General features: G+C 32.9%; 54 protein-coding genes, 3 tRNA genes and 1 pseudogene. 48 read left to right on the forward strand and 10 right to left on the reverse strand.

Annotated features, from left to right (window positions below; genetic code table 11):
- Positions 1–814: 814 nt before the first annotated feature.
- The 8 genes from gyrA to dnaA all read right to left on the reverse strand — a co-directional run bounded on the left by gyrA (position 815) and on the right by dnaA (position 10,609).
- Positions 815–3,238, reverse strand: coding sequence for a DNA gyrase subunit A (gyrA, locus tag CDO51_RS08155; protein WP_089023791.1), 2,424 nt, complete (start codon positions 3,236–3,238; stop codon positions 815–817).
- 40 nt (positions 3,239–3,278) lie between these two features.
- Positions 3,279–5,198: a DNA topoisomerase (ATP-hydrolyzing) subunit B gene (gene gyrB, locus CDO51_RS08160; RefSeq protein ID WP_089023792.1), complete on the reverse strand. Its 1,920-nt coding sequence runs from the start codon at positions 5,196–5,198 to the stop codon at positions 3,279–3,281.
- Positions 5,199–5,266: 68 nt separating this feature from the next.
- Entirely contained in the window at positions 5,267–5,563 is a 297-nt protein-coding gene (gene remB / locus CDO51_RS08165) for an extracellular matrix regulator RemB (protein WP_089023793.1), read from the reverse strand.
- A 16-nt stretch (positions 5,564–5,579) separates the two neighbouring features.
- On the reverse strand, positions 5,580–6,473 hold the full coding sequence (locus tag CDO51_RS08170; RefSeq protein WP_158212392.1) for a DciA family protein: 894 nt from the start codon (positions 6,471–6,473) through the stop codon (positions 5,580–5,582).
- Entirely contained in the window at positions 6,460–7,593 is a 1,134-nt protein-coding gene (recF, locus tag CDO51_RS08175; protein WP_089023795.1) for a DNA replication/repair protein RecF, read from the reverse strand. Before recF ends, CDO51_RS08170 begins: the two co-directional genes overlap by 14 nt.
- A gap of 31 nt (positions 7,594–7,624) precedes the next feature.
- Positions 7,625–7,846 (reverse strand): RNA-binding S4 domain-containing protein, encoded by a 222-nt coding sequence (locus CDO51_RS08180; protein ID WP_089023796.1) that lies wholly within the window; start codon positions 7,844–7,846, stop codon positions 7,625–7,627.
- Between the two features lie 25 nt (positions 7,847–7,871).
- Complete coding sequence (gene dnaN / locus CDO51_RS08185) at positions 7,872–8,993, reverse strand: DNA polymerase III subunit beta (RefSeq protein WP_089023797.1); 1,122 nt, start codon at positions 8,991–8,993, stop codon at positions 7,872–7,874.
- Between the two features lie 260 nt (positions 8,994–9,253).
- The gene (dnaA, locus tag CDO51_RS08190) at positions 9,254–10,609 is read right to left on the reverse strand and encodes a chromosomal replication initiator protein DnaA (protein WP_089023798.1); all 1,356 of its coding nucleotides are present in this window, start codon (positions 10,607–10,609) and stop codon (positions 9,254–9,256) included.
- 349 nt (positions 10,610–10,958) lie between these two features.
- On the opposite strand from dnaA, the gene rpmH reads away from it, so the two are divergent.
- The 12 genes from rpmH to CDO51_RS08250 all read left to right on the forward strand — a co-directional run bounded on the left by rpmH (position 10,959) and on the right by CDO51_RS08250 (position 20,819).
- On the forward strand, positions 10,959–11,093 hold the full coding sequence (gene rpmH, locus CDO51_RS08195) for a 50S ribosomal protein L34 (RefSeq protein WP_089023799.1): 135 nt from the start codon (positions 10,959–10,961) through the stop codon (positions 11,091–11,093).
- A 155-nt stretch (positions 11,094–11,248) separates the two neighbouring features.
- Positions 11,249–11,596: a ribonuclease P protein component gene (rnpA, locus tag CDO51_RS08200; RefSeq protein WP_089023800.1), complete on the forward strand. Its 348-nt coding sequence runs from the start codon at positions 11,249–11,251 to the stop codon at positions 11,594–11,596.
- Positions 11,597–11,626: 30 nt separating this feature from the next.
- Entirely contained in the window at positions 11,627–11,836 is a 210-nt protein-coding gene (yidD, locus tag CDO51_RS08205) for a membrane protein insertion efficiency factor YidD (protein WP_089023840.1), read from the forward strand.
- A gap of 103 nt (positions 11,837–11,939) precedes the next feature.
- The gene (locus CDO51_RS08210) at positions 11,940–12,581 is read left to right on the forward strand and encodes a YidC/Oxa1 family membrane protein insertase (RefSeq protein ID WP_089023801.1); all 642 of its coding nucleotides are present in this window, start codon (positions 11,940–11,942) and stop codon (positions 12,579–12,581) included.
- Positions 12,578–13,204, forward strand: coding sequence for an RNA-binding cell elongation regulator Jag/EloR (gene jag / locus CDO51_RS08215; RefSeq protein WP_089023802.1), 627 nt, complete (start codon positions 12,578–12,580; stop codon positions 13,202–13,204). The genes CDO51_RS08210 and jag overlap by 4 nt, the downstream gene beginning before the upstream one ends.
- A gap of 92 nt (positions 13,205–13,296) precedes the next feature.
- Positions 13,297–14,676, forward strand: a complete 1,380-nt coding sequence (mnmE, locus tag CDO51_RS08220) for a tRNA uridine-5-carboxymethylaminomethyl(34) synthesis GTPase MnmE (protein WP_089023803.1) — start codon at positions 13,297–13,299, stop codon at positions 14,674–14,676.
- A 13-nt stretch (positions 14,677–14,689) separates the two neighbouring features.
- Positions 14,690–16,603, forward strand: a complete 1,914-nt coding sequence (gene mnmG, locus CDO51_RS08225) for a tRNA uridine-5-carboxymethylaminomethyl(34) synthesis enzyme MnmG (RefSeq protein WP_089023804.1) — start codon at positions 14,690–14,692, stop codon at positions 16,601–16,603.
- The gene (gene rsmG, locus CDO51_RS08230; RefSeq protein WP_089023805.1) at positions 16,593–17,309 is read left to right on the forward strand and encodes a 16S rRNA (guanine(527)-N(7))-methyltransferase RsmG; all 717 of its coding nucleotides are present in this window, start codon (positions 16,593–16,595) and stop codon (positions 17,307–17,309) included. The genes mnmG and rsmG overlap by 11 nt, the downstream gene beginning before the upstream one ends.
- Before the next feature lie 63 nt (positions 17,310–17,372).
- Positions 17,373–18,239 carry a nucleoid occlusion protein gene (gene noc / locus CDO51_RS08235; protein WP_089023806.1) on the forward strand — a complete coding sequence of 289 codons (867 nt, stop codon included), beginning with the start codon at positions 17,373–17,375 and terminating at the stop codon, positions 18,237–18,239.
- Between the two features lie 106 nt (positions 18,240–18,345).
- A complete protein-coding gene (locus CDO51_RS08240; RefSeq protein ID WP_089023807.1) occupies positions 18,346–19,107 on the forward strand; it encodes a ParA family protein in 762 nt (253 codons plus the stop codon).
- Positions 19,100–19,948, forward strand: a complete 849-nt coding sequence (locus tag CDO51_RS08245) for a ParB/RepB/Spo0J family partition protein (RefSeq protein WP_089023808.1) — start codon at positions 19,100–19,102, stop codon at positions 19,946–19,948. The genes CDO51_RS08240 and CDO51_RS08245 overlap by 8 nt, the downstream gene beginning before the upstream one ends.
- Before the next feature lie 169 nt (positions 19,949–20,117).
- Positions 20,118–20,819 (forward strand): DUF554 domain-containing protein, encoded by a 702-nt coding sequence (locus CDO51_RS08250; RefSeq protein ID WP_169710438.1) that lies wholly within the window; start codon positions 20,118–20,120, stop codon positions 20,817–20,819.
- Positions 20,820–21,206: 387 nt separating this feature from the next.
- Here the strand turns inward: CDO51_RS08250 and CDO51_RS15025 are convergent, their stop codons facing one another.
- Positions 21,207–21,341: a hypothetical protein gene (locus CDO51_RS15025; protein ID WP_276207012.1), complete on the reverse strand. Its 135-nt coding sequence runs from the start codon at positions 21,339–21,341 to the stop codon at positions 21,207–21,209.
- A gap of 587 nt (positions 21,342–21,928) precedes the next feature.
- Here CDO51_RS15025 and CDO51_RS08255 point away from each other — a divergent pair.
- From CDO51_RS08255 to CDO51_RS08265, 3 genes are all read left to right on the forward strand, one after another.
- Positions 21,929–22,411 (forward strand): alanine racemase, encoded by a 483-nt coding sequence (locus tag CDO51_RS08255; RefSeq protein ID WP_158212393.1) that lies wholly within the window; start codon positions 21,929–21,931, stop codon positions 22,409–22,411.
- Positions 22,412–22,544: 133 nt separating this feature from the next.
- The gene (locus tag CDO51_RS08260; protein ID WP_089023811.1) at positions 22,545–23,486 is read left to right on the forward strand and encodes a M23 family metallopeptidase; all 942 of its coding nucleotides are present in this window, start codon (positions 22,545–22,547) and stop codon (positions 23,484–23,486) included.
- Positions 23,487–23,514: 28 nt separating this feature from the next.
- Positions 23,515–23,904, forward strand: a complete 390-nt coding sequence (locus CDO51_RS08265) for a bactofilin family protein (protein ID WP_089023812.1) — start codon at positions 23,515–23,517, stop codon at positions 23,902–23,904.
- A gap of 9 nt (positions 23,905–23,913) precedes the next feature.
- Here CDO51_RS08265 and yyaC read toward each other — a convergent pair whose 3' ends face one another.
- Positions 23,914–24,537 (reverse strand): spore protease YyaC, encoded by a 624-nt coding sequence (yyaC, locus tag CDO51_RS08270; RefSeq protein ID WP_240503530.1) that lies wholly within the window; start codon positions 24,535–24,537, stop codon positions 23,914–23,916.
- Positions 24,538–24,821: 284 nt separating this feature from the next.
- Between yyaC and CDO51_RS15390 the strand changes: the two are divergent.
- The 33 genes and pseudogenes from CDO51_RS15390 to CDO51_RS08435 all read left to right on the forward strand — a co-directional run.
- A pseudogene (locus CDO51_RS15390) lies at positions 24,822–24,983 on the forward strand (tetratricopeptide repeat protein); the annotation flags it as partial.
- Between the two features lie 150 nt (positions 24,984–25,133).
- The gene (locus tag CDO51_RS08280; protein WP_089023813.1) at positions 25,134–26,339 is read left to right on the forward strand and encodes a hypothetical protein; all 1,206 of its coding nucleotides are present in this window, start codon (positions 25,134–25,136) and stop codon (positions 26,337–26,339) included.
- Positions 26,340–26,411: 72 nt separating this feature from the next.
- Entirely contained in the window at positions 26,412–27,071 is a 660-nt protein-coding gene (locus tag CDO51_RS08285; protein ID WP_089023814.1) for a CvpA family protein, read from the forward strand.
- A gap of 20 nt (positions 27,072–27,091) precedes the next feature.
- Positions 27,092–27,301 (forward strand): DUF951 domain-containing protein, encoded by a 210-nt coding sequence (locus tag CDO51_RS08290; RefSeq protein WP_089023815.1) that lies wholly within the window; start codon positions 27,092–27,094, stop codon positions 27,299–27,301.
- Between the two features lie 124 nt (positions 27,302–27,425).
- Positions 27,426–27,713 carry a 30S ribosomal protein S6 gene (rpsF, locus tag CDO51_RS08295; RefSeq protein ID WP_089023816.1) on the forward strand — a complete coding sequence of 96 codons (288 nt, stop codon included), beginning with the start codon at positions 27,426–27,428 and terminating at the stop codon, positions 27,711–27,713.
- Positions 27,714–27,747: 34 nt separating this feature from the next.
- Positions 27,748–28,209 carry a single-stranded DNA-binding protein gene (locus tag CDO51_RS08300; RefSeq protein WP_089023817.1) on the forward strand — a complete coding sequence of 154 codons (462 nt, stop codon included), beginning with the start codon at positions 27,748–27,750 and terminating at the stop codon, positions 28,207–28,209.
- Positions 28,210–28,232: 23 nt separating this feature from the next.
- A complete protein-coding gene (gene rpsR, locus CDO51_RS08305; protein WP_089023818.1) occupies positions 28,233–28,457 on the forward strand; it encodes a 30S ribosomal protein S18 in 225 nt (74 codons plus the stop codon).
- A 118-nt stretch (positions 28,458–28,575) separates the two neighbouring features.
- Positions 28,576–28,893, forward strand: a complete 318-nt coding sequence (locus CDO51_RS08310) for a MazG-like family protein (RefSeq protein ID WP_089023819.1) — start codon at positions 28,576–28,578, stop codon at positions 28,891–28,893.
- A 4-nt stretch (positions 28,894–28,897) separates the two neighbouring features.
- The gene (locus CDO51_RS08315; protein WP_089023820.1) at positions 28,898–29,848 is read left to right on the forward strand and encodes a YybS family protein; all 951 of its coding nucleotides are present in this window, start codon (positions 28,898–28,900) and stop codon (positions 29,846–29,848) included.
- Between the two features lie 18 nt (positions 29,849–29,866).
- Positions 29,867–30,307, forward strand: coding sequence for a 50S ribosomal protein L9 (gene rplI, locus CDO51_RS08320; RefSeq protein ID WP_089023821.1), 441 nt, complete (start codon positions 29,867–29,869; stop codon positions 30,305–30,307).
- Positions 30,308–30,335: 28 nt separating this feature from the next.
- Positions 30,336–31,679, forward strand: a complete 1,344-nt coding sequence (gene dnaB / locus CDO51_RS08325; protein WP_205842171.1) for a replicative DNA helicase — start codon at positions 30,336–30,338, stop codon at positions 31,677–31,679.
- 368 nt (positions 31,680–32,047) lie between these two features.
- Entirely contained in the window at positions 32,048–33,334 is a 1,287-nt protein-coding gene (locus CDO51_RS08330; RefSeq protein ID WP_089023822.1) for an adenylosuccinate synthase, read from the forward strand.
- 107 nt (positions 33,335–33,441) lie between these two features.
- Positions 33,442–33,517 (forward strand) — tRNA-Lys (locus CDO51_RS08335).
- A 5-nt stretch (positions 33,518–33,522) separates the two neighbouring features.
- Positions 33,523–33,597, forward strand: a tRNA-Glu gene (locus tag CDO51_RS08340).
- 4 nt (positions 33,598–33,601) lie between these two features.
- A tRNA-Phe gene (locus CDO51_RS08345) sits at positions 33,602–33,677 on the forward strand.
- Positions 33,678–33,995: 318 nt separating this feature from the next.
- A complete protein-coding gene (locus CDO51_RS08350; protein ID WP_089023823.1) occupies positions 33,996–35,405 on the forward strand; it encodes a LysM peptidoglycan-binding domain-containing M23 family metallopeptidase in 1,410 nt (469 codons plus the stop codon).
- A 163-nt stretch (positions 35,406–35,568) separates the two neighbouring features.
- A complete protein-coding gene (locus tag CDO51_RS08355; RefSeq protein ID WP_089023824.1) occupies positions 35,569–35,997 on the forward strand; it encodes a NusG domain II-containing protein in 429 nt (142 codons plus the stop codon).
- Between the two features lie 241 nt (positions 35,998–36,238).
- On the forward strand, positions 36,239–36,934 hold the full coding sequence (locus tag CDO51_RS08360; RefSeq protein ID WP_089023825.1) for a winged helix-turn-helix domain-containing protein: 696 nt from the start codon (positions 36,239–36,241) through the stop codon (positions 36,932–36,934).
- Between the two features lies 1 nt (position 36,935).
- Entirely contained in the window at positions 36,936–38,738 is a 1,803-nt protein-coding gene (locus CDO51_RS08365; protein ID WP_089023826.1) for an ATP-binding protein, read from the forward strand.
- Complete coding sequence (gene yycH, locus CDO51_RS08370; protein WP_158212394.1) at positions 38,722–40,206, forward strand: two-component system activity regulator YycH; 1,485 nt, start codon at positions 38,722–38,724, stop codon at positions 40,204–40,206. Before CDO51_RS08365 ends, yycH begins: the two co-directional genes overlap by 17 nt.
- A 22-nt stretch (positions 40,207–40,228) precedes the next feature.
- Positions 40,229–41,107 carry a two-component system regulatory protein YycI gene (yycI, locus tag CDO51_RS08375; protein WP_089023828.1) on the forward strand — a complete coding sequence of 293 codons (879 nt, stop codon included), beginning with the start codon at positions 40,229–40,231 and terminating at the stop codon, positions 41,105–41,107.
- On the forward strand, positions 41,108–41,635 hold the full coding sequence (locus CDO51_RS08380) for a ferredoxin domain-containing protein (RefSeq protein WP_089023829.1): 528 nt from the start codon (positions 41,108–41,110) through the stop codon (positions 41,633–41,635).
- Between the two features lie 30 nt (positions 41,636–41,665).
- Positions 41,666–42,298, forward strand: a complete 633-nt coding sequence (locus tag CDO51_RS08385) for a histidine phosphatase family protein (protein ID WP_089023830.1) — start codon at positions 41,666–41,668, stop codon at positions 42,296–42,298.
- Positions 42,299–42,301: 3 nt separating this feature from the next.
- The gene (locus CDO51_RS08390) at positions 42,302–43,462 is read left to right on the forward strand and encodes a DUF362 domain-containing protein (protein ID WP_089023831.1); all 1,161 of its coding nucleotides are present in this window, start codon (positions 42,302–42,304) and stop codon (positions 43,460–43,462) included.
- A gap of 23 nt (positions 43,463–43,485) precedes the next feature.
- Entirely contained in the window at positions 43,486–44,271 is a 786-nt protein-coding gene (locus tag CDO51_RS08395) for an MBL fold metallo-hydrolase (protein ID WP_089023832.1), read from the forward strand.
- A 68-nt stretch (positions 44,272–44,339) separates the two neighbouring features.
- Positions 44,340–45,506, forward strand: coding sequence for a S1C family serine protease (locus CDO51_RS08400; RefSeq protein WP_205842172.1), 1,167 nt, complete (start codon positions 44,340–44,342; stop codon positions 45,504–45,506).
- Positions 45,507–45,565: 59 nt separating this feature from the next.
- The gene (gene rlmH / locus CDO51_RS08405) at positions 45,566–46,045 is read left to right on the forward strand and encodes a 23S rRNA (pseudouridine(1915)-N(3))-methyltransferase RlmH (protein ID WP_089023833.1); all 480 of its coding nucleotides are present in this window, start codon (positions 45,566–45,568) and stop codon (positions 46,043–46,045) included.
- 16 nt (positions 46,046–46,061) lie between these two features.
- A complete protein-coding gene (locus CDO51_RS08410; protein WP_158212395.1) occupies positions 46,062–46,583 on the forward strand; it encodes a flavodoxin family protein in 522 nt (173 codons plus the stop codon).
- Between the two features lie 11 nt (positions 46,584–46,594).
- A complete protein-coding gene (locus CDO51_RS08415) occupies positions 46,595–47,161 on the forward strand; it encodes a DNA-3-methyladenine glycosylase I (protein WP_089023835.1) in 567 nt (188 codons plus the stop codon).
- A 739-nt stretch (positions 47,162–47,900) separates the two neighbouring features.
- Positions 47,901–49,190: an efflux RND transporter periplasmic adaptor subunit gene (locus CDO51_RS08420; protein ID WP_089023836.1), complete on the forward strand. Its 1,290-nt coding sequence runs from the start codon at positions 47,901–47,903 to the stop codon at positions 49,188–49,190.
- Entirely contained in the window at positions 49,187–52,312 is a 3,126-nt protein-coding gene (locus CDO51_RS08425) for an efflux RND transporter permease subunit (protein ID WP_089023837.1), read from the forward strand. The genes CDO51_RS08420 and CDO51_RS08425 overlap by 4 nt, the downstream gene beginning before the upstream one ends.
- A gap of 24 nt (positions 52,313–52,336) precedes the next feature.
- On the forward strand, positions 52,337–52,900 hold the full coding sequence (locus CDO51_RS08430; RefSeq protein ID WP_089023838.1) for a TetR/AcrR family transcriptional regulator: 564 nt from the start codon (positions 52,337–52,339) through the stop codon (positions 52,898–52,900).
- Between the two features lie 537 nt (positions 52,901–53,437).
- The gene (locus CDO51_RS08435; RefSeq protein ID WP_089023839.1) at positions 53,438–54,514 is read left to right on the forward strand and encodes an extracellular solute-binding protein; all 1,077 of its coding nucleotides are present in this window, start codon (positions 53,438–53,440) and stop codon (positions 54,512–54,514) included.
- Positions 54,515–54,683: the final 169 nt, after the last annotated feature.

Here is a 54,683-nt window from a genome sequence, read left to right on the forward strand (position 1 = left end):
AAGCACGCCGCCAGCGTTCGTCCTGAGCCAGGATCAAACCCTCCTAATTAAATTTAATTAGAAAAGCCGATCTGGCTTATTTATTCAAAACTTAACGCTTGCATCCTGTTCAGTTTTCAAAGAACAATTTGACTGCTCTCTCTAGCAGCTATATTATAGTATCATAGTTTTATTTGTGAGTCAAGTAGTAATTTTTGATTTATTTTGAATACCTTTGTCTTGCTCACTCTTACTTACTTTTTCTTGCCCTTTCAATATCGCTCTCTCAAAGCGACATAAATTATTTTATCACAGACTTTTATTTTAGTCAAGAAAAAAACAGGATAGAAATTCTACCCTGTTATCAATCGAGGATTTTAACCCAAATATTCATATCTTCAAAAGTTACCAAATATCGCAGTTTGACTAATCTTCACTATAAGATTATCCGTGGTGATAAAATACCATATTCAACTAGTGAAAATAAATTAATCATATCCCTTCAGATTAACACTTTTTCTCATTCTTGATTGAATAAATCTGCAATACTATAAGCATTATTGCCACGGTAATAATATTTGATTATCCCTTTTTCTATATATTTTTTTCCAGTCATCAAGGTTTAGCTTTTAAGTAAACCTTCCCAAAGTTATCTTAATGCTAGATAGTTTGATCTGTTAACTATTTTAGTAATATTCGTTTCTTCGTAGTTGAAACTTGAATCCTTTTATTGAATGTATCTAAAAAAACTTTAGACTATAATCCTCATCCTCAATTACATAGTCCATCCCATAAACCTCTCCAATAAATATAAGTTGACGTGTTTTTTATATAACTAATTTTTAGGGATAGCTAAAGATACAACTCTGTCTTCTTCTTTCAATCTTATTGTTCTTACCCCTTGAGTTCTTCTACTCATTTGTGAAATCCCTTTAACAGCCTGTCTATTGATTACACCTGTTGCAGTTACTAAAATTATTTCATCTTTTTCAGACACCATTCTATACCCTGCTAGCTCTCCTGTTTTTTCTGTTATTTTGAACGTATAAATACCTTTTCCGCCTCTGGATTGACTCCTGTACTCTGTAATTGGAGTTCTTTTACCAAATCCATTTTCTGAAATTACAAGTAAATCTTTGTTTTCTTGAGGGATATCCATCCCAACTACTTCGTCATCCTCACCTACAGATATACCTTTCACTCCTCGTGATACTCTACCCATACTTCTAACTTCTTCCTCAGAAAACTTGATTGCATATCCTTTTTTAGTACCTAAAAACACTTCTTGTTTTCCATTAGTTAAATGGACATCTATTAACTCATCATTTTCTTTTAGAGTAACAGCAATTAAACCATCTTTTCTATAGGCCTTAAGTTCATCTAGAATCACTTTTTTTACAATTCCCTTTTTAGTTACAAAAAATAAATAATCATCATGTGTAAATTCTTCAATTGGGATCACAGCTGAAATGTGTTCATCTGGATCTTTTGTTAATAGATTGACTATAGCAGTTCCTTTCGCCTGTCGAGATGCTTCAGGAATTTCATAAACTTTTAAGCGATATACTTTACCTTTATTAGTGAAAAATAAAATATAATTATGAGTAGTAGTTGCAAATAGGTGTTCTACAAAATCATCATCTTTAGTAGTCATACCACTAATACCTCTTCCACCGCGTTTCTGATTTCTATAGGTAGACAACGGCACTCTTTTTATATACCCTTGATGGGTCAAAGTGATGATTACATCTTCATTTGGAATTAAATCTTCTTCATCTATTTCTCCAGCCTTTTGAGTGATCAGAGTCTGTCTATTGTCTGCATATTTTTCCTTGACTTCTGTGATTTCTTTTTTAATAATTTCTAATACTAAGTTTTCGTCAGATAGAACACGTTTATAATAATCTATTTTATCCATTAATTCCTTATATTCCTCTTCTATCTTGTCTCGCTCTAGCGCAGTTAATTTTTGTAATCGCATGTCAAGTATTGCTTGCGCTTGTTTTTCTGATAGGGAAAAGTTATTCATTAGACCTTCTTTTGCTTTTTTTACTGTTTGTGATTCTCTAATCAGCTTAATCACTGCATCTAAATTATTTAATGCTATGCGTAATCCCTCGATTATATGAGCGCGTGCTTCAGCTTTATCTAATAAATATTTTGTTCGTCTAGTGATCACTTCTTTTTGAAACTCTAAATAGTGATTTAGTATTTGTCTTAGTGTTAAAACTTTAGGTTCACCTTTTACTAATGCTAACAATATTACCCCGAATGATTGTTCTAGGGATGTATATTTATATAATTGGTTTAAAAGAACTTTTGGATTAACATCTCTTTTAAGTTCTATAACTACACGTAAACCATCTCTATCAGATTCATCTCGCAAATCACTAATTCCTTCAACTTTTTTATCTCTAACAAGACCTGCAATTGATTCAATTAGTTTAGCTTTGTTTACTTGGTATGGTAGTTCTGTTACTAGTATTCTGTGTTTATTTCCTTTTAAAGATTCAATTTCTGTCTTAGCTCTAATTTTTAGCTTACCCCTACCAGTGGTATAAGCATCTTTAATACCACTTTTTCCTAATATTAATCCTCCAGTAGGAAAGTCTGGTCCTTTAATATATTGCATTAATTCTTCATCACTTACTTCTGGGTTTTCTATTAAAGCAGTCACACCTTCAATAACTTCACCCAAATTATGAGGTGGTATATTAGTGGCCATTCCCACAGCTATACCAGCAGAACCGTTAACCAACAAATTAGGAAATCTTGATGGTAACACTTTAGGTTCTTCTAATGTTTCATCAAAGTTTAATTGATAGTCTATAGTATTTTTATCGATATCTCTTAATAGTTCAGTACTAATCTTTGCCATACGAACTTCTGTGTAACGCATAGCAGCAGCATTATCTCCATCAATTGACCCAAAATTACCGTGCCCATCAACTAAAGTATATCTTGTTGAAAAATCTTGAGCCATTCTGACCATGGCATCATATAGCGCGACATCTCCATGTGGATGGTACTTACCTAGTACTTCCCCGACAACTCTTGCGGATTTTTTGTAAGATTTATCTGAAGTAATCCCAAGGTCGTGCATAGCATATAGTATTCGACGGTGAACTGGTTTAAGTCCATCTCGTACATCTGGAAGCGCTCTGCTAACGATAACACTCATGGCATAATCAAGAAATGAGTTTTCCATCTCTTTTTGTATATCTATAGGAATTATTTTACCTGTGTTTAAGTCACTCATATAACTTCACTTCCTTTTTCAAGACTTGATTAAAATAAGATTAAACATCTAGGTTACGCACATCTCTGGCGTTTGCTTGAATAAATTCTCTTCGTGGTGCAACTTTTTCACCCATTAGGACGGTAAAGATTTTATCAGCTTCAATAGCATCTTCTAGCGTAACTTGGAGTATTGTCCTACTTTCAGGGCTCATCGTAGTTTCCCATAATTGGGTAGGGTTCATTTCACCCAGACCTTTATATCTTTGCAGATTAATATTATCTCTACCTACTTCTTCAAAAATCTTTTCAAGTTCTTTATCATCAAAGGCGTAGTGTTTTTGATTTTTCTTTTTTACTAAATATAAAGGTGGCTGAGCTATATATATATATCCATGTTCTATAAGTGGACGCATATACCTATAGAAAAATGTTAATAGTAAAGTTCTAATATGAGCTCCATCAACATCTGCATCTGTCATTATGATAATTCTATGGTATCGAGCTTTAGAAATATCAAATTCTTCACCAATTCCTGTTCCCATTGCAGTTATCATTGTCTTAATTTCTTCATTTGCTAATATTTTATCAAAGCGAGCCTTTTCAACGTTTATTATTTTACCTCGTAGTGGTAAAATGGCTTGAAATTCACGATTTCTGCCTTGTTTAGCAGAGCCACCAGCTGAGTCTCCCTCAACTAGATAAATTTCTGATTTAGATGCATCTTTAGTTGTACAATCAGCTAACTTTCCGGGAAGCGCAGTTACCTCAAGAGCACTTTTCCTTCTAGTTAGCTCTCTTGCCTTTCTAGCAGCTTCTCTAGCACGAGATGCACTGATACTCTTATTTACAATCTTTTTTGACACTGCTGGATTTTCTTCTAAGAAAATTCCTAGGTGTTTAGAAACTAAAGATTCAACAATACGTCTTACTTCACTATTACCTAGCTTAGTTTTGGTTTGTCCTTCAAATTGAGGGTCTTGTACTTTAACGCTAATAATAGATACTAACCCTTCACGAATATCTTCACCTGTTAAGTTCTTATCAGCATTTTTCAATAAATTATGCTTTCTTGCATATTCATTTATGGTTCTTGTTAAAGCAATTTTAAACCCAGATTCATGGGTGCCACCCTCTTGAGTGTGGATATTATTCGCATATGAGTGAATCATTTCCTGATACCCATCATTGTATTGAGCAGCTACTTCTACTATACACCCTTCTTGCTCAGCTTCAAAATAAATAGGAGGGTTAAAAATGGTTGTCTTGTTATCATTTAAATATTCAACAAATGATTTTATACCACCCTCATATTTAAAATTATGGTACTCACCATCTTCAGTTCTTTTATCAGTTATAGATATAGATATTCCTTTATTTAAAAAAGCTAATTGTTGTATTCTCTTTTTTAAAGTTTCAAAATCAAATTTAACAGTTTCAAATATTTCTTCATCCGGCATAAAACGTATCTCGGTGCCATTTTTATCTGTCTCACCTATCTCTTTTATACCACTAACTGGTTTTCCTTTTTTATATTCTTGTAAAAAGATTTTACCATCACGATAAACTTTTACTTGAATCCAATCAGAAAGTGCATTCACAACAGATATACCTACACCATGAAGTCCTCCAGAAACTTTATAACTTTCATTTGAAAATTTTCCCCCAGCATGAAGATAAGTCATAATAACTTCTAGGGTAGGCTTTTTTATTTTAGGATGCTCTTTAACAGGTATACCTCGTCCATTATCAGTGACCCATACACTACCATCTGAACCTAAACCAACTTCAATATGGTCACAATAACCTGCCATAGCTTCATCGATACTATTATCAACAACTTCATAAACTAGATGATGAAGGCCTCTGTCATCAGTAGATCCAATATACATCCCAGGTCGTTTTCTTACAGCTTCTAATCCCTCTAATACTTGTATTTGACTTTCATCATAATTAATTTCTTTAACATCTTTTTCTTCCATATAAAAAAACCTCCATTCATACGCCTATTATACCACATACTCTTAATTCTGATACTGTATGTGATTCACTAATGATTATCAATTATAGCACCATCAATAAAAACATCAGCATACTTTTGCTGTTGAGAATATAGCTTGTCAATCCTTTTCTTAAGTGTAGTCGAAGCAATAGGTGAAAAGTAAATATTTTGTCCTGTTAAAATAAAGCTTCTTTCAGTGTCATTATCATTTTTTATTACAAATCCCTCTTCTTCTGATATTTTCAAAAAATCTCTTGTCGCTTTATCTTCAAGAATTTCAACATCAAAAATACCTACAATATCCTTAATAGGTAAGACTGAATTTTCACCTATATGAACAAACATTTATTATTCACTCCCTCTATTTCCGATTATTGTCAATTATTCTTAAATAATCCTTACCGAGAGAACCAACAATTTTACGCCAAGTACTATCACCAATCTCTTTTGGACTGCTTTCAGTTACTAGCAAAACATATTGATTCAGTAAATCTTTTAACCAGGCATAATTTTGGTCATTATAGCAATATTTACAAGCCTTTTTAGCTTGTTTTAGTTGATCTTTGATCTGATTATAAACTGTATTTTTCCCAGCATTAAATTCTGTACGTGTGATTTCAATATGAAGAACTTCATTAACTTCTTCATATTGAAACCAAGGTGACTCTTTTAAAACTCTAATTATACTATTCAACTTATCTTGATGTTTTTCCTTTTCACATTGTAGACATATGGCATTTAGTTTGAGCTCTTTAGTCATAATACCGCACTTTTTACATTCTTGATAACCTTGATCTTTTTTATCTTTCTTTAATTGTATATCTTCTTGTATGATTTTTTGTAATTTTTCTTGAAGTTCATGGTCAGTAACATCATTAATAACCTTACAGACCCATTTTTTATCATCTTTATTTAAACAATACTTTTTGTTCTCTTTTCGTCTTTTACTAGACGTTGTATTATTTTCTGGTAGTTGTCCTGTTACAAATTTAATATCATTAATGATTTTTTTTCCTGTTTTCTTGTTCAGATCTTTAATTAACTTTCTCTTTCGCATAGACAATTCTTGTGTCCACATTGGATGTGAGCATATCACAATCATCTGTTTACCTTGAATTTTAGAGGGACGACAGTGTTTGTTTATCTCTTCACCTACAATATGATGCCAATGGTTCATTGCAATTTGGTCGTAATACTTTTTTAAGAATCCAGTTTTGGCAAGGAATTCAGTTAGCTCACCTTTAATCCCCTGCATCCTCATTCACCGCCTCACCTTCATAGATTTTGTAAATTTGAGCTTTTTTTAACATATCACCTTTAAAGTCATCTCTACTAGTTCCTGTTACAAAAGTTTGTACACGTGCTTCTGTTAAGTTTAGTAAATGTTTTCTTCTAGCTCTATCCAACTCACTTAATACGTCATCTAATAAAAGTATCGGGTACTCACCTTTTTCTCCTTTAATCATTTCTAATTCAGCCATCTTTAAGGCTAAGACAGTTGAGCGCTGTTGTCCTTGGGAACCGTAGTTTCTTGCATTATTACCATTTATATAGAATTCAATATCATCACGATGAGGACCAATTGAAGTTGATTTTTTTAATAAATCATTATCTAAATTATTGCTTAAACCTTGTAAAAAGTAGTCTATAAACTCATCTTCCTTTAAATTATCATTTAAGATTGATTCTAAAGAAGGGATATATTTTAATTCTAAATCTTCTCTTTGGTTGGTAATTTTTCTATAGATAAGGCGTGAAAGTAGCTTTATTTGATGAATTATTTTTTTTCTTCTTAATGTGATTTTAACACCATATTTAGCAATTTGTTCATCCCATGGAGGTAAATAATATTTTAACATTGATTTATTTTGACAGGTCTTTAAGAGCTTATTTCTCTGTTTTAATGCTTTATTGTAATTTTTTAAATAAAAATCATAGTTATAATCAACCTGATTAATCTCTTGATCTAGAAAGCGTCTTCTATTATCAGGGGTACCTTTTATTAACATGAGATCTTCAGGACTAAATATAACCACATTCAAACTTTTTAAGAAGTTTCTTAAATTACTTTGTGGAAGTCCGTTTATTTTAAGTTCTTTTCCATGACCTTTTCTTTGAAGAATTTCTAATGTGTATTCTGAATTTTCCTTTTTTAATTCTCCTTTTAGGTAAAAACCGCTGGTTTCCCAGCGGATAAGTTCTTTTTCTCTATGAGCTCGATGAGATTTACCAGTAGCTAAATAATAAATTGCTTCTAATAAATTAGTCTTACCTTGTGCATTTTCACCAAAGAACAAAATTATAGGTTTATTAAAATTTAAACTTTGCCCCGGATAGTTACGAAAATTTTTTACATAGAGTTCTTTTAACTGCAAAAGATCACTCCTCTAACAAACCCATTACGTTTTAGTTTTTATCAACCTTCACACTTAAATTGTTATTAATAATAATTTCATCTCCGGGATAAATTTTTTTGCCCCTTTTATTGGTCTCATTTCCGTTAATTAAAATCCTATTACTTTCTATAAGGTGTTTAACTTCACCACCAGTTGATACTAAATTTGTATATTTCAATAACTGACCCAAAGTAATATACTCTGTTTCAATACTAACATTTTTTGAATCCATAAACTCACTCCTAGTTATTGATTATTTAAAATGCTCTAACTGGTAAAATTAGATGGAAGTACTGACTATTATCTTTTGGCCTAATTATCATTGGACTATAAGAACCTGTAAATTCTAATTCTACTTGATCTTCTTCTAAAACTTTTAGAACTTCAATCACAAATTTTGAGTTAAGAGCAATACTTAAGTTGTCTCCTTCTTTATATATAGAAAGGTCTTCTTTTAGCTTTCCAGTATGAGGTGAATTTGATGTTATTTCTAAATTATCTTCTGTAATATTTAGCTTAACTATATTATTAGATCCTTCACTAGCTAAAAGTGAGGCTCTTTCCATTGAGTTTTGTAATATTTTTGTGTCTACCACGACTTTAGTTTGATAATTTTGTGGGATTACTTGATCTAGATTAGGAAACTGTTCATCAATTAACTTACTAAATAACCTAACATTTTCTGTTTCACAATAAAAGTATCCGTTTGATAAGTATAATTTAACAAGTGTATCTTCTTCCCCAACTACTTTTTGTAACTGTGACAAGGCCTTTTCAGGAACTATATATTCACCCTCTATTCCATCATCATTAACTATTTTACCATTACGCCATGCTAATCTATAACTATCTGTTGCTATCATATCAATTTTATCACTATTTTCATTTGAAGAAAACTTAAATAACACTCCAGTAAAAGCCGGTTTGGTCTCTTCTTTACTAACAGCAAAACTAGTTTGATAAATCATTTTTCTTAAAGCTATTTCTGGAAGTGAAAAATAATTGTTTTCTTTAATTTTTGGAAGTTTGGGATATTCTTGAGGATCTAATCCTTTAATTTCAAAAAAAGCTTGCCCACTTTCAACTGAAACTAAAAAATTTTCTTTGTTTAAAGAAATTGTAACTTGATCTTCAGGTAACTTCCTAATTATATCAAAAAATTTACTAGGTACAACTACGGATCCCTGTTCTATTATTTCGGTTGGAAGGTAGTACTTTATTCCCATCTCTAAATCATAAGTTATGATAGATAATGTTTCTTCTTCGGTCGTTTCTAAGTAAAACCCATTAAGATGAGGTATTGTATTTTTACTAGCCATTCCTTTTTGAGTAGTTTGTAAAGCTTCCATTAATCTATCTTTATGAATTTTTAATTTCATTTATTTCACTCCTTTAAGCATATTATTCTTATATAGTTAATATATATATAAAATAGTCATATTAGTAATAGGGCTTGTGGATAAGTGGAAAACCCTAAAAACATTAAAACCTACATATTTTAAATATGTGGACAAGTATGTTTACAAAAAAACACAATTATCCACATATTAAGATAGAGAAAGTAATGATCAACTTATCCAAAGATGTATACACAAGAAGTTCCTTGTGTTATCCACAGAAAATTCGACACTTATCCACTTTATTGTTGTAATAAATCTTTTATTTCATCGATAGTATCATTTAAGTGATTTTCTTTTTTAAGATCATCTACTATTTTGTCATGAGCATGCATAACTGTAGTGTGATCTCTTCCTCCAAATTCATCACCTATTTTAGGAAGGGAACTATCAGTTAGCTCTCTAGCTAAATACATAGCTATTTGTCTAGGAAATGCTACAGATCTTGTCCTTTTTTTAGCTTTTAAATCATCAACTTTCAATCCAAAATACTGAGCTACTGTTTTTTGAATATGTTCAACGGTAATTTTTTTAGGTTGTTTGTTTGGTAAGATATCTTTTAAAGCTTCCTCAGCGGTCTCTTTTGTAATTTTTTTATTAGCCATAGAAGAATATGCAATTACCCTAATTAAACCACCTTCTAATTCTCTGATGTTTGTATCAACTTGATTAGCAATATAAACAATTACGTCATTTGGGATGTCTAATTTCTCTAAATATGCTTTTTTTCTTAATATAGCTATCCTTGTTTCTAAATCAGGTGGCTGTATATCTGTAATCAATCCCCATTCAAACCTAGATCGTAACCTATCTTCTAAAGTTGGAATTTCCTTAGGGGGGCGATCACTTGAGATAATAATCTGCTTATCATTTTCGTGGAGTGTATTAAAAGTGTGGAAAAACTCTTCTTGTGTTTGTTCTTTACCAGCTAAAAACTGTATATCATCTACTAAAAGAATATCCACATTTCTGTATTTATTTCTAAAATTGACGGTTTTATTATCTCTAATAGCATTTATAAATTCGTTTGTGAACTTTTCTGAAGAAATATAGACCACTCGGTAGTCTGGTTGATGTCCTAAAACATAATGACCAATAGCATGCATTAAGTGCGTTTTACCTAGTCCAACGCCTCCATAAATAAATAGTGGGTTATATGCTTTAGCTGGTGCTTCAGCTACAGCTAGAGATGCAGCATGAGCGAATCTATTCGCATTTCCTATAACAAAAGTATCAAAAGTATATTTTGGATTCAGCCATGTGGAGTTATCGTTATTCTTTTTAGTATCTTGAGAGTTTTTTTCAGATTCTTCTTCTTTAGTGTTCTGTTCAGAAACCTTTATCTTTTCCCCAGGTAATAAAAACCTGATTTTTAGTGCTTTTCCAGATACTTCTTTAAGTGAATTTTCAATTGAAGTTTTATATCGAGAGTTGAGCCAATCTTTTGTGAACTCATTAGGGACACTAACAAAAAGTTGTTTTTCATTTAGATCAACTGGTTCGGTAGATTGAAACCAAGTTTCGAAGCTTGGTTTACTTAATTGTTGCTCTAATTTTTCGAGAGTACTAGACCATAGTTCTGTCATTTCATTTGACATAATAACCCCCCCTTTTGGGTAAAAATATCCACAATTATTTAGCGACGCTAAAATATGTTAATGTTAAATTTTCAACAAAAATTAACAAAGAAATCTACAAGAAATCTACAACATATCCACAAGAAATCCACAGATTGTGGATAAAAACTTGGGGATAACTTAAATTATCATATGTATGATATCAGAACATGTGTAAAACTTCAATATTTATCCCCTTATTATCCACAGATATGAACGACCTTTCCACAATAGTTGTTATTGTTATTTCTTGACCGGTTTTTTCAAATAAGCTATAATTGTTTTAGTATCCGGCCTTTCCTTTGTTATCTAACAAGAGGAGGTGTTATTCTTGAAGCGTACTTTTCAGCCTAAAAAGAGACAAAGAAAGAAGGAACATGGCTTTAGAAAAAGAATGAAGACAAAAGCGGGACGTAATATCCTTCGTAATCGAAGGAGAAAAGGTAGAAAATCACTAACCGCTTAAAAGGCCGCAACTGTGGCCTTTTCTACCTTTTTTATAATTTATTAATACTAATAATATGATCTATGTATATTTTTAATTATTATTGATATAATTGAAGAAGGTCATATTAAATTATAATTATAAAACTGGAACTAATTACGAAGGAGTTTTTTTATATGTCCCAGTTAATTACATTAAAAAAGAATTATCAATTTCGAAGAGTTTTTAGGGACGGAGATTCTTATGCCACAAGACATATTGTTCTATTTGTGGTTTCGAACTCTTTAAATGTAAATAGAATTGGATTTTCTGTAGGTAAAAAAGTTGGGAATAGTGTGACTCGTAATCGGGTTAAACGTTTATTAAAAGAAGTATATAGATTAAATAATAGTTATTTAAAACAAGGTTATGACTTAATTTTATTAGGTCGTTTTCGTGCTTCAGACTTAGACTATCACATTTGTGAAAAGGAATTTTTGACATTAGTTAAAAAGTCAAAATTATTACATAAAAATGTGATATAATTCCAATTCATCTAGGATGTAGGTGTAATGATGAAAACTATTTTTACTTTATTAATTCTGTTTTATCAAAAAATTATTTCACCACTGCTCCCAGGAACTTGTCGTTTTAGTCCTACCTGTTCAGAATTCGCATTACAATCGTTAGAAAAATACGGTGTATTTAAAGGTAGTTATAAATCGATTTGTAGAATATTGAAATGTCACCCTTTTCATCCTGGTGGCTATAATCCAGTTGATTAACTATAAATACAATTTACTGAATAGTTTTTAAAAGTTAAGGGTATACTTGGGCGATAAACTTATGAATTATGTAGATTTTATTTTATCTTAAGGAGGAAGTCTGATGTTAGATCCAATTATAGGTGTACTAGCCAATATTTTAGGATTTTTTCTCGACTTAACTGGAAGCTATGGAATAGCAATTATAATCTTGACTGTTTTTATCAGAGGATTAACTTTTCCATTAATGGCAAAACAAATGAAGTCGACTGAAAAAATGCAAGAATTACAGCCTGAATTAAAAAAGTTACAAGAAAAGTATAAAGATGATAAAGAGACGTTAAATAAAAAGACTATGGAATTATGGAAAGAACACAAAGTTAATCCAGCAGCAGGTTGTCTACCTCTTTTAGTTCAAATGCCAGTTCTTTTAGCAATGTTTAGACTACTTCATAGATACGAAGAATTTCTAGGAGATGTAGATACTAGTTTTTTATGGGTTGATTTAAGCCAACCTGACCCTATCTGGTTACTACCAATATTGGCTGGTGCTACAACCTTTTTACAACAAAAACTAACTATGCGTAGCCAAAGTAATTCTTCAATGATGGCGATTATGCCGTTCATGCTTATTTTTATAAGTATAAATCTTCCCGCAGGACTTCCTCTATATTTTGTAGTAGGTAATATCTTTTCTTTATTAGCTCATTTAGCTACAAAGAAAAGACCCAAGGCTCAAAAAGAAGGGGGAGCTGAACAGCAATGAGCCAGGTGGAATCCACTGGAAAGACAGTAGAAGAAGCTATTGAGAAAGGTCTTACAGAACTTGGGATTGAACGAAAGTTAGCTGAAGTTGAAGTCTTAGAAGAGCCTTCTAATGGTTTACTTGGGTTGATTGGAGTAAAACCGGCTTTAGTTACAGTATCTCAAAAGTATGATCCAATAACGTTATCCTCTGATTTCCTTGAAGGATTATTAGACCGTATGAGAATACCTGCAACAGTTGAAGCAAAAGATACTAATGAACGTGAAATATATCTTGAGATTAAAGGGAAAAAGCTAGGGGCGGCAATAGGTAAACGTGGACAAACTTTAGATTCTCTTCAATTTTTAGTAAATTTACACTTAAATCAAAAATTACAGGGTTCTAGTTACTACGTTATTCTTGATGCTGAAAACTATCGTGAAAAAAGAAGAGAAACTTTACAAAGATTAGCGAATAATCTTGCAGAAAAAGTAAAAAGAACAAAACAAAAAGTTGTTCTCGAACCAATGAATCGTTATGAACGAAAGATCATTCATACTACATTGCAAGACAATAACGCAGTAACTACTTATAGTGATGGTTCTGAACCTAATAGAAAAGTAGTTATTTCTCTGAATGAATAAACCGCCTTTAATAGGCGGTTTTACTTTAGTATTTTATTTTTTATATTGATTACAATAAAATAGTAGATTATTAAATTTCTGAGGTGATTGAAATGTCTAGTGAAGATACTGTTGCTGCTCTTTCGACTCCACCAGGTGAGGGTGGTATTGGAATAATTAGAATTAGTGGTCCGAAAAGCTTTGAGATTGGGAAGAAATTATTTTTTAGTTCTCGTGAAATTACAAATTTTAAAAATAGAAAACTTTATCATGGTTATATTTTTGACCGTCGAAATAATAAAACTCTCGATGAAGTATTAATTACTTTTATGAAAGGTCCTTATACATACACTTGTGAGGATATAGTAGAGATACACTGCCATGGAGGGATGATTCCTGTAAGGGAAATTTTACAGCTTATCTTTTCTTTAGGAATACGACCCTCGGAACCAGGAGAGTTTACAAAACGAGCTTTTTTAAATGGTCGACTTGATTTAACGCAAGCTGAAGCAGTTATGGATCTTATAAGTACTAAAACTCAAAACTTAAAAGATGTTGCCATGAAGCAAATATCAGGTAAGTTAAAAGAAGAAATTTCACACCTTCGTACTGAACTTATAACTGTTTTATCAAACCTTGAAGCTAAAATCGACTTTCCTGATGAAGAGATTGATGTAGAGGATATGTCTTCCTTAAAAGAACGGGTTTCTTATATAAGAAAAAGTCTTTATGAGCTAATTGAAAGTTTCAATAAAGGGAAAATTATTAGAGAAGGTGTAAAAACTGTTATAGTTGGAAGACCTAATGTTGGTAAATCTTCTTTACTTAATATCCTTTTAGGTGAAGAAAGGGCAATAGTTACAGAAATTCCTGGAACGACTAGAGATACATTAGAAGAAGTTATTAATTTAGATGGAATTCCATTACGAATAATTGATACAGCAGGTATCAGAGAGTCAACTGATAAAGTTGAACAAATTGGTGTGAAAAGAACAAGAGATTCAATGGAAGAAGCCGATATTGTTCTAGTAGTATTGGATTCTTCACAGGAGTTAAAAGATGAAGATAAAAAGATTTTAAATATGGCAAGAGATAAACCTTCACTTATTGTATTAAATAAAGCTGATTTAGAAAAAGAATTTCATGAAGGCACGGTGAATGAATTAGCACCTGATATACGAAAAGTAAAGGTATCTGCATTAAAAAAAGAAGGTATTGATCAATTAGAGAAGTATATTTCAGAATTGGTTTTTGGTGGGGAAGTTATGGAAACTGATGAAATTGTAATAACAAATGAACGTCATTATAATTCTTTGAAGAAAACGGATAATGTCCTCGCATCTGCTGAGAATGGACTAGAAGCTTATATTAGTGAAGATTTAGTTAGTGTAGACATCAAAGAAGGTCTTGAAATACTAGGAGAAATTACAGGAGAATCTGCTGGGGAAGACGTTATTGACGAAGTATTTAATAACTTTTGTATCGGTAAATAAGGAGGGGATTACTTTGAGTTTTTATGCCGGTTCTTTTGACTTAATAGTTATAGGTGCAGGACATGCCGGTTGTGAAGCAGCGTTAGCGGGTGCTAGAATGGGCGTTAAAACTTTACTTGTAACACTGAACCTTGATCAAATTGCTCTTATGCCTTGTAACCCTGCTATTGGCGGTCCAGCTAAAAGTCATATTGTAAGAGAAGTGGATGCTTTGGGTGGGGAAATGGCTAGAAACATTGATAATACTGCTATCCAGTTTAGGATGTTAAACACAGGAAAAGGTCCGGCTGTTCATGCTTTGCGTGCACAAGCAGATAAAAGAAAATATCAGGATAGAATGAAATATATCTTAGAAAAACAGGAGAACCTCTGGTTAAAACAAGATATGGTTGAAAATTTAGTAATAGAAGAAAATGAGATAAGAGGTGTTATAACTCAAAATGGCGCAAGATATGATACACGTCAGGTAGTAATAACTTCTGGTACATATCTTAAAGGGAGGATAATAGTTGGTGAAGTTGATCATTACGGTGGTCCAAATGGTCAAATAGTTGCTAAAACACTTTCGGATGATCTTGAAAAATATGGTGTTAAGCTTATGCGCTTTAAAACAGGTACACCGGCCAGAGTTTTAGGTAGGAGTCTCGACTTTGATAAAATGTATGAGCAAATTGGGGATGAGTATCCTTGGCAATTTTCCTATTATCATGCTCCACAGCGGTTACAGCAGATGTCTTGTTTTTTATCTTATACTAATGAAACAACTCATAAAATAATTAAGGATAATTTACAAAGATCCCCTCTTTACTCAGGTCTTATTGAGGGAACAGGCCCTAGATATTGTCCTTCTATTGAGGATAAAATAGTTAGATTTCCTGATAAAAATAAACACCAACTCTTTTTAGAACCTGAAGGATTACATACTGAAGAGTATTATGTCCAAGGTATGTCGACTAGCTTACCTATAGATGCTCAAGTTAAAATGCTAAGATCCATTCCAGGTCTTGAAAATGTTGAAATCTTAAGGCCCGGGTATGCTATTGAATATGATTGCATAGATCCAACTCAACTGAAACAAACTTTAGAGTTAAAGGATTTTTCTGGTTTATTCTTTGCAGGTCAAATTAATGGAACAAGTGGTTATGAAGAAGCAGCGGGTCAAGGTATTGTGGCAGGTATTAATGCAGTTTTACAAAGTAAAGGAAAAGAACCAATGATCATTAAAAGAAGCCAAGGATATATTGGTGTATTGATAGATGATCTAGTAACTAAAGGCACAGAAGAACCTTATAGAATGTTAACTTCAAGAGCAGAGTATCGACTATTATTACGTCAAGACAATGCAGACCTCCGTCTAACTGAACTAGGGTATAGTGTGGGTTTAGTTACAGAAGAGCGTTATGAATATTTTAAAGACAAAGAAAAGTCAATTGAAAAAGAAAAAGAACGTTTACAGGGGATTATTTTAACCCCTAATAGCACTGTAAATGACTTCCTTGAAGAATTTAATAGTGCTTCTTTAAAGAAGCCAACTTCTTTATATGATCTTTTAAAACGCCCCGAGCTTCAGTATAAAGATTTGAAAAGATTTGATACACAATCTACAGATTTTTGTGAAGATATAACTGGGCAAGTTGAAATTCAGATTAAATATGATGGTTATATATCTAAACAAATAGAGCAAGTTAAAAGGTTTGAAAAACTAGAAGAAAAAATCATACCAGATAGTATTGATTATAATGATATATCTGGACTTTCATTAGAGGCGCAGGAAAAATTAGCAAGGTTCAGACCACGTTCAGTGGGCCAAGCAAGTAGAATTTCTGGTATTAATCCTTCTGATATTTCAGTTTTATTAGTTTATCTAGAGCAATTTAATAGAAAGAAAAGAAAGAAAAAAAGAATGGGTGAAACTAATGAACAGTAATTATGTTATTAATTTACTTAAAGGCTGGGGAGTTAATTTACCTTTAGATATAGAAGAAAAATTTGCTATCTATACAGAAACTTTATTAGAATGGAATAAAAAAATGAATTTAACTCGTATTACAAAGTGTGAAGAAATATATATAGAACACTTTCTAGATTCGATAATGCCTTTTAAATTTTTTACTTTAAACAAACATGACAAAGTTTTTGACATTGGTGCAGGTGCAGGTTTTCCTGGGATTCCTATTAAACTCGTTAACAAAGAAATAGATCTAACCGCTTTAGATTCACAAAATAAAAAAGTGAACTTTTTAAAAAAATTAGTTCATAATTTAAAATTAGAAGGTGTTGAATTACTACATGACAGAGCAGAAAATATGGGTCGTAATTCTGAATATCGTGGTACATATACATATGTTTTTACACGAGCAGTTGCATCTTTAAATATCATAGCTGAACTTGGTTTACCACTTTTAAATGAAGGTGGCTGTCTTGTAGCTTGGAAAACAAAAAAACAATTTAAAAAAGAAAAAGAAGAAGCTCAGAATGCATTAGATATTCTTGGTGGTCAATTTGGACAGTGTTATAGTTATAAGCTTCCAAATAAAGATGATGAACATTTATTAGTTGTGATTAAGAAAGTTTGTAAAACTCCAGACAAATATCCACGGAGGCCTGGCATACCCGAAAAAAGACCGCTTTAGCAGGAATTTAGTACCCTTTATAGAAGAGTTTATTTGGGACCTGAGGAAAGGTGGTGGCTTTGCATGAAAGAATGGTCTAAGCTCCTTGGACTCATCTCTAATGAAGATAAAGATGACCAGAGAGTGGAGAATATTCAAGAAATTCCTTTAGAGAAAATTGAAGCAAACCCTTATCAACCAAGAAAAGAATTTGATGAAGATAAACTTCAAGAACTAATTCAGTCAATAAAAACTTATGGTTTGCTACAACCAATAGTAGTAAGAAAAGTCCCAGACTCTGATAAATATCAAATTGTTGCTGGAGAGCGTAGATATAGAGCACTTACACAATTACAACGTGAAACTGTTTCTGCAATTGTGAGAAATTTAAATGATACTTCAATGGCAGCTTTAGCTATGATAGAGAATATACAACGAGAAAACCTTAACTTTGTAGAAGAGGCAGAAGGTTATCAAAAATTAATTGATGAATTTGGATTAACCCAAGAAGTTCTAGCTCAACGTTTAGGTAGAAGTCAATCTACAATAGCTAATAAACTACGGTTATTAAAACTTAGTGATCAAGTTAAAAGTAAAGTTAATCAATTAGATATTACTGAGCGGCATGCAAGAACCCTTTTGAAGCTTCCTAGTGAAGACTTACAACTAGAACTATTGGGACAAGTTGAAAATGAAAAGTTAAATGTAAAACAAACAGAAGAACGGGCAAAAGTACTACTACAAACGGAAGAGGAAGAAAATAAAGATAAAAAGACAAAGGGCAAAAAAAAGCGTCCGGTAATACGAGATTTGAGAATTTTTTTGAATACAATTAGACAAGCCGTATCAGTAATTAAAGACTCCGGATTAGAACCAGATGTAGTCGAAGACGATTATGAAGATCGTATAGAAATAAAAATTACTCTACCCAAAAATTCAACCAATAAGTAGTAATAAATCTTTAGCATTAAACAGGCATATGAATAAAGTGCCTGTTTTTTTATTATTTTATTAGTTATAATATAACATAGCAAATATTTACGAAAGGGGAAGGATTATGCATCGGATTATTGCTATAACTAATCAAAAAGGCGGAGTAGGAAAAACGACTACTGCTGTGAACCTAAGTGCTAGCCTTGCAAATTGGGATAAAAAAGTTTTACTTTTGGATATTGATCCTCAAGGTAACTCTACTAGTGGAGTTGGTTTAGATAAGACAAATATGGAAACTTGTATGTATGATACATTGATTAATGAATTACCATTAGATGATATAATTGTTGATACAGAAATTGAAAACTTGAAAGTTGCGCCTGCTACTATAAATCTCGCAGGTGCAGAAATAGAATTAGTGCCAACTGTTAGTAGGGAGGTTAAACTCAGATCATTGATAAGAGAACTCGAGACTGAATTTGACTATATATTAATTGATTGTCCGCCTTCTTTAGGGTTATTAACTATAAATGCGTTAACTGCTGCGCATTCAGTTATAATACCGATTCAAAGTGAATATTATGCTCTTGAAGGTTTAGGGCAATTATTAAATACTGTTCAATTAGTTCAGAACCATCTGAATACTTCCTTAGTAATAGAAGGAGTATTATTAACTATGTATGATTCTAGGACAAACCTGAGTTCACAAGTTGGGCAAGAAGTTAAAAATTACTTTGGTGATAAAGTTTACGACACCATAGTTCCACGAAATGTTAGGTTAAGTGAAGCCCCCAGTCATGGAAAGCCTATTATTACTTATGACCATAGATCAAAGGGAGCACAAGTTTATTTAGCGTTAGCAAAGGAGGTTTTAAGTCGTGAATAAGAAAAGATTAGGTAAAGGATTAGATGCGTTGATACCAGAGATAAAGAACGAGAACGAACAACCAAATAATAGCAAAGACGAGGAAACTATATCAATAGAATCTATTGAGCCGAACCCTCATCAGCCAAGAAAAGAATTTTCTGAAGAACGACTTGATGAACTTGCTCAATCTATTAAAACATATGGAATCATTCAACCAATAATAGTAACACCTGAAAGAGATAAATATCGGATTGTTGCTGGAGAAAGACGATATAGAGCTTCAATCAAGGCTGGTTTAACCGAAGTTCCGGTAATTAAAAAAGATTTTACTGATACTCAAATGATGCAAATAGCCTTATTAGAAAATATTCAAAGAGAAGACTTAAACCCAATAGATAAAGGTGAGGCATTAAAGAAGTTGGTAGATGAACATGGTTTAACTCAAAATCAATTATCACAAGAACTAGGGATAGGTAGATCCTCTCTAGCTAATTTGTTACGACTATTACAGTTAGATAAATTTGTACGTGAGAAAGTAAAAGAAGGAGAGCTGAGTGAAGGCCATGCGAGATGCCTTATTTCTTTAAAGGCTGAAGATCAAAAAAAGGTAGCCAAGAAGATATTACAACAAGAGCTGAGTGTTCGAGCTACTGAAAACTTAGTTAAACAATACACTAGTAATAATAAAAAAAGTAATAATACAAAGAAAGATCCTTTTATTTCGGATATAGAAGATAGGTTGTCAAATAAGTTGGGTACTAAGGTTACTATTAACAAAGGTAAAAAGAAAGGAAAAATAGAAATTGAGTTTTTAGGTAATGACGATTTAGAAAAGTTTATATCTATTCTCTCAGATTAATTGTTTCACGTGAAACAATTAATCAACATATATTTATCCAATTTAATGTTACATATGAAAAAATCAAAATTAGTAGGTAAAACTCACTAGTAGATAAATTACAAAACAGTTCATATTAAACTTTTAAAAGACTTATGTAACAGATGAATCAAAGGGAGGAAGCATCTTAATGATCACTCATTTAGGGGATGTCCTAACTGGCACCTTAGTAAACACAGGAGCTATAGTAGCGGGCGGTATTATAGGTCTTATTTTTCGAAAGGGTATATCTGACGAATTAAAGAAAACGGTATTGCAAGGAATTGGGTTAGTTGTTACATACTTAGGAATGTCTATGGCATTTGAAACTGAAAATGTATTAATCTTAATATTTAGTGTTGTTATTGGTGGAATTCTAGGAGAACTAGGAAATGTAGAGCAGAGATTGAATTCAATTGGAGAAAGTATAAAGAAACGGATAGGAAATGATGAAGATCAATTTATCGAAGGATTTATTTTTGCAACTCTCGTATACTGTGTGGGAGCATTAGCTATAGTTGGATCGTTAGAGAGTGGATTAAATCAAAATCACGAAATTTTATTTGCAAAATCAGTCTTAGATGGGACAACTGCTATAGCTTTTACATCAAGCTTAGGGATCGGTGTGCTCTTTTCTTCTGTACCAGTTTTGTTTTATCAGGGGGTTATAGCAGTTTTTTCAGGGAGGATTTCACATTACTTAGAAGATGGAATTGTAGCTGAACTGTCCTCTGTAGGTGGGATACTAATACTCGCAATTGGTTTAAATATCATAGAAGTCACAAAAATAAATGTGGCAAATTTACTCCCTGGTATTTTGATAGCAGCAGTATTAGCAAATTTATTTATATAAACCCTATAGGTGCTTGCAAAACGAATTAGCTAAAAAAGATTAAATTCCTTTTGAATTTTAAAGTTTAAGGTAAAAGATGAATCACTCCTTAATTGGCAATCCAACGAATTGATTTTTTCGTTAAATGCAGACTTACAAGCAATTAAAGCAACATTATTTTGAGAAATAGCGGTTAAAGCAAATTCACAAGATCACTATTAAAATCATACATTAATCTTTTCTTGTACCTTTTCTATAGTTTAGAACCCTTAGAAATAGTGGTATGTTCGCGTTAGTTGTCTTTAGGATAAGTGTAAATTACACGTCATACTTTAAATCAGTACATGGAATGCAACATTTACTGAAACGTTTAGTACTTTGCTTCTACTCAAAAGCAAACCCATTTTATTATTTTTCGGGAATTACAATAACCATCATTTTTGAAAGTAAGTTAATATTTTTAGGGCAAACAGGAACACCATTTTCATTGAGATCTTTGCCTAATTTTTTAGAGTTTTTGCGATTTTCACTAATTACTAGCATTAGAGAACATTCTTCTATCAAGAAGCAATATTTTTCTGTACTATTAAAGCCGGCATCAGCTGTAAGGTTATTGTATTTTTCAATACCATGACGGTTTTTATGTAATTAGAAAGTTTCTTGAGTATAGAAAAAAATCTGACCTTTGAAACTCAACAAAGTAATTAAAGAAAGAAATTTGATTTTTCAAAGGATCACCTCCCAAGAAATATTCCTAATGAGTATTTCGATATAAAGGGAGGGACTCCTGTTGAAACGCTTTGCAAAACCCTCTTATGGCAGACTTTTTGAGTTTTGCAGGGAGCTAATACCCCCTAGCTTTGGAGGTGTGAATCATGGTAACAAAACCATACCTTGTGGTTGATGAAGAAAAATTAATAGAAAATATCAAAGAGATGAGTGTTTATGCGAAAAATATGATGTTCTTTTAAGACCGCACTTCAAAGCACACAAATCTTTTTAAAGGCAAAGCTTCAGGGTAATCATGGAGTTTCGGGATTTACTGTATCTTCACTAGGAGAAGTAGAAATCTTATTAAAAAATGGATAAAAGATGTATTTATAGCATATCAAATACTTGGACCGAATAATTTGAAGTATCTCAAGAACATAATTGATTACTATGAAAATGCCAATATAACAATTGCTGTTGATAGCTATGTGGGAGGATACAAATTACAACAAATAGCTGAAAGTTTAAAAAAGGAAGTGAAATATCTAATAGAAGTAGATACAGGGTTAAAAAGAGGCGGAGTGTCATCTGGTGAAAAAACGTTAAATTTAATTAAAAAATTAAATGCATTTCATAATCTGAAGTTTGCAGGTATATTCACTCCTGCTGGACATGTTTACGGGTTTGGGGCAGAAAAAGTCAAGGAGTTCGGTTGTCAAGAAGGGAAGCTGATGTCTGAGACTGTAGTTCTTATTCGAAATAAAACCTCATATGAAGATTTCAAAGTAAGTGTTGGTAGTACACCAACAGTTTGGTATTCAGCTAAGTATCCACATATTAATGAAATAAGACCAGGAAATTATGTATTCTATCAGCAATACAACAGAAAGATTCCCGGTTGATGCTAGAGGAAAAACAAGTTGATTTAGTAAAAAAGAAGGAGATTATCAACAAATCTAGAATTCATGCAAAGGTGTTTTGAAATTTTCTCGAAATAATAGTTTAGACCGGGAGAAGACCTGAGGTGGTGGGAGAATGAAAAAAGAAAGTAAGAATAAAAAAAATACTAGCTATACGATTATGTTAATTCCACATTCTGAAAAACCTAGTTTCTCAGTAAAATTGCCAGTTTACCTTTTTCAAGGGCTAGCAGTTTTAGTAGTACTTTTTGTAATAGTTACAGTTAGTTTTGTTGGTAGTTATTTGAGTTTAGCTCAAGAAGCTTCAGAATTAGAAGACTTAAGAGAAACTAACCGAGAACAAAAAGAAAAAATAGCTAATTTTGCAGAGCAAACAAAAACACTTGAAGAAAAAATGGAAAGAGTAGCAGAAACAGAAGAAAAGGTTCGTGAACTTTTAGATATAGAAGAAAATGGTGAATCTGAAGAAGGGGAATTACTAGTAGAAAAAGGAGATGAAGCTCTAAAGCAACTTACAACCAACGGTAGGGGCGATATGAGTTTTACTGCATCTAATACTGCTGAAAGAACAGAATTTAGTATTAGGAGACTAGCTAGTGAATTACCAGAAAAAGAAATGGGGTTAGAAGACTTAAAAGAGGCTGCCATCAAAGAAGAAGAAGAAAGAAAGCATACACCTTCCATAATACCTGTTCATGGAAGTATAACCTCTTCTTATGGGCGCCGAAATAACCCTATAACTGGTCGAAGAGAATTTCATGATGGGATAGATATAGCTGCAGGGCAAGGGACACCTATTAGAGCAGGAGCGAATGGTCAAGTTGTTTATAAAGGGTATAGAGGGGGATATGGTAATTTGTTAATCATTGACCATGGTTATGGATATCAAACTTACTATGCGCACCTGTCGAGTTTTAATGTAGATAATGGGGAATACGTGGAAAAAGAAGATGTAATTGGATATGTAGGAAGAACGGGAAATAGTACTGGTCCACACCTACATTATGAGGTTCATGTTAATGGTTCCCCTGTAAACCCAAGTGACTATATTAATTAATAGGACCAGTTTTTAAGGAGGAAGGAACATGTTTAACAAAAAAGAAAAAGCTCAGCAGTTAGATAAGGTTGAAACTATCATAGGAAATGCAACTGAATTTAAAGGTAATATTTCTTCTGAAGGTATGGTTAGAATAGATGGATCTGTAGAAGGAGAAATAGCAATTGGAGATAGTCTTGTTATTGGTGAACAAGGAAAAGTTTATGCAAATATAAAGAGTAAAAATGTAACTGTTGCTGGAGAAATACATGGTGATGTAGAATGTACAGAAAGCTTAGAGATATTATCTAGTGGGAAATTATATGGTAACATAAAAGTGACTAATCTATTTATCGATGATGGTGCAACCTTTGAGGGTAATTGTGAAATGAAACAAAGTAAAGAAAACGAAAAGGTAAAAAAGAACGAATCACCTTAGAAACTAGTATTAAGGCACAGTGTTATACTGTGCCTTTTTTAAATAATCCTTCAATGAAAGATTGATTCCTCTACTGATTGACTTAGAGAGAGTGATCACATTATATAGACGAGTGTTTTGTAAGACCATATATTCGAAAAATCCCCCAACATTAACAATACCAGTGATATGACAATCACCAACTGGCTCAAGCTCTTTATTGACGCCAGAACCTGGTTTGACAGGTCCTTCTTTAACTGTAACTTTACCAACACTCTCTATTTTCCCTAAACAGGCATCGATAGCAATTATATATGGATTTGTAAAATTTCTTTTTATCTCATCAACAGTACCTTTTAAATTAGTAGCATGTACAGGAAACTCTAAGGTTCCTTTAACTTTTACTTCCCGAGGAAGTAAACTTAAAAGATGAGTACCAGTTAAAGGCCCTAGCGAATCGCCAGTAGACCTGTCTGTTCCAATACAAGCCACAATAATTTGGTCGGGATATGGCCTATCTCTAATTAGGATTTTATCAAGTGCTTCTTTTATTTTGAAACAACTATTAGGTTTTTGACCAGGCACCTTAAATTCTATTTTTTGGTGTATAAGTTTATTTAACACTGTTAATGCTCCTTTCAATTCTTTTAACACAGTGTTTATTTGCTACTATTATTCCCGGTTTATATCTAGTTATACGCAGGAAATAAATAATAAACAGAGAATAATAAGAATATTAGTATTTAAGTTTAATGAGTAATCAAGGGGGGTTACTATAGAAGAGTTAAAAGAAGATTACAAACAAGTTAACCAATTACTAGAAGATAAAGAATTTATTAAGGCTAAAGAAACGTTAGGAATGATGGTTGAAAATCCCCCCCCTGAATTTTCTCCTGGTTACAATAAAATGGGTGTTGTTTTAGCTAGAGGAGGCTAGAGATTATTTTGAAAAAGCTATAGATTTATGGCCTAACTATTCTTCGCCTTATAGTAATATAGGAAACATATATCTAGAATTAGGAGACAAAGAACTTGCTGAGGAATATTATCATAAAGCATTATTGTTTACCTTAAAAACCCAGTCCTTTATAACAATTTAGCAAGGATTGAAAAAAAGAAGGGTAATAGCAAATCTTTCATAAAAAACAAAATATTAGCTCGAAAATATAAAAAAATGGCGATAAAGAAGTTTTAATTCATTATTTTGAAAAACAAAAGTTTGTTGAAAGCAATCGAGGAGGGAGGATTGGATGTCTGGTTCAAATAATTCTAATAGGGCTTCTTTTAAGCGTTTTGGTATAATAAAAGTTACCAAAAAACCTTTTTTTTATTTCATAATACTAGCTTTTATTTTAATCTTTGGCCTGTATCTACAAATTTCAAGATATACCACTACTTTTAATCCAATAGAATTTTATCTTGGGAAACCGGGTGTTTTTCTAAAATCTGAGAAAACACTAGAAAATGTTAATGTGAATGAAGTTAGTATCAGCTATTTAAAAAATAACTGGATAATTACTATTCAAGGGAATAGTGATCATCAGTTAAGAATGTATGATGAAGGACTAACTATTGAGGAAACTCTATCATTAAACAATAATGAAGTAGTTAAAAAAATAGATAATACATTAATAAAAAAATCTGATGAAAAAATTGCGCTAATTAACTCAGGGGAGGTTGCAACCAGTTTTTCTAAAACCCCTGAAGAAGAATTGATTTACTTCTCTGATGAATATGTAGGTTTAGTTAATAGTGAAGTAACAGAAAAAAACGGTATAGAATATAAAGATAGACTTCGTTTAATTCCACTTAACTCAGAAAATGATCAGATAGTCAAGGAATATAAAGATAAAGCTATATTACAATTAACGAGCGAATTTAAAGATGGGAAATATTTAACTTATACTTTAGTTGATTTAGTCACTGCAGAATTTAAACTAATATATTATGATTTAGAAAAAGAGAAGATAAACAAGGAGTTTAGTCTTAAAGAACCACCTATTAAATTAGAAACAAATGGACAGATATTAATTGTGGAGACTAAGTCAGAGCTCTCGATATTCGATGATGAGGGACATGTAAGAAAAATTGATATTGATTCTGAAAAAGAAGTGTTACAAATGAAACATAACAAAAACCAAAACAAGTGGTTATTGACATTTGAAATGGGGTCAGATCAAAATAAATGGAAAAGTGTACTTCTTAACAACGAAGGAGAAATTATAAGAGACAACGAAATATCTGAAGAAATATTAGATATCACATATTTAGAACAATATAATGAGTTTGGAATTATTACAGAAAACACCTTATATAGAATTGATGAAAATAATCTTACTGTACACAAAAGTCCCTTTGGAATGTCGGTAAAAGGACAGTTTTGTGAAACAGGAGAAAATTATCTGCAACTAAAAGAAAATGGGAAACTTAATCTTTATGAAATAGAGTATCATTAAATTACAAATCAATACATATATCCTTGAGTATAGTACATATAAATACTATGAATTGTACTGGAGGAATTCAAGGTGAATTTATTTGATTTATTTGTAATGGTATGGACATCCTGGTATGCTGTGAGTGGTTTTTTAAAAGGTTATTTAGCAACTTTTGCCGGATGTGTTGGAGCATTTTTTTCTTTATTATTAGCTAGTTGGGTTCATAGGCCATCTGCAGAAACAATAACATCCTATTATGATTATGAACTAAATAGTAGTTTAGTAGATTATGAGGTTAATTTAACATCTTTAATAGACATGGGGGTAGGAAAAGAGGTTATCTCAAGCTGGTACTTAAAAGATGAAAAAGAGCAAGAAGTTGTACCTGTTGAATCTCTTGAAACGGGTGAAATAACTCATGTAATAGAGACGTCTTTTTCAGAAATCATTATATTTTTTATAATCAATGTCTTATGTTTTATTATTACTTATTTTACTTTTAGAAAATTAATTTATATTATCATGGATATAATCTTTGAGAAAAGAAAAAAACATAACTTTTTAGCCTCTCCTAGTGCATGGGGTGGTGCTTTAGTAGGAATTTCTCAAGGATTGATCATAGTAAGTGTATGGTTGTTTCTGATTTTATTGATTACCCCTTTCGGGATACCTTATCAGATATTAAGAGAGTTACAAAACTCCTATATTGGTTATTTACTGATTGAATTAATATCGAAACTACTATACTGATTTTATGGAGGTGTCTTTTTATGCAGGGTTATACTTTAAATCAAGTAGTAAAAATGAAAAAACCTCATCCTTGTGGTGCAAACGCATGGAAAATAATTCGTGTAGGTGCTGATTTTAGGATTAAGTGTATGAGTTGTGAAAGAAGTATAATGATCCCGAGAACTAAATTTGTAAAACAAGTTAAAAAAGTCTTATCAGAGGAAGAAGTGAAAAAGGAATTGAACAACTAACTTAAAATTTAAAAAGACAAGCTAGTAGTGTTATTGCATAATGCATTTAGTTATGATATCATTTTGAGTTGTATTCCCTGCTCTATATAAAATAGGGCTCAGACCAAAGGGAGGAGGTGAAGATATGAGAAAGTACGAAGTAGTTACTATTTTTACCCCTGATCTAGAAGAAAAGCAGGTAGAAGAAGCAAATAACTGGATTAAATCAATTATTGAAAAGTATGACGGTGAAGTTCAGGAAACTGAAAAATGGGGTAAGAAGCGTTTAGCTTATAGTATTAATGACTATCAAGAAGGTATCTATTCTATTACTACGTTTACTGGAGACAAACAGGTGACTGAAGAGTTAGAACGTTCTTTTAGAATGAGTGAACAAGTTATTAGATACCTTATAACAAGATTAGATGACTAAATGTTACTCGGGAGCTGTCTGAGGAGGTTTAAATTTGCTAAATCAAGTGGTACTTATCGGTCGATTGACCCGTGATCCAGAGCTTCGATATACTCCTGGAAACGGTGTGGCTGTTTGTAATTTTAGCTTGGCGGTTGAGAGACCTTTTACAAATCGACAAGGTGAACGAGAAGCCGATTTTATTAATATTGTCACTTGGAGAAAACAAGCGGAACAATGTGCTAATCACCTAGGAAAAGGGAGATTAGTTGCCGTCAATGGAAGACTTCAGATGCGAAGCTATGAGACTCAAGATGGACAAACTAGAAGAGTTGCTGAAGTTGTGGGTGAATCAGTTCGCTTTTTAGACTGGCCTAAAAATTCAAATAAAAACTCTGGTTCTAATTATTCTGAGTCGGGTTTTGGAAACCAAGGAAGTTCAGATAATTCTGGAAGTGACCAATTTGGATTTGGTGGTGAAGAATACCAAGTGGATGATGATGATGTACCCTTTTAATAGCCAAAAAGGAGGGATGAGATTTGGCACGACGAAAAAGAAGAAACAAAGTGTGTAATTTTTGTGCTGATAAAATCAGTGAAATTGACTACAAACAAGTAGATAAGCTTAAAAAATATGTTACTGAACGAGGAAAAATTCTTCCTCGTAGAATAAATGGAAACTGTGCAAAACATCAACGTCAATTGACAGGAGCAATTAAACGAGCTAGACATATAGCTTTACTACCATATACAGTTGAAGACTAAATTTATTAATTTGAAGAGGGGGCATACTTTGCTCCCTCTTTGTGTTAAGTAAAAGGATTTCTTATGTCATTGAAGAATATATAACGTGGAAGAAAAATAGTAAATCAGGAGGATCATAATGACCTGGAAAAATGAAAGTTCTAATATTGCTAAAAATATTCGTTATTTAGAGTGGCTTAAAGGTGAATTAGTGGAGTCTGTTGGGAAACTTTTCAAAGCTTTGATGGAAGGATCAGAAAAATTAATTCTAGATGCTCTAACTGGTATTTTAATTACAGTATATTTACTTGCTAAAAAGGTAGGAATAGACTTTGATGACTTAGAAGCTGCTACTTTCAAAAAAGTAGATGATCAAATCTTAAAAGATCATGAAGCAGAGAGATGGTACGGGGATTTAAGTTCTTTAAAGGCATATTTTGAAAATCAAAAGAGGTGAACACATGACTAGCTCACCGAACACTAAATACATTACAGAAGGTGCTATATTAACAGCTCTATTCGTTGTTCTTTCATTGGCTGTCTATGTATTGCCAATTGTATTGCTTTCATTGATTATATTACCAATACCATATGTGGTTATTTTTTTTCGAACAAATGTTAAAATATTTTTGATGTCTGCATTGATTGGTTTAACAATATTGGTTATGATTGTTGATCCGATCTATGCTGTGGTCTCTAGTTTGATTGCTACGGTAATAGGAGGTTTTTTAGGCTATGCTTTAAATTCTAATTGGTCAGCTATAAAAACACTTCTTGCAGGGAGTGTTTCGATTCTTACACTTGTAATGATTTCACTAGGATTAACACAGATTATTCTAGAAATTGATATAGTTAAGGAAACAGTAAACTTATTTGAAGTTACTATAGATGCTCAAGAACAAAGTTTAGAAAACATGGGAGTATCAGAGTCTCAAATCAAAGAGTTAGGAGAACTAGGTGATATGTTTTATGATAATATTATGGTGTTTTTCCCTAGTGGTATCATTACGGCTTCAGTTATTTTAGGATTTTTACAGGTTTCTATAAATATTAAAATATTAGAAAAACTAGGATACGCGATTAAAAAATTACCCAAGTTTAGAAATTGGCGTTTTCCAATTTTTTTTACGTGGTTTTACGTTCTAGCTACCTTAATAATGCTATTAACTTCTGATATCTATGGATATTGGGGAATGCTTTCTGCTAATCTATTCTTTATATCAAATTGGATTCTACTAGTCCATGGACTAGCGACTATTTATTGGTATTTTAAAGAAAAGAAAAACCTATCTAATTTTGTAACAATTTTAATTATAATTTTAGGTTTAACTATATCTTTTCTGAATATGGTAATAGTTTTGATTGGAATATCAGATCAATTATTTAATTTTCGAGAAGCTTTATCTAAATAATGATTGGGGGTAGATAAAATGAAGGTTATTTTACAACAGGATGTTAAAAAACTAGGAAAACAGGGAGAAATTAAAGATGTGAACGAGGGTTATGCAAGAAACTTTTTGATCCCTCGAGGATTAGCGGTTGAAGCAAGTAAAGGCAATATCAAAGATTTAGAGTTACAGCAAAAAAAGGAACAAGAAAAACAAGCTAAAAAATTAAAAGAAGCACAAGATCTAAAAAAACAACTAGAAGACGAAAAAGTTGTAATTTATCAAAAGACCGGAGATGGTGGTAAAGTTTTCGGCTCAGTTACGAATAAAGATGTTGGGAAACAACTTAAAAATAAAGGCTATAAAGTTGATAAGAAAAAGATTGAGATGGATCCGATTAAGACTTTAGGAACTCACCAAGTAAATATTAAATTACATCCAGATGTCAATGCTCAATTAGATGTTCAAGTGGTAGAAAAATAATAATCTGTTCTAGAAAGAAGGGATGGAAGTGGCAGAAATTACAGATCGACTTCCTCCGCAGAATGTGGAAGCAGAACAATCTGTTTTAGGAGCAATGTTAATTGATGGGGAAGCAATATCAACTGTTACAGAAATTTTAAAAACTAATGATTTTTATAAAGATTCTCATGAAAAAATATATGAAGCTATTCTCAAGCTAGGTGAAGAAGGAGAGCCAGTAGATTTAGTAACTCTTTCTGAACAATTGAGAAATGACGGCATTTTGGAGGCTATTGGTGGGATTGACTATCTAACAGATCTAGCAAATGCAGTTCCGACATCAGCACATGTCCACTATTACGCAAAAATTGTTCAAGAAAAATCACTTTTACGACAACTAATTTCAGCTTCAACGAAAATAGTTAGTATGAGTTATGAGGATCCTGATGAAGTTGAGAAATTGCTTGATGAATCAGAGAAGTTAATCTTTGAAGTAAGCCAAAAGACAAGCACTCAAGATTTTGTTCCTGTAAAAGAAGTTTTGATGGAAACCTTTGATAAGATTGAACACTTATACCATAATCAAGGTAATGTTACAGGAATTCCGACTGGTTTTATTGACTTAGACCAAAGATTATCTGGGTTACAACCATCTGACCTAGTGATTTTAGCTGCTCGTCCTTCAATGGGTAAGACAACACTAGCTTTAAATATGGCACAACACATAGCAGTTAAGGAGGACCGCCCTGTAGCTATTTTTAGTTTAGAGATGAGTAAAGATCAGTTAGTTCAAAGGATGCTATGTGCAGAAGCTCAAATTGATGCCCATAGATTAAGAACAGGTAATTTATCTAGTGAGGATTGGCCCAAAATGACAAAAGCTATAGGACCTTTATCTGAAGCTCCTATATTTATTGATGATACAGCATCTATTACAGTTATGGAGATGAGAGCAAAAGCGAGGCGATTAAAAGCAGAACATGGATTAGAAGCCATCTTCATAGACTATTTACAGTTAATGCAAGGTAGTAAAAATCCAGAAAACAGACAACAAGAAATATCACAAATATCTAGAGCCTTAAAATCACTAGCAAAAGAACTTAATGTCCCAGTAATTTCACTATCACAGCTTTCACGAGCTGTTGAACAAAGACAGGAAAAACGTCCTATGTTAAGTGATCTTTTAGAATCTGGTGGTATAGAAGCAAACGCTGATGTTGTTTTGTTTATTTATAGAGATGATTACTATAATCCAGACAGTGAAAAACAAAATATAGCCGAAGTAATAGTTGCGAAACAGAGAAATGGTCCTATAGGTACTGTTGATCTTTGGTTTGAAAATCAACACAACAAATTTTTATCGATTGATTATCGTTATGATGATCAAGTTTAGATTATATTACAAGGGGGGAACCCTTGTAATTTTTTTACCCTACAAACGAACGTTCCGTGTTAAAACTAAATTAAAGTTCGGTTTTTTATTGACAGTAGCAACCCCCTCTGATAAACTTTAAATGTTTAATAGCTAGATTCTTTATGTTCCGTATAAATATTAGATTGATACTTTAAAAGATCTAAAAATTAGTAATAAAAAAGCTGATTTTTTAGATAATACAAATGTATAATAAATTTTTATCTTCGAATTTTTTGAACAACTTATTAGTGAAAGTAATTAAACATAGAGAAAGTCTTTTGTGCATGAGTATTGTTTAATTTAGCAAATTTTAAAACTAATTGCAAAAAAAATTAGGAGGGCGTATTATGTCTGGAGTAGTAGTTGTAGGAACACAATGGGGAGACGAAGGAAAAGGTAAAATTACCGATTTTCTTGCAGAAACAGCTGATGTAATTGTTAGATATCAAGGAGGTAATAATGCTGGCCATACTGTTAAAATAGGTGAGAAAGAATACAAGTTACATTTAATTCCTTCCGGAATTTTCTATGGTGGAAAAACTTGTGTTCTTGGAAATGGTATGGTTATTGACCCACAGGCGTTAATTGATGAATTAGATTACTTAAAACAAAATAGTGTAGAAGCGAACCATTTAGTTATTAGTGACCGTGCTCATGTGATTATGCCTTATCATAAAGTGATAGATGGTCTAGAAGAATCTTCTCGAGGAGAACAAAAGATTGGAACTACAGGGAAAGGGATTGGACCATGCTATATGGATAAAGCCTCAAGAGTTGGTATCAGAATGAGCGATTTACAAGATGATGAAGAGTTAGAAGAAAAAATTCGTTTGGCTGTGACTAGGAAAAATCTATTGTTAGAAAAAATGTATGATGTCGAGACTTTTGATCCGGAAGAAGTTATTTCAGAATATAAAGAATATGCTAAAAAGATAAGACCATATATAAAAGATACTTCAGTGATATTAGAAAGATTTAATGAAGAGAAAAAAAAGATGGTGTTTGAGGGTGCTCAAGGAACTCTTCTTGACTTAGATCATGGAACTTATCCTTACGTAACTGCATCTAATCCTGTGGTAGGAGGTGCCTGTTCTGGTACGGGTGTAGCACCGAGTAATATATCTGATGTAGCTGGTGTGGTAAAAGCTTACTGTACTAGAGTTGGAGATGGGCCTTTTCCTAGTGAGTTAACAAATGAAATTGGAGACAGAATAAGGGAAAAGGGCAATGAATTTGGAACAACAACAGGGCGCCCTAGAAGAACAGGCTGGTTAGATACGGTGATTTTAAATTATGCTAAAAGAATAAATGGATTAAACCATATTGTTCTAACACTAGTAGATGTCCTATCTGGGTTTGAAACTGTAAAAATTTGTGTAGGTTATAAATACCGTGGAGAAGTAATAAAACATTTCCCGGCAAGTCAAAAAATACTTTCAGAATGTAGTCCTATATATGAAGAAATACCAGGTTGGTATGAGGACATCTCTCAAATAGAAAAATTTGAAGATTTTCCTGATAATGCAAGAAAATATGTTAAGCGGATAGAAGAGCTTACTTCTCTACCAGTATCTATTGTTTCTGTGGGTCCCAAAAGATCACAAACTAAAGTTCGAAATAAAATTTTTGAATAAGATTAAGTCCCAATTCATTGGCTTTTTAATATTTCGTTAAAAAAAACTTACAAGAATGGTTGACAAATAACGCAAAGTAGTGTAAGATTTATAAATGTCAGCGAGGTGAGCCATTAGCTCAGCTGGAAGAGCACCTGACTTTTAATCAGGGTGTCGGAGGTTCGAATCCTCCATGGCTCACCAGATGTGGCCCCTTGGTCAAGTGGTTAAGACACCGGCCTTTCACGCCGGTATCAGGGGTTCGAATCCCCTAGGGGTCACCAACTTGGCGAGATAGCTCAGTCGGTAGAGCAGAGGACTGAAAATCCTCGTGTCGGCGGTTCGATTCCGCCTCTCGCCACCACATTAAGCGGATTCCTTTTGGAATCCGCTTTTTTAATGTTAAAACTCTGGATAAATTCTATATCAAACAAAAAGTTACTATTTTGTTTGAAGTTGTTACTAATAAAATTAACTTAATTTAATTGCTTATTGTTAATGGTTTATGATAAAATTAGTTTTGTGTTAAATAATGAATAATTTATAAAAATATAAATTACTTGTATGTCTTAATATGAAGTTGTGAAGAAATAAAAACTTCAAAAAAGAGCTTTTGGACTTGCTAGAATAGAAACATTATATTTTGAATATAATAGTGCATGCCGATCCGGGGAGGGATAAAATGGAAACTAAGCCTTTTTCAGAATATATGAAACTCGTTTCCCCTTTAAAAAGAATTACTATCTTTTGTATAATTGTTTTGATTATAGGTACAGGTATACTTACATATAGAAACCACCAGAAATTTTTAGAGGGCTATGTTAAAGTTCTATATTTAGATGATCGAGAAGTTGCTGTTTTTTCTAGTGAAGATAAAGAAAAAATTGAACATAGTATTGAACAAGCCAAAAATAACGCAAAATCTGATTATGATTTAGATAATATTACTATTGCTGAAGAGCTCTGTGTAGAAAAAGAACATAGAATGGATGCAGACTTAGATGATATTAGTGAAATAGAAAATTATTTAGAATCAACTATTACTGTCATGGTCAAGGCTAATGCGATTTATGTTGATGACAAGCAGGTAGCTTTTGTTCAGGATGATGTTACGTCGGACGAACTATTAGACAAAGTAGGAGAACAATTTATATCAAAAGATGGGCAAGTTGAAGATATTGAAGTACAAGAAGAAATAACCATCGAAGAAACAAGGGTACATCCTGATAAAATAATGGACAAGGAAAGTGCTATTAATGTTTTAATTGAAGGATCTAAGTATACAGAGAATTATGAAGTTAATGAAGGTGAGTCCCTTTGGTCTATAGCTAGTAATGAAGGTAAGACTGTAAGTGAGCTTAGAAAAGCTAATCCACAGTTAGATGAAAAAACCTTAAGACCTGGTGAAAAAATAAGGCTACAAAAATCTGACAGCTACGTAAATGTTGAAGCTACTGAGAAAAGACAAGTAAAGGAATCAATTTCTTATGATACTGAATATAGAACAGACTCTTCTATGTGGTCAGGTGAGACAAGGGTGGTCGAACCGGGTAAAGCAGGTGTACGCGTGGTAACTTATCGTGTTGTTAAGGAAAACGGGGAAGAGAAAACAAGAGAAGTTTTAAATAAAGAGGTTATTGAAGAACCGAAGAACAGAGTGGTTGCTCGTGGTACCTCTGCACGTCCAGGCGCAATGTCTAATGATGGTAGATTTTTATTTCCCATTGATCCTTCAGAAGGTAAAATCACCTCAAGATATGGTAAACGGGGTAGGGGGTTCCACCAAGGACTAGACTATGGAGCATCCCAAGGGACTCCAGTGAGAGCAGCAGCTGACGGTAAAGTTACTCACTCTGGGTATCGTGGGGGGTATGGTAATTTAGTAATAATTAGTCATTCAAATGGCTACGAAACTTATTATGCTCATAATTCTTCTAACCATGTTTCAACAGGAGAGTATGTAAACCAAGGTGATGTAGTTGCTCTTGTTGGTTCAACAGGAAATAGTACGGGTCCTCATTTGCACTTTGAAATTCACAGAAATGGTCAACATACTGATCCATTAAACTATTTTAATACGTCTGATTTATAGTAAATTTCCCTCTCGCAAAATGTGAGAGGGTTTTTGTTAATTAACAAAAATTCTCGCTAGACAATGCAAGAGATTTAATGTATAGTCATATCGTAAATTTCAGTACAAAGGTTGTATGTGAGCTTTAATCTATAAAACAAGACTCTTTAAAGAGGTGGACTATATGAGCTTAAAAAAATACCTGAAAGTTATCACAGTTGGAGACATAATAATAACTGGTGTTTTATTGATAGCTATTGCTCTAAGTATATTTTTTTTCTGGGGAGGAAACCTAGGACAAGAAGATGAAGGTGTAGCTGTAATAGAACTTGATGGTGAAATTGTTAAAGAGATAGATATGCCCTCAGAAGGGGAAACCAAAAAAGTTGCAGTATCTCTAATAGACGAAGATTATAATGCCGTTGTAGAATTAGAGCACAATAGAGTAAGGCTCAAGAGAATGCCTAGTGAAATATGTCCCCTTCATATCTGTTCTGATACTGGGTGGATTAGCCAGGAAAGGCAAGCAATTGTTTGTATTCCAAATGATTTAATGATTTATTTAGAAGGGGGAGAACCTGAAGATAATGATTTAGATGGGATTACAGGTTAAATTAATGTCAGACCTTGTTACCTAACTTTAACTTGTTTGTAATATTTCTGTAACATTTTCAAGTTATAATATAACTACAATAAAGGTCTGACCCCCTCTTAATATAGATTTACTAGATAGCGGTGCCGTGCATCGCTATCTTTTTTTTGGTAAAGCATATAAAATATTCATGAAGGATTTGTTTTTGTAAAAAGAGAACCATTATAATATGAAGCACTAAAAATTTTAAGGATGGATTAAAATGAGTTATAAAGTATTAATTGTAGAAGATGAAAAGCCGATTGCTGACATTATTGATTTTAATTTAAGGAAGGAAGGATATGAAACTGATATAGCTTATGATGGAAAAGAAGCTATAAAGAAGTTTGATTATTTTTCACCACATGTTATTATTTTAGATTTGATGTTACCTGAAAAAGATGGTTTTACTATCTGTAAGGAGATTCGGGATAAAAGTGCGGTACCAATATTGATACTAACAGCTAAAGATGCTGAAGTAGATAAAGTATTAGGACTAGAATTAGGTGCAGATGATTATGTTACTAAACCATTTAGTAACCGAGAGCTTCTAGCAAGAATAAAAGCTCTTGTTAGACGTGTATCATTATCGTCTAGTTCAACAAAAACTGAAGATGAAATATTAGCATATCAAGATATAAAAATTAACTTAAAAACAGCTGAAGTTAGCAAAAATGGGCGCTCTTTAGATTTGACCTATCGAGAGTTTCAATTATTAGTATATCTGGTAAGACATAAGGGAGAAGTTATATCACGTGATAGATTACTTGAAGAGGTATGGGGACTTGATTATATCGGAGAAGATCGAACTGTTGATGTGACTATTAGAAGATTACGAGAAAAACTAGAAGATGATCCTGGTGAGCCCAATTATGTAATGACGAAACGGGGTATGGGTTATTACCTAAGGAGGGCGTAGAATGTTTAAAACCGTCCAATGGAAGCTTGTGGTTATATTTTTATTATTAATGTTATTAGCTATGGAATTGATAAGTGTTTATCTTCTTCAATCATTAGATCAATATTATCTTGATGATTATAGAGAACGAATGAGTTCAGAAGCTGATCTAATTAGAAGTTTATTAGAACGACATCTAGCCGAAGAACAAGATGAAGAGTATATATCACAGCTAATCGAAGAATTTGGTAAACAAGCTCAAAATGAGATTACTGTATTGGATGAGAACGGAAGAATTTTAGCCACATCTTCGGGGGAAGAAAACTTACCTGGAAAAGTCATCGCAGAACAAGAAATAACGCGAGCTTTATCGGGAAACAGAGGTACAGATATCAAATTAAATCAAAGCACTAATGTACGCGAAAAATCTCTAGCCATTCCTGTTGAAAGAGGCAATCAAATTTTAGGAGCAATATATCTTGTAGGATCATTAGAGAGAGTGGATGAAACTTTAGGTGAGGTAAGGACTATTTTATTTACAGGAACAGTATTTGCAATGATTGTGACAGTAGTATTGGGCATTATTCTTTCTAGAACAATCACAAGGCCAGTTCAAGTTGTCACACAAACAGCTCAAGCAATGGCTCAAGGTGATTTTAATCAAAGAATTGAGGTGAAAAGTGATGATGAAATAGGAAATTTAGGAAAGATGTTTAATTATTTAGCCTATCGACTTGATCACACCTTAAAAGAAATTTCATCTGAAAAAGCAAAAGTAGAAGCTATACTTACACAGATGAGTGATGGAGTAATTGCAGTGAATAGAAATCGCGAAATTATTCATATTAATCCTGCAGCAGAAAAAATGTTAGATTTAGATGGAGAAAAGTTAATAAATCACTCTGCAGAACCAATAATAGATAAGTTTGTGACCAATGATGAGTTTCAAAATATGCTAGAAGGAGATAACTTTATAAGAAAAGAAAAAAATATTACAACAAATGAGAAAAGAGTATTGCAAGCACAATTAGTTCCTTTCAAAGCTGAAAGGAAACAACATGAGGGTGTAATAATTGCTCTAAATGATATTACTGAACAACAGGATCTAATACAAATGCGACAAGAATTTGTTGCTAATGTTTCACATGAACTGCGAACACCACTTACAACTGTAAAAAGTTATATTGAAACACTACTAGATGGAGCTTATAAAGATGAGAAGGTTTCTCAAAATTTTTTAGATGTTGTTTATAAAGAGACAAATAGAATGGTTTCTATGGTAAAAGAATTAATGGTCCTATCACAATTAGATAGAAAAGAACCAGTAATTGAGTTTAACTCTATAGATGTTAAAGAAGTAGTTTATAGAAGTGTTAATTTTATTGAGCCTATAAAAAAAGATAGGAATATTAATTTACAAGTTAATATTTCAAGTGAAAATGATGATATTTATATACAAGGAGACAGCAATAAATTAACCCAAGTTTTTACAAATCTATTAGAGAATGCTATCAAGTATAGTGTATATGGTGGTCAAGTAGATTTAGAACTTTCTTGTGTAGAAAAAGCTGTTGAAATTAAAGTTAAGGATAATGGTATAGGAATTCCATCAAAAGATCTACCAAGAATATTTGAACGTTTTTATAGAGTTGAAAAGGCTCGTTCTAGGGCACAAGGAGGAACAGGGTTAGGTCTCGCTATTGCGAGAGAGATAATTCAAGCTCATGGTGGAGATATTACTGTATCTAGTCAAGAAGGTAAGGGAACAGAAGTTTATTTATTCTTACCAAAAGTTCAGGAGGCACATTATGTTGGAGCGAGTTAAAACAATTGTACTTATCATACTAGTTTTAAACAGTATCCACCTAACTGGAAGGCTTTGGATTACAGATCATAACTATGAAGCAACGAGTGATCAAAACCTAGAGGAGATCACCTATGGTGAACAACCAGCCACATTCGATCAACTGTCTCCAGAATATATCGGTTATATTGACCTCAAATCTGAACAAGAAGCTGATGAAGTTAGGTTGCTATATGAAACAGATGAAAGGTTCGACGAAGCGTGGGGGATAATTAAGAACAAATTAAAAAATATTAAACAACTTGATGATGACATACATGAAAAGAATGAGTTAACTCTATCGTCACCATATATTATTTTTAGACTACCTAATATCTGTCTACCTTCTTTGTTTTGGGAAGATGAATTGCTACAATTTTCTTTTGAGGATGGATTTAAAGATATTTTAATCACCTATTCAGATGAACCAGAGATTTTACTAGTTAATAATGAAAAAACTAAAGGGTATTTCTTGGATGTTAATTTAACTGAACAAGAGAGTGATAAATTACTTAATAGTTTAAAAGAAAGTAACTGGGGTAGAAATTTTGATTCTCAATTACTTTCACAAACTTACAAGGAAGTTACACAAAACTATTTATTTGACTGTATAAAAGAAGAAAATAATGAGGAGTTACTTTTATCTTCTGAAACTGAATTATTAGGACTAATTGAAAACCAAAGCCAACAAATAGCTCAAACATCGGTATCAGAATATGTACCTAGACCTGATAAAAAGTTTTATCCTAAAGCAGTAGAATTTGAGTCAATTGATCATAAGCGACTAGCAAAAGCATTTTTTTTAGATCTATCTTTTGTTAGGAAAATCGAAGAACGAGATGGCACTAATATTTTTACAGACGGACAACGGGGGTTACGTTTGTATCCAGAGGGGGCTGTTCATTATAATGCTCCACGGACAGAGGATCGTAACCTTATGCGAGTAGACTATTATGATTTACTCGAACAAGGTGGTCACTATATTTCTTTATATGGTGGCTGGGAAGAACACTTAAGGGTTACTGAATTAAATCCCTCTGAAAGTACTAGAGAATATTCTTCAATAAACTATCGTTATTATCATAACGGAGTACCTATCATGACAGATAAGGCGGTTGAAATAAGGTTATTTGGAAATTCTATAGTTGAGTATAGAAGACAAGTTCCCAAAACATTTCAAAGGATAAACAAAGATGGGGAAATGATTAGCATTGACAAAGCTCTTCAAAAATGGTTATACAGTGAGCTTGATAATAAAGTAGAAGAAAAAAAATTACAAGATTTTAAAGATATTACTTCTAAACTTTCTCAAAATATAACTCAACTAAAGAGAACATTTCTAGGGTTTGATCTATTAAGAGAGAATAATGCCTACTATATAGAACCAATTTGGATACTAGAATTTGAAGATGGAACACATGAGTTTATTCCAGCTTGGAAAGTCGATTAGTCATTTAATTGGGGGGGATTGATTGGATTGGGAACGTGCTAAAAGCGTATTATTAATTTCCTTTCTGATCCTAAATCTTTTTTTAGGGTATAAATGGATTATTGAGTCAGATACACCGTATTTACAAGCACAAATAACTGATGAACAGAGAGCGGAATTAGAACAAAGATTGAAGTCACATAATTTAACCTTTGATTTAGATATATCTCAAGAAAGCTTTACAGCTAACTACTTAAGAGTAAGTAACTTTCAAACTGATTTAAGGAAAAAAATAAGCTTATTGATAGAAGGTTCGTATTCATTAAAAAGTGACGAAGATACTACTATAGTTTCTTCTGAACACGAAGAAGTTGTAATCTCCCAATCTCCAGGAGGACGTATAAATATATCGTTTAAAAACGGTTATTTAGATAAAGAAGAAAATGGTGAGTTTCAGTTAACCAAAGAAACAGCAAAAGAACAAGCGGAAAAACTGTTTGATCTGTTGAATTTTCCGGACAACCTAACATTGAATAAAAAAGTTGAGCAAAGTAATTCGAAAAGGCTAATTTATTATCAAGAAATAGATGATTACAACTTATATGGTGGTTTTACACTAGTAAAACTGGGTAATGATGGGGTTAGAGAGATTGAAGGGTTTCTCCTTGAAAAGGAAGGATTTAAAGACGAATCTATTGAAATAATACCTGCTACAATGGCTATTTTGAGGCTGCTTGAAAACTTACCACCAAATGAAAATATTCAAGAAATAACAAATATAACATTTGGGTATTATACAGAGGGGTATATCGCAGATGAGTGGGAAGCAGTACCGGTTTGGAAGATAGAAATTGAAGATGGTAATCAAAATTATTATATAAATGCTTTTACTGGAGATTTAGAGCATAAAGGAGGTTATTAAATGTTGACAGAAGGAAGAGAATTAGAAGAAAGGGCTGTTGAAAGAGCTTCTGAACTTATAACAGCTGCGGCTAGAACAGCTCCAAAAGGTAAAGGTGTTGATAATTTAGTAACAGCTGTTGCTACTGGTGAAACTATTGATAAGTTACGTAACAGAATGTATGAGATTTCCGAAAAAGAAGGAGTAGCTTTTTTTAAACGAGATGCGGATAATCTAGAACATACTTCTTGTATTGTGTTAATTGGTACTAAAATACAGCAACTTGGTATTCATCCTTGTGGTTATTGCGGATTTAAAAACTGTACCGAAAACAAGGAAAATGAGGGGGTTTGTGCATTTAATTCTGGTGATTTAGGTATTGCCTTAGGCTCAGCAGTTAGTAAAGCAGCAGACTTAAGAATTGATAATAGAATTATGTTCTCAGCTGGTAAAGCAGCTATTGATCTAAATCTATTAGGTGACGAGGTGAAATTAGCTTATGGCATACCACTATTTATCGGAGGAAAGAATATATATTTTGATAGGTAACAGATATGATGTCGAGAGGGAGATTTTACGATGAGACTCTTATTAATTCGTCACGGAGAAACAAGTGGTAATACAGAGAAAAGGTTTCAAGGGACAAAAGATTATCCTTTGACTGATAGAGGTGAACATCAAATTAAGCAATTAGCTAATAGGTTAAAAGATGAATCTATGACGGCAGTTTATACTAGTAGCCTTGATAGGGCAAGAGCTACTGCAGATGAAATGAGTAAACTTCATAACCAAGAACCAATTGAAGAAAAATTATTAAATGAATATTCATGGGGTGTAATTGAGGGCCATACTAGAGAAGAAATTAAAGATAAATATCCAAGCCTTGGTATGAAGTTAGAGGAAAACTTTTTTGAAACACCTATTCCTGAGGAAGAAGGGTTAATGAACTTAAAAAAGCGTATTAGTATTGTAATGAATAATTTAATGAAAAACTATAATAAAGATGATACTATAGCTATTATTAGTCACGGCAGAGTTCTCGGAGGTTTTTTAGTATACCTTACAGGATATAGCTTTTTTAATACACCTTGGCCTTTTACTTTTAGTAATGCATCAATTACAAAAGTAGAGTATTGGTATGATTATAATAAAGGAAAAATTATTACGTTGAACGACACTTGTCATTTAAAAAACTTAACTATGGAGGGGTAGTCATTGGGTGGTAGTAAAATTTGGTTTGCAGATGCTCGGGCGAAGGAATTTGATTATCATCATAGTTTAGTTGCTAAATTAGAAGAAATCTTAAAACAAGTAGATGTCAGTAATTATTTTGATGAGGGTGACTATGTAGCTATAAAGACTCATTTTGGTTCATATGGTGCACATAGAATAATTCGTCCACTCTTTATCCAAAAAGTCGTCAATGCTGTCAAAGAAGCTGGTGGGAAACCTTTTGTTACAGATACAGTAAGGATTCCTGGTATTGAATACTTAGAAGTAGCTAATAGCGAAGGGTTAAATCACTTATCACTAGGTGCACCAATGGTTCTTGCTGATGGTATATTTGGTAAAGATCATAAACCAGTTGAATCAGGGCCTATACTTGGTAAAATTGGTGTTGCATCAGCGATCTATGATGCCCCAAGTATGATAGTTATTTCTCATTGTAAAGGGCATATTGGTTCAGGCTTTGGTGGAGCTATTAAAAATTTAGGGATGGGCGCTATTAGTTGTAAAGATAATTGTGGACACGCTGAACGTGGAAGAATTCATTTTGCTCAGAATACTGAATTAAAGTGGGAAGAAGAAAAGTGTACACTATGTGAACGATGTGTAGATGTGTGCCCTCATGAAGCTATATATAAAACAGATGAAGATAATATAGAAATAAATTATGAGATATGTGTAAAGTGTGGAAGATGTGCACGTGTTTGTAAAGATGAAGCTCTTATTATCCCTCAATCTGAAGAGCGATTTCAAAAAGGTTTAAGTGAAGCAGCTTATGCAGCAGTACAAACTTTCCAGGAAGGTAAAATACTATACATAAATTTCATTTTAGAAGTACAACCCGAATGTGATTGTATGCCAATGGCAGATACACCAGTCATTCAAGATCAAGGTGTATTAGTATCTGATGATATTGTAGCTATAGAGCAAGCTACTCTTGATATTATGAGTGAAGCTGATCCTCTGCCTCAATCAAAAGGGAGTGAAAAAGAGGTACAACCGGGGGAAAAAGAGCTGTTTCAACAAATTACTGGTAAACATGCACAGTGGCATGTAGATTATGCTGAAGAGCTAGGCATGGGACAAAAAGACTATGAGTTTATTACAATTGAAAAAAAAGAAAAACCAGAAGATAAAGAGAATAAATAGACGTTTGAAAGTGGGGAGAGGAAATGGAATTTGCAGTGTTAGCTAGTGGTAGTAATGGAAATTCTATTTATGTAGAAGAAGGTGATACAAAACTACTAATAGATGCTGGTTTATCAGGAAAAGCAATTGAAAAAAAGTTAGCTGAAGTTCAGAAAAGTCCCCAAGAACTTTCTGGTATTATTGCAACACATGAACATCAAGATCATGTTAAAGGGGTGGGTGTGTTAGCTAGAAGATATCAATTACATGTTTACGCTACCTATGGTACTTGGTGTGGGATGGATAATAAAATAGGAACTATACCTGAAGAAAGAAAAACTATCATGACAGGACAAAGGTTTAACATAGACAATATTCACATTGATCCTTTCCCTGTCTCACATGATGCTAACGAACCGGTGGGATTATGTATAACTGGAAATGATAAAAAACTTGGTATCGCTACAGATTCAGGTGTATTTACACCTCATATGAAAGAAAGTTTAAAAGGGTGTCACGGTCTAATACTTGAGTCAAATCATGACTTGAACTTATTATCAAAGAGCAGATATCCACAATACTTAAAGCAACGGATTAGAAGTAATAAAGGGCACCTATCAAATATGGAATTAGCTAAGTACTTACCTGATTTACTTGATAATAATGTCAGTCAATTAATTTTAGGTCATTTAAGTGAAGATAATAATCATCCCGACATTGTTAAAGAATATGTACATCAAGTGTTTGAAAAGTTACCTATAGAGATAACTAATAATGTCACCTTTAATATTGCTGAAAGAGAAGGTAGAGCTTTTGGTTTTGAACTGTAGTATTGAAGTTTTTTTATAGACTGTGCTATAATTTATCACAGTCACTACTTTATTAGGGGGTAGTAAAAATGTCCTTTTATGAAAGAAGAGGACCAGGTTTTTTTACAATAGCTTTAATTGGGTTATTAGGAGCTATTATTGGTGGTGTAGTGGCTTCGATAATACTTCCACCTGCAGTCGCTGGGCGGTTAGAAGATGAAATTGTTCGAGAAGATGAAAATGAGAATTCTCTTTCTACTGAGAAGGAAGTCCAGGAAAATCTGAATACCGATGTTGATCCAGAGGAATATCAAAATACAGCTGTATCTCAAGCTGCTAGAGAAGTAAGACCTGCAGTTGTCGGAGTTACAAACAGGGCTTATGGATGGGGCCAAGCTATGGAACGGGGTACTGGTTCTGGTGTAATTATTGATTCTGATGGATTGATAGTTACTAACCATCATGTTATCGAAAACTCTGATGAAATTATTGTCACATTAGATGAAGGAGAGAGTGTAAAGGCTGAAATAATTGGTAAAGATGCAGAAACTGATTTGGCAGTTCTTGAAATTGATCCTACAGATTTAGAAAAAGAAAAGCTACCTAGTGCTGAGTTCGGTGATTCTAAAGATTTAGTTGTTGGTGAACTTGCTATAGCTATTGGTAATCCATTAGGACTTGCTTTTCAACAATCTGTAACTTCAGGTGTAATTAGTGCAACAGATCGTACAGTTAGGGTAGGTGACGATTATATCCGACTAGTTCAAACTGATGCTGCTATAAACCCTGGAAACAGCGGCGGGCCATTAGTTAATGCTTTAGGTGAGGTAGTTGGTATAAATAGTATAAAGATTGGTGAATCCGGTATAGAGGGTATGGGCTTTGCTATACCTAGTAATTTAGTCATTGAAATAGTTGACGAACTTGTAGAAAAAGGTTATGTGGAAAGACCTTGGATTGGGATAGCTATTCAAGAAATTGATAAATATGTTGCTGAAATTTTTGATCTACCAGTAGATTATGGTGTTTATATTCAGGAAGTAGAACCTAACAGTCCTGCAGGAAATGCTGGGATACAGTCAGGTGATATCCTGACTGAAATAGATAATCGTAAAATTGAAAATTTACCTAAATTACGAAGTATAAGAAATGATTTTGAAGTTGGAGACCAGGTTGAAGCCACAATAATTAGAAATGAAGAAGAAAAAACTGTTGAAATGACTCTTGAGAGTAATCCTTATCAAGATATTAACTAACTTTACCGGACAGAGTATCTGTCCGGTTTTATAATATTTAGTAAGAGGAGGTTTACTATTTGAAATTCACAATTATTGCAGTTGGAAAAATCAAAGAAAAATACTTAATTCAAGGAATAAAAGAATATCAAAAAAGAATAATACCATATGCAAAACTCGAGATTAAAGAAGTTAAAGATACTCCTTTACCGTCAAAATTACATACTGAAGAGGTTAACAAGGTAAAAAGAGAAGAGGAAGAACGCATAAGAACATATATTAGTTCAAAGGACTATTTAATTATTTTAGATCCTAACGGAAATCAACTAACCTCTAAAGATTTCGCTAAGAAACTAGATAAGTTATCGCTACACGGTACTAGTAACATAACTTTAGTTATAGGTGGTACTTTGGGGTTATCTGAAAAACTTAAACAAGAAGCAGACTTATTATTATCTTTTTCTAAGTTCACTTTTCCACATCAGCTAATGAGGCTAATTTTAGTAGAACAGATTTATAGAGCCTTAAAGATTAATCGTAATGAACCTTATCATTACTAGAGAAGGGGGCAATAAAGTGAAATCATCTGAAATTTTAGTTGTTTACTATTCACTAGAGGGTAATACTGAACTGATTTCAACGATGTTAAGAGATAAGCTTAATTGTGATCTTTTGAAGATCGAGCCTCAAAAAAAGGAAAGAAAGGGTACACTCTCTAAATATATTTGGGGAGGAAAACAGGTATTTTTAAAAGAAGAACCTGAATTAAAACCTTATACGCTAAACCCTGAAGACTATCAATTTTTATTCATAGGTACACCTGTTTGGGCAGGGTCCTATACACCACCTATTCGTACTTTTCTAAAGAAACACGCTATAAAAGAAAAAGAAATTGCATTATTTTGCTGTCAAAAAGGTCATTCAGTATCAACCTTAGATAGTCTGGAAACATTGTTGTCTAAGGACAATAATAATGTTTTACACAAAGGTGACTTTTATGAACCAAATTCAAAATATCTTTATGATGTAAGAAAACAAGTTGAGACCTATATAAGAAATGTGATAACTAAAACAACTATAAAAAATTTTAGTTATTAGGAGTTGCAAAAATGGTAAAAAGATGTTCGTGGTGTGAAAGAAATCAGCTATTAATAGATTATCATGATAATGAGTGGGGGATACCTGTTCATGATGATCAAATACATTTTGAGTTTATAATTTTAGAGTCTTTTCAGATAGGTTTAAATTGGGCTTTGATATTATCAAAAAGAGATAACTTTAGAAAAAACTTTTCAGACTTTCAACCACAAAAAGTAGCTTTATATGATGAAGAAAAGGTACAACAACTAAAAGCTAATAAAGGAATTATTAGAAATGAACGCAAAATACGTGCAGCTATTCAAAATGCAAAGGCTTTTTTAAAGATTCAAGAGCAATATTCAAGCTTTGATTCTTACATATGGAGTTTTGTAGATAATACTCCTATAATCAATAACTATGAAACTATGGATGAAGTACCAGCATATACCCCCTTATCAAAAAAAATTAGTCAAGATTTAAAATCTCGAGGTTTTTCAATGATTGGTCCTACAGTTATGTACTCATATATGCAAGCTGTGGGTATATTAAATGATCATTTAACAACATGTAATTGGCATCCAAAGAATAGATTATAGAACTACCTCATAAAGAGGTAGACTTTTTTATGACTTATCCACAAAATTGTTAACAAACTCTGTGGATAAGTTACCCTTTGCAAAAAATACATAATTAGTATAGAATTTTAAAAAAAGAATAACTTTATTTTGATTTATTTTCTAAATTAAATATCGCAAAAAAAAGATAATTTATTGCCTGGCTCGGGTTATACAGATAGGGAGTGTCCCAACCTGTGTGTATTGCTAGATGAAGCTATCGGTCTGTAAAATATATTTAACTGATACTTCATGGGTATAAGTGCTTAACTTGAGTCAGGCCAAGGAACTAAATCGAAGAAATGATACTTTCGAGCAAAACTTTCTCATTAAATAAGTTTGGGTAAAATTGAGTGAGTTTTTATTACAATTTCACTTTGAATGAATACTAGCGGTAATATTTTATATGCAGTTATTAAAAAACTGAAGCTTAATTGGGTGTCGCTACTTTATTGGGGTTATATCAAAGAGATATATAATAATCTAACAATGAAGATATTTAGGAGCATCTTAACTAAATAGTAGATATGGGGATACTTTCTTTAGATGGTGATGATACGTTTCAAGAGGTGGGATGGAATCTGGTAGTGGTCAAGATCCGAAGGTAGTCAAATGCCTGATGGAGGCATTAGTGGAGAATTTGATATAAGTAAGTATTAAATTTAAAAATATGATATTCAGACACTTGACCGACTAGTCGGTCGACACAGGAGGGGTAACATTGACAAGTACAAAAACAAAAAAAAGCAAAAAGCCGATTTTAATTATAGTGATTACTATAATAGTTGGGCTTATAGTAACTTCTGTAGTAGCATTTAATGACCGAAAAGGTGAAACACAATCTGAAAATGAAGAAGAAATTCATGTTGTAGAAGCATCTGAGCCTATAGTACAAGATCTTAATAAAGTAACATCGATTATAGGTCAAGTAGAAACAACAGATTCAAGATATGTAATTCCTGAAATGTCAGGGACAGTAGATAAAGTTTATGTGTCTGAAGGTGATACTGTCACACAAGGTAAATTACTTTTTACAATTGATGATAAGGAGCATCAGTACCAATTACAAGAAGCTCAAGCATCAAAACGTATGGCAAAAGCTCAATTACAAGAAGCAGAAAAAGGCGCACGGGAAGGCGAAATAGCTGAGGCTGAGTCAACTGTTAACACAGCAGAACAGTCTAAACTTCAAGCAAAGAACGAATATGAGAGAGCAAAAACCCTCCATGAAGAAGGTTTTGTTTCTGATCAAGAATTAGAACAGGTTGAAATGCAATATAAAAATGCTAAAGAACAATTAGAGTCTGCAAAGGCATATCTAAATACCATTGAAGAAGGTACTCGAGAAGAACAAATTGATTCTTTAGAGGCACAGGTAGAACAAGCTGAAATCGGCATTAGGATGATAGAAGATGCTCTTGATAGAACTAGAGTCACAGCACCCGTTAGTGGTGTAATCGCGAATTTAGATATTAATAAAGATGATTTAGTTGGAAATACTGAACCTGCTATTATTATCAATGCAGAAAGCCATCAAGTAACAGGTACTCTTTCTGAAAGATATATTAATAGTATTTCAGAAGGTGATAAAGCAGAAGTAGAAATACCCTCAATCAGTAACAATCACTTTGAAGCAACTATTTCTGATATAGGTTCTCTTCCACCTGAAGAAGGACTTTCTTATCCAGTTGAAGTTTTGATTACTGAAAAGGGTTTAGATGATCAGTTAAGGGTAGGTATGTACAGTAGAATTAGGTTAACTGTTGATAGTAGTCAAGATGCATTAACTATCCCACGTCATGCATTAGTAAATGATGGTAATAATCATGCCGTTTATCTAGTTAATGAAGATAATGAAATTGAAATGAAAAAAGTTGAAATTGGTATTAGCCAGGACGGTTATGTAGAGATTACAGATGGTTTAGAAAAAGATGAACAAGTTGTAGTTGCGGGGCTCGATAATGTAATTCCCGGAGAAAAAGTTGAGGTACAAGAGGGTGATCTAAATTGAATTTATCAAAAATAGGAATTAATAGACCTATAACAGTATTAATGGTAGTCTTTATGGTTTTAATAATAGGTGGTATTTCACTTACCGGAATACCATTAGACTTATTTCCTGATATGGATCTTCCAGTTCTTGCAGTTTCCACTAATTATCCAGGAGCAGGTCCAGAACAGGTTGAAAATATGGTAACTAGACCGTTAGAAGAATCATTATCTACATTAGATGGTCTTGATAATATTTCTTCAGTATCACGCCCTGGAAAAAGTGAAATTATTTTAATGTTTGGTTGGAATACGGATATGGATTTTGCTGCTTTAGATGCAAGAGAAACTATTGATATGGTCATGGAACAGTTACCAGACGAAGTAGAGAATCCATTAACTATGCAAATAGACCCAAATATGCTTCCGATTGTACAAGTAGGTATGAGTGGTGATCTTAATCATGAGGAAATGACTGACTTAGCTGAAGGGAGAATTCAAAATCAATTAGAAAGAATTGAAGGAGTCGCATCAGTAGATATAGGCGGGGGTATTGAACGAGAAATTGAAATTGTAGGTGATCCTTACAAATTAAACGCCTATGGCTTATCGTTAGATGAAGTTACTGAAACTATAGCTGCATCTAATTTAGATGATTCGGGCGGTTCTCTAACAGAGGGTGAACGTGAGTATCTTATCCATGTAGCAGGTGAATTTGAAAGTGTAAAAGAAATTAAACGATTAATTGTAGGTCAAACCTCTGGTGGGCCTGTTAGAATTGAGGATTTTGCTGAAGTCAATGATATTCAACAGGAACAAGAACCGTTTACTAGATTAAATGGAAAATCAACTGTTTCATTAGCTATTCAATCTCAAAGTGATACAAACCTTGTAAATGTTGCTAGAGATGTGAACGAAGAGTTAGATAGCTTAGAAAATCAATTACCAGGAAATGTGAAATTCGAAGTTGCTATGGATCAAAGTGAGTATATTGAAGAATCTATCGATAACTTAGTTGTTATGGGTATTTCCGGGGCAATAATAGCTATGCTTATATTATGGTTATTTTTAGGAAGTGCACGTTCAACTTTAATAATTGGCGCAGCTATCCCACTTTCTGTTGTATGTACTTTTATTCTAATATTTTTTCAAGATTTTACACTAAATATGATAACTTTAGGTGGTCTTGCTTTAGGTATTGGGATGATGGTAGATAACTCAGTAGTGATATTAGAAAACATTTTCCGACAGCGAGAAGAAGGACTTAATCCTAAAGATGCTGCTATATTAGGTAGTAAAGAAGTTACAGGAGCTATCACTGCTGCCACTTTAACCAGTGTTGTAGCGTTTTTACCAATAGTTTTTGCAGAAGGTATAGCAGATATAATTTTTGCACCCATGGCTTGGACAGTGACATTTGCTTTAGTATCATCATTAATTGTGGCTGTAGGGGTAATACCATTATTAACTGTTAAACTTGTTCCAAGCAAGACAAGTGAAGATGAACAAAAACCAGGGAAGGTATTTATTTTTGTTAACAAAGTTTTAAACTTTTTAACAGATAAATATGAACGTGTAATTGAATGGAGTTTAAACTTAAGAGGTGTTTTAGTAGGTATAGTCTTATTACTGCTTGTACTATCGGGTTTTATGATTAATATGGTCGGAACTGACTTTCTTCCTCCTATGGATACTGGTGAAATATCAGTTGATGTTGAGTTTCCGACAGGAACTCCTATTGAAATAACAGACCAGAATGTAAGAGATATGGAGACAAAACTTGGAGATATACCCGAAATTGAATCTGTATTTAGTAATGTTGGTGGTAGTTCTATGGATATGTCAGGTGGAGGAAGTGATGGAAATACTGCCAGACTAGATATACGCCTTGTCAGTGAATCCGAGCGGGAGAGCGCTTCCCATGAAGTATCTGACGAAATAAGAGAAACTTTACCTCAGATACCTGGTGCCAATATATCAGTAACAGAAGAAGATATGGGAGGTGCAGCTGGTGCAGGTGCAAGTGGTGACGCAATAAATATTATGCTTCTAGGAGAAGATTTAGATGAATTAGAAAGGTTAAGTTCTAAGATAGCAGAAGAAGTTGATTCTGTAAAAGGGACTAGAGAAGTGACTACAAGTTTTGATGAACCAAGAACTCGATTAGAAGTTAATTTAGATCGAGATATGGCTCAGACTTATGGCTTAACAACCTTTCAAGTAGGGTCATTTTTAAATACTGCTCTTGATGGAAATAGAATTTCAACCTATCGAGAAGGTGGAGAAGAGTTTGATATAAATATGCAATTAGAACACCCTGATGGTTGGGATTTATCCACACTTGAAACTTTATTGATATCGACAGCTACAGGAGAAGAAGTCCCAATTGAAGAAGTGGCTTCAATCGAACTAGGTGATGCACCACAAGAAATCGAAAGAGAAGATCAAGATCGAGTTGCTAGAATTAATGGACAATTAGTTAATAGAGACTTAGGTACAGTAATGGAAGAAATTCAAGAAAAAGTTTCAGAAGTTGATCTACCAATGGACTATTTTGTTCAGTATGGCGGCGAGTATGAAGATATGATGGATGCCTTTGGTGAATTGATTTTAGTTTTAGTTTTAGCAGTTATTTTGGTTTACATGGTTATGGCAGCTCAATTTGAGTCACTGTTATATCCATTTATTATAATGTTTACACTACCACAATCATTGATAGGTGTTATTTTATCCTTGCTTATTACAGGAAGAAGTTTAAGTATTGTTGCCTTTATTGGAATGATCATGTTAGCAGGTATTGTTGTTAACAATGGAATAGTGATGGTAGACTATATTAACTTACTTTATAGAGATAGAGGACTTGAGAGACAAAAAGCACTTTTAGAAGCTGGGAAGAAAAGGTTAAGGCCTGTTTTAATGACTACTCTTACGACAATTGTAGGTATGTTTCCTTTAGCTCTTGGCATAGGAGAGGGAGCAGAAGCTAGTGCGCCTATGGCGACTGTAGTAATAGGTGGTCTTATTGTATCAACACTTCTAACTTTAATATTTGTACCAGTTATGTATAGTTTATTAGACGATGTATCAAAATGGTTTATTAGTAAATTCAAAAGTCAGCCATCATCTACTTCTGAAGGCATGTAAATATGAAAGAGGTGGTATTTAACAATGAAAAGAAACCAAATCTTAACGGGTGCTGCTAAAGTATTTAGTTTAAAGGGGTATCATTCTACTAAAATACAAGAGATAGCTAATGAAGCTGGTGTCGGCAAGGGGACGGTATATGAGTATTTTGATAGTAAAGAGAATCTGTTTATTGAAATGATTAGAATTGGGACTAAAAAGTATCAAAAGATAATTAATGATTCCTTATCACAGCCATTATCTATATGGGAAAAGTTGACTCTTGTACTAGAAAGAGAAGCAAATTTTCTTTGGGAAAATCAAGAGATAGCTCGTCTTATATTAAACTCTGAATCACGGATAGTTATTGAAAACGAGTTATATGATTGGTTATTAGAAGTTAGGAATAGCATTTTAGAAATGTATGAAGCTGCCTTTAAAGAAGCGATTGAAAGAGGTGAAATAAGGCCAGGTAATGTAAAATTGTATGCACGTATGTTAAAGGGCTGGGAAATTGAGGTCATTGGTGCTTTAATTCTATTAGAAAATAAAAAGCCTGAACAAGAGGAAATTAATTGTCTTATTCAGACTTTACGCCATGGAATATAATTTGAAAGATAGTTTAACTTACTAATTAACCCTATATTTTAAGTTATTTTGATCTGATGGTCATCTGATTACTAAGGACAGTTTAATAGATGGCCATCAGAAAATTAATTATCAAAAAAAATCTGTTAGAACGGGTTGAGGGAACTCTTGTAAACTGTTTTAAAATTTTGGGTTACTCTCTAGTAAGTTGAACCTGCATACGTAGCGAACAGCTCCGTATAACAGAAAAATCCTAATGCTACTGTTTAAAAGGGATCTAAACAATAGCAATAAACCTATCATACACAGTTGAATTCCTATCAACTTGATAAGGATTGTGAGTGAGAAACGTTTTCAATTAGTGAATATGAAAGAGATATTTAATTATAATCAAAGCAGAGGAAAAATTTAAGACTTGCGAAACCATAGTTTTAATAGTATTATTTCAGGTAGGAATTGAGGGATTTAAATTGTTTTTAATGAGAATGATTTTCAGTTTCAATCAAACTATTTTCTCTTAGTTCTACACTAACAATAAAATTTATAGGAGGTAGTAAGATGAAGGATGGATTTTTGAAAATTGAGACAGTTACAAAAACTCTACTTGTTATCACTTTAATGCTAGGAGTTCTGCTTTTAGCAGGGTGTGGGAGTGCAGAAGGAGAAAATGATGAGCTAGTTGTTTATTCAGCCCGTAATGAAAGGTTTGTTGACAACTTATTAGATAAATTCACTGAAGACACAGGTATTGAGGTTCAAGCTTTACATGGTGCTGATGCACAACAAATAGAAGAAGAATCAAATAATGTTCAAGCAGATGTATTTATTTCAAACGATTTAGGAGCGTTAGGGTACTTAGATCAACAAGAGTTATTACAGGGAGCAGAACTAGAAGGTATTGAGACAATACCAGAAGAATTTAGATCAGAAGATAACTCTTACTTTGCTATTTCATTAAGATCACGAGGATTTATATACAACAAAGATATGATATCTGAAGACGAAATGCCAACAAGAGGAAAAGATTTATTTGATCCTAAATGGGCTGATGTTGAAGGTGGATATGCAATCACCCGTGGTGGTAATGGTGGTATGATCGGTCATGTATCAGCTCTTCGTTATGAATGGGGAGATGAGAAAACTTCAGAATGGGTAGAATCAATAAGAGAAAATGCGGCAGGTATTTACCAAGGTTATAGTGATGTTCGTAGAGCAGTTGGAGCAGGTGAGCATGCATTTGGTCTTGTAAACAACTACTATTTCCACCAGCAGTTAGAAGAACCTGATAACAACAATGTAGGCTTTATTTACCTTGATCAGGATGAAGATGAGATGGGTACTGTAGCGAACGCAGCTGGAGCTGGTTTAGTGAAAGATGGACCTAATGAAGAAAATGCGAAGGTTTTTCTTGAGTGGTTATTAGAAGAAGAAAACCAAGTTGAATTTGTAGGAGAATCATTAGAACTTTTAATCAACTCTGAATATGGTGCTGAATATCCTTCAGAAGTTGAACCTCACATTGTAGAAACTGATGAATTAAATATTCAAGATATGCCTATTGATGAGCTTGGAAACTACTATGAAGATACAACTGATTTAATCGAGCAATCAGGTTTAGATCTTGAGCTAAGATAAAAGAGAGACAAGACAGCTTTTTAAAGCTGTCTTGTTCTTATCAGTTTGCCCTGCATGGGCGGTAGCTAGGCGGTGAAAGTCCGCTACAGGCTTGGTGGCAGGAACTGTTAGCAAATGGCAAGGGCGTCCATCGTGAGGTGGAGTCTGAAGGAAGCCTAATGCAAAATCT

It is taken from the genome of Natranaerobius trueperi, assembly GCF_002216005.1.
Lineage (GTDB): Bacteria > Bacillota > Natranaerobiia > Natranaerobiales > Natranaerobiaceae > Natranaerobius_A > Natranaerobius_A trueperi.

Excerpts from the sequence above, each read along its gene's own strand:
- gyrA (WP_089023791.1), bottom strand. The coding sequence starts at position 3,238 with ATGAGTGACTTAAACACAGGTAAAATAATTCCTATAGATATACAAAAA.
- gyrB (WP_089023792.1), bottom strand. The coding sequence starts at position 5,198 with ATGGAAGAAAAAGATGTTAAAGAAATTAATTATGATGAAAGTCAAATA.
- remB (WP_089023793.1), bottom strand. The coding sequence starts at position 5,563 with ATGTTTGTTCATATAGGTGAAAATTCAGTCTTACCTATTAAGGATATT.
- CDO51_RS08170 (WP_158212392.1), bottom strand. The coding sequence starts at position 6,473 with ATGCAGGGGATTAAAGGTGAGCTAACTGAATTCCTTGCCAAAACTGGA.
- CDO51_RS08180 (WP_089023796.1), bottom strand. The coding sequence starts at position 7,846 with ATGGATTCAAAAAATGTTAGTATTGAAACAGAGTATATTACTTTGGGT.
- dnaN (WP_089023797.1), bottom strand. The coding sequence starts at position 8,993 with ATGAAATTAAAAATTCATAAAGATAGATTAATGGAAGCTTTACAAACT.
- dnaA (WP_089023798.1), bottom strand. The coding sequence starts at position 10,609 with ATGTCAAATGAAATGACAGAACTATGGTCTAGTACTCTCGAAAAATTA.
- rnpA (WP_089023800.1), top strand. The coding sequence starts at position 11,249 with ATGTCCCAGTTAATTACATTAAAAAAGAATTATCAATTTCGAAGAGTT.
- yidD (WP_089023840.1), top strand. The coding sequence starts at position 11,627 with ATGAAAACTATTTTTACTTTATTAATTCTGTTTTATCAAAAAATTATT.
- CDO51_RS08210 (WP_089023801.1), top strand. The coding sequence starts at position 11,940 with ATGTTAGATCCAATTATAGGTGTACTAGCCAATATTTTAGGATTTTTT.
- jag (WP_089023802.1), top strand. The coding sequence starts at position 12,578 with ATGAGCCAGGTGGAATCCACTGGAAAGACAGTAGAAGAAGCTATTGAG.
- mnmE (WP_089023803.1), top strand. The coding sequence starts at position 13,297 with ATGTCTAGTGAAGATACTGTTGCTGCTCTTTCGACTCCACCAGGTGAG.
- rsmG (WP_089023805.1), top strand. The coding sequence starts at position 16,593 with ATGAACAGTAATTATGTTATTAATTTACTTAAAGGCTGGGGAGTTAAT.
- noc (WP_089023806.1), top strand. The coding sequence starts at position 17,373 with ATGAAAGAATGGTCTAAGCTCCTTGGACTCATCTCTAATGAAGATAAA.
- CDO51_RS08240 (WP_089023807.1), top strand. The coding sequence starts at position 18,346 with ATGCATCGGATTATTGCTATAACTAATCAAAAAGGCGGAGTAGGAAAA.
- CDO51_RS08250 (WP_169710438.1), top strand. The coding sequence starts at position 20,118 with ATGATCACTCATTTAGGGGATGTCCTAACTGGCACCTTAGTAAACACA.
- CDO51_RS15025 (WP_276207012.1), bottom strand. The coding sequence starts at position 21,341 with ATGCTAGTAATTAGTGAAAATCGCAAAAACTCTAAAAAATTAGGCAAA.
- CDO51_RS08260 (WP_089023811.1), top strand. The coding sequence starts at position 22,545 with ATGAAAAAAGAAAGTAAGAATAAAAAAAATACTAGCTATACGATTATG.
- CDO51_RS08265 (WP_089023812.1), top strand. The coding sequence starts at position 23,515 with ATGTTTAACAAAAAAGAAAAAGCTCAGCAGTTAGATAAGGTTGAAACT.
- CDO51_RS08280 (WP_089023813.1), top strand. The coding sequence starts at position 25,134 with ATGTCTGGTTCAAATAATTCTAATAGGGCTTCTTTTAAGCGTTTTGGT.
- CDO51_RS08290 (WP_089023815.1), top strand. The coding sequence starts at position 27,092 with ATGCAGGGTTATACTTTAAATCAAGTAGTAAAAATGAAAAAACCTCAT.
- rpsF (WP_089023816.1), top strand. The coding sequence starts at position 27,426 with ATGAGAAAGTACGAAGTAGTTACTATTTTTACCCCTGATCTAGAAGAA.
- CDO51_RS08310 (WP_089023819.1), top strand. The coding sequence starts at position 28,576 with ATGACCTGGAAAAATGAAAGTTCTAATATTGCTAAAAATATTCGTTAT.
- CDO51_RS08315 (WP_089023820.1), top strand. The coding sequence starts at position 28,898 with ATGACTAGCTCACCGAACACTAAATACATTACAGAAGGTGCTATATTA.
- rplI (WP_089023821.1), top strand. The coding sequence starts at position 29,867 with ATGAAGGTTATTTTACAACAGGATGTTAAAAAACTAGGAAAACAGGGA.
- CDO51_RS08330 (WP_089023822.1), top strand. The coding sequence starts at position 32,048 with ATGTCTGGAGTAGTAGTTGTAGGAACACAATGGGGAGACGAAGGAAAA.
- CDO51_RS08350 (WP_089023823.1), top strand. The coding sequence starts at position 33,996 with ATGGAAACTAAGCCTTTTTCAGAATATATGAAACTCGTTTCCCCTTTA.
- CDO51_RS08355 (WP_089023824.1), top strand. The coding sequence starts at position 35,569 with ATGAGCTTAAAAAAATACCTGAAAGTTATCACAGTTGGAGACATAATA.
- CDO51_RS08360 (WP_089023825.1), top strand. The coding sequence starts at position 36,239 with ATGAGTTATAAAGTATTAATTGTAGAAGATGAAAAGCCGATTGCTGAC.
- CDO51_RS08365 (WP_089023826.1), top strand. The coding sequence starts at position 36,936 with ATGTTTAAAACCGTCCAATGGAAGCTTGTGGTTATATTTTTATTATTA.
- yycH (WP_158212394.1), top strand. The coding sequence starts at position 38,722 with ATGTTGGAGCGAGTTAAAACAATTGTACTTATCATACTAGTTTTAAAC.
- CDO51_RS08380 (WP_089023829.1), top strand. The coding sequence starts at position 41,108 with ATGTTGACAGAAGGAAGAGAATTAGAAGAAAGGGCTGTTGAAAGAGCT.
- CDO51_RS08385 (WP_089023830.1), top strand. The coding sequence starts at position 41,666 with ATGAGACTCTTATTAATTCGTCACGGAGAAACAAGTGGTAATACAGAG.
- CDO51_RS08395 (WP_089023832.1), top strand. The coding sequence starts at position 43,486 with ATGGAATTTGCAGTGTTAGCTAGTGGTAGTAATGGAAATTCTATTTAT.
- CDO51_RS08400 (WP_205842172.1), top strand. The coding sequence starts at position 44,340 with ATGTCCTTTTATGAAAGAAGAGGACCAGGTTTTTTTACAATAGCTTTA.
- CDO51_RS08415 (WP_089023835.1), top strand. The coding sequence starts at position 46,595 with ATGGTAAAAAGATGTTCGTGGTGTGAAAGAAATCAGCTATTAATAGAT.
- CDO51_RS08430 (WP_089023838.1), top strand. The coding sequence starts at position 52,337 with ATGAAAAGAAACCAAATCTTAACGGGTGCTGCTAAAGTATTTAGTTTA.
- CDO51_RS08435 (WP_089023839.1), top strand. The coding sequence starts at position 53,438 with ATGAAGGATGGATTTTTGAAAATTGAGACAGTTACAAAAACTCTACTT.